The sequence below is a fragment of the Variovorax paradoxus genome (assembly GCF_022009635.1).
GTDB lineage: Bacteria > Pseudomonadota > Gammaproteobacteria > Burkholderiales > Burkholderiaceae_C > Variovorax.
Map to the genome: position 1 here is coordinate 3,425,358 of NZ_CP091716.1, position 55,692 is coordinate 3,481,049.

53 protein-coding genes (2 of these 53 running past the window's edge) are annotated in these 55,692 nt (G+C 66.9%); 14 read left to right on the forward strand and 39 right to left on the reverse strand.

What is annotated here, in order from left to right:
* From L3V85_RS15900 to L3V85_RS15965, 14 genes are all read right to left on the reverse strand, one after another.
* Nucleotides 1–728 carry the 5' portion of a T6SS immunity protein Tli4 family protein gene (locus L3V85_RS15900; protein ID WP_237680024.1) on the reverse strand. The gene continues 238 nt to the left of window position 1, outside the view, so 728 of the gene's 966 nt are visible here — the first part of the coding sequence; it begins with the start codon at nt 726–728; its stop codon lies beyond the left edge, outside the window.
* A gap of 79 nt (nt 729–807) precedes the next feature.
* Entirely contained in the window at nt 808–1,755 is a 948-nt protein-coding gene (locus L3V85_RS15905; RefSeq protein WP_237680025.1) for a T6SS immunity protein Tli4 family protein, read from the reverse strand.
* A gap of 68 nt (nt 1,756–1,823) precedes the next feature.
* Entirely contained in the window at nt 1,824–2,771 is a 948-nt protein-coding gene (locus L3V85_RS15910; protein ID WP_237680026.1) for a T6SS immunity protein Tli4 family protein, read from the reverse strand.
* Between the two features lie 68 nt (nt 2,772–2,839).
* Entirely contained in the window at nt 2,840–3,796 is a 957-nt protein-coding gene (locus tag L3V85_RS15915; protein ID WP_237680027.1) for a T6SS immunity protein Tli4 family protein, read from the reverse strand.
* A gap of 24 nt (nt 3,797–3,820) precedes the next feature.
* Nucleotides 3,821–5,683 carry an esterase/lipase family protein gene (locus L3V85_RS15920; protein WP_237680028.1) on the reverse strand — a complete coding sequence of 621 codons (1,863 nt, stop codon included), beginning with the start codon at nt 5,681–5,683 and terminating at the stop codon, nt 3,821–3,823.
* Complete coding sequence (locus tag L3V85_RS15925) at nt 5,683–8,202, reverse strand: type VI secretion system Vgr family protein (RefSeq protein ID WP_237680572.1); 2,520 nt, start codon at nt 8,200–8,202, stop codon at nt 5,683–5,685. Before L3V85_RS15925 ends, L3V85_RS15920 begins: the two co-directional genes overlap by 1 nt.
* A 229-nt stretch (nt 8,203–8,431) precedes the next feature.
* Nucleotides 8,432–9,415 carry a D-2-hydroxyacid dehydrogenase gene (locus tag L3V85_RS15930; protein WP_237680029.1) on the reverse strand — a complete coding sequence of 328 codons (984 nt, stop codon included), beginning with the start codon at nt 9,413–9,415 and terminating at the stop codon, nt 8,432–8,434.
* 7 nt (nt 9,416–9,422) lie between these two features.
* A complete protein-coding gene (locus L3V85_RS15935) occupies nt 9,423–10,406 on the reverse strand; it encodes a Bug family tripartite tricarboxylate transporter substrate binding protein (RefSeq protein ID WP_237680030.1) in 984 nt (327 codons plus the stop codon).
* Between the two features lie 34 nt (nt 10,407–10,440).
* The gene (locus tag L3V85_RS15940; RefSeq protein ID WP_237680031.1) at nt 10,441–11,229 is read right to left on the reverse strand and encodes a class II aldolase/adducin family protein; all 789 of its coding nucleotides are present in this window, start codon (nt 11,227–11,229) and stop codon (nt 10,441–10,443) included.
* Between the two features lie 28 nt (nt 11,230–11,257).
* On the reverse strand, nt 11,258–12,478 hold the full coding sequence (gene tcuB / locus L3V85_RS15945) for a tricarballylate utilization 4Fe-4S protein TcuB (protein ID WP_237680032.1): 1,221 nt from the start codon (nt 12,476–12,478) through the stop codon (nt 11,258–11,260).
* Entirely contained in the window at nt 12,462–13,889 is a 1,428-nt protein-coding gene (gene tcuA / locus L3V85_RS15950) for an FAD-dependent tricarballylate dehydrogenase TcuA (RefSeq protein WP_237680033.1), read from the reverse strand. Before tcuA ends, tcuB begins: the two co-directional genes overlap by 17 nt.
* Before the next feature lie 77 nt (nt 13,890–13,966).
* Nucleotides 13,967–14,893 (reverse strand): LysR family transcriptional regulator, encoded by a 927-nt coding sequence (locus L3V85_RS15955; RefSeq protein WP_237680034.1) that lies wholly within the window; start codon nt 14,891–14,893, stop codon nt 13,967–13,969.
* Between the two features lie 108 nt (nt 14,894–15,001).
* Nucleotides 15,002–15,769 carry a class II aldolase/adducin family protein gene (locus L3V85_RS15960; RefSeq protein ID WP_237680035.1) on the reverse strand — a complete coding sequence of 256 codons (768 nt, stop codon included), beginning with the start codon at nt 15,767–15,769 and terminating at the stop codon, nt 15,002–15,004.
* 22 nt (nt 15,770–15,791) lie between these two features.
* Nucleotides 15,792–16,382, reverse strand: coding sequence for an HD domain-containing protein (locus tag L3V85_RS15965; RefSeq protein WP_237680036.1), 591 nt, complete (start codon nt 16,380–16,382; stop codon nt 15,792–15,794).
* Between the two features lie 118 nt (nt 16,383–16,500).
* On the opposite strand from L3V85_RS15965, the gene L3V85_RS15970 reads away from it, so the two are divergent.
* Entirely contained in the window at nt 16,501–17,223 is a 723-nt protein-coding gene (locus tag L3V85_RS15970) for a Crp/Fnr family transcriptional regulator (protein WP_237680037.1), read from the forward strand.
* On the opposite strand, the gene L3V85_RS15975 is transcribed toward L3V85_RS15970, so the two are convergent.
* On the reverse strand, nt 17,163–18,713 hold the full coding sequence (locus tag L3V85_RS15975; RefSeq protein ID WP_237680038.1) for an MFS transporter: 1,551 nt from the start codon (nt 18,711–18,713) through the stop codon (nt 17,163–17,165). The two genes, L3V85_RS15970 and L3V85_RS15975, sit on opposite strands and share 61 nt — an antisense overlap.
* Before the next feature lie 3 nt (nt 18,714–18,716).
* Nucleotides 18,717–19,232: a GNAT family N-acetyltransferase gene (locus L3V85_RS15980; RefSeq protein WP_237680039.1), complete on the reverse strand. Its 516-nt coding sequence runs from the start codon at nt 19,230–19,232 to the stop codon at nt 18,717–18,719.
* 93 nt (nt 19,233–19,325) lie between these two features.
* Here L3V85_RS15980 and L3V85_RS15985 point away from each other — a divergent pair, with 93 nt between their 5' ends.
* Nucleotides 19,326–20,204: a LysR family transcriptional regulator gene (locus L3V85_RS15985; protein WP_237680040.1), complete on the forward strand. Its 879-nt coding sequence runs from the start codon at nt 19,326–19,328 to the stop codon at nt 20,202–20,204.
* An 18-nt stretch (nt 20,205–20,222) separates the two neighbouring features.
* Here the strand turns inward: L3V85_RS15985 and L3V85_RS15990 are convergent, their stop codons facing one another.
* From L3V85_RS15990 to L3V85_RS16010, 5 genes are all read right to left on the reverse strand, one after another.
* A complete protein-coding gene (locus L3V85_RS15990; protein ID WP_237680041.1) occupies nt 20,223–21,407 on the reverse strand; it encodes an ABC transporter substrate-binding protein in 1,185 nt (394 codons plus the stop codon).
* 80 nt (nt 21,408–21,487) lie between these two features.
* Nucleotides 21,488–22,246 carry a tRNA (guanosine(46)-N7)-methyltransferase TrmB gene (gene trmB / locus L3V85_RS15995; protein ID WP_237680042.1) on the reverse strand — a complete coding sequence of 253 codons (759 nt, stop codon included), beginning with the start codon at nt 22,244–22,246 and terminating at the stop codon, nt 21,488–21,490.
* Nucleotides 22,246–23,148: a tRNA glutamyl-Q(34) synthetase GluQRS gene (gluQRS, locus tag L3V85_RS16000; protein WP_237680043.1), complete on the reverse strand. Its 903-nt coding sequence runs from the start codon at nt 23,146–23,148 to the stop codon at nt 22,246–22,248. The genes trmB and gluQRS overlap by 1 nt, the downstream gene beginning before the upstream one ends.
* Before the next feature lie 7 nt (nt 23,149–23,155).
* The gene (locus L3V85_RS16005; protein ID WP_237680044.1) at nt 23,156–24,256 is read right to left on the reverse strand and encodes an NAD(P)/FAD-dependent oxidoreductase; all 1,101 of its coding nucleotides are present in this window, start codon (nt 24,254–24,256) and stop codon (nt 23,156–23,158) included.
* A gap of 119 nt (nt 24,257–24,375) precedes the next feature.
* The gene (locus tag L3V85_RS16010) at nt 24,376–25,320 is read right to left on the reverse strand and encodes a LysR substrate-binding domain-containing protein (RefSeq protein WP_237680045.1); all 945 of its coding nucleotides are present in this window, start codon (nt 25,318–25,320) and stop codon (nt 24,376–24,378) included.
* Between the two features lie 162 nt (nt 25,321–25,482).
* Here L3V85_RS16010 and L3V85_RS16015 point away from each other — a divergent pair, with 162 nt between their 5' ends.
* The 5 genes from L3V85_RS16015 to L3V85_RS16035 all read left to right on the forward strand — a co-directional run bounded on the left by L3V85_RS16015 (nt 25,483) and on the right by L3V85_RS16035 (nt 28,789).
* A complete protein-coding gene (locus L3V85_RS16015; RefSeq protein ID WP_237680046.1) occupies nt 25,483–26,184 on the forward strand; it encodes a pirin family protein in 702 nt (233 codons plus the stop codon).
* 70 nt (nt 26,185–26,254) lie between these two features.
* Entirely contained in the window at nt 26,255–26,674 is a 420-nt protein-coding gene (locus L3V85_RS16020; protein ID WP_237680047.1) for a DoxX family protein, read from the forward strand.
* An 85-nt stretch (nt 26,675–26,759) separates the two neighbouring features.
* The gene (locus tag L3V85_RS16025; protein WP_237680048.1) at nt 26,760–27,311 is read left to right on the forward strand and encodes a flavodoxin family protein; all 552 of its coding nucleotides are present in this window, start codon (nt 26,760–26,762) and stop codon (nt 27,309–27,311) included.
* A gap of 32 nt (nt 27,312–27,343) precedes the next feature.
* Nucleotides 27,344–28,267 carry a pirin family protein gene (locus tag L3V85_RS16030; RefSeq protein ID WP_237680049.1) on the forward strand — a complete coding sequence of 308 codons (924 nt, stop codon included), beginning with the start codon at nt 27,344–27,346 and terminating at the stop codon, nt 28,265–28,267.
* A 105-nt stretch (nt 28,268–28,372) separates the two neighbouring features.
* On the forward strand, nt 28,373–28,789 hold the full coding sequence (locus L3V85_RS16035) for a hypothetical protein (protein ID WP_237680050.1): 417 nt from the start codon (nt 28,373–28,375) through the stop codon (nt 28,787–28,789).
* Nucleotides 28,790–28,862: 73 nt separating this feature from the next.
* Here the strand turns inward: L3V85_RS16035 and L3V85_RS16040 are convergent, their stop codons facing one another.
* The 5 genes from L3V85_RS16040 to L3V85_RS16060 form a co-directional block, all read right to left on the reverse strand.
* The gene (locus L3V85_RS16040) at nt 28,863–30,437 is read right to left on the reverse strand and encodes a tripartite tricarboxylate transporter permease (RefSeq protein WP_237680051.1); all 1,575 of its coding nucleotides are present in this window, start codon (nt 30,435–30,437) and stop codon (nt 28,863–28,865) included.
* Nucleotides 30,438–30,441: 4 nt separating this feature from the next.
* A complete protein-coding gene (locus tag L3V85_RS16045; RefSeq protein ID WP_237680052.1) occupies nt 30,442–30,966 on the reverse strand; it encodes a tripartite tricarboxylate transporter TctB family protein in 525 nt (174 codons plus the stop codon).
* A gap of 156 nt (nt 30,967–31,122) precedes the next feature.
* Entirely contained in the window at nt 31,123–32,670 is a 1,548-nt protein-coding gene (locus L3V85_RS16050) for a sensor histidine kinase (RefSeq protein WP_237680053.1), read from the reverse strand.
* The gene (locus L3V85_RS16055) at nt 32,627–33,337 is read right to left on the reverse strand and encodes a response regulator (protein WP_237680054.1); all 711 of its coding nucleotides are present in this window, start codon (nt 33,335–33,337) and stop codon (nt 32,627–32,629) included. The genes L3V85_RS16050 and L3V85_RS16055 overlap by 44 nt, the downstream gene beginning before the upstream one ends.
* 22 nt (nt 33,338–33,359) lie before the next feature.
* Nucleotides 33,360–34,151 (reverse strand): sulfurtransferase, encoded by a 792-nt coding sequence (locus L3V85_RS16060; RefSeq protein ID WP_237680055.1) that lies wholly within the window; start codon nt 34,149–34,151, stop codon nt 33,360–33,362.
* A gap of 62 nt (nt 34,152–34,213) precedes the next feature.
* Between L3V85_RS16060 and dnaE the strand changes: the two genes are divergently transcribed.
* Nucleotides 34,214–37,732: a DNA polymerase III subunit alpha gene (gene dnaE, locus L3V85_RS16065; RefSeq protein ID WP_237680056.1), complete on the forward strand. Its 3,519-nt coding sequence runs from the start codon at nt 34,214–34,216 to the stop codon at nt 37,730–37,732.
* Nucleotides 37,733–37,757: 25 nt separating this feature from the next.
* On the opposite strand, the gene L3V85_RS16070 is transcribed toward dnaE, so the two are convergent.
* From L3V85_RS16070 to ribD, 11 genes are all read right to left on the reverse strand, one after another.
* Nucleotides 37,758–39,488 carry a peptidoglycan D,D-transpeptidase FtsI family protein gene (locus L3V85_RS16070; protein ID WP_237680057.1) on the reverse strand — a complete coding sequence of 577 codons (1,731 nt, stop codon included), beginning with the start codon at nt 39,486–39,488 and terminating at the stop codon, nt 37,758–37,760.
* An 89-nt stretch (nt 39,489–39,577) separates the two neighbouring features.
* On the reverse strand, nt 39,578–40,501 hold the full coding sequence (locus L3V85_RS16075; protein WP_237680058.1) for a cell envelope integrity protein TolA: 924 nt from the start codon (nt 40,499–40,501) through the stop codon (nt 39,578–39,580).
* 3 nt (nt 40,502–40,504) lie between these two features.
* Nucleotides 40,505–40,942: an ExbD/TolR family protein gene (locus tag L3V85_RS16080; RefSeq protein WP_237680059.1), complete on the reverse strand. Its 438-nt coding sequence runs from the start codon at nt 40,940–40,942 to the stop codon at nt 40,505–40,507.
* Nucleotides 40,943–40,957: 15 nt separating this feature from the next.
* Nucleotides 40,958–41,680, reverse strand: a complete 723-nt coding sequence (tolQ, locus tag L3V85_RS16085; RefSeq protein ID WP_237680060.1) for a protein TolQ — start codon at nt 41,678–41,680, stop codon at nt 40,958–40,960.
* A complete protein-coding gene (locus L3V85_RS16090; RefSeq protein ID WP_237680061.1) occupies nt 41,677–42,135 on the reverse strand; it encodes a YbgC/FadM family acyl-CoA thioesterase in 459 nt (152 codons plus the stop codon). The genes tolQ and L3V85_RS16090 overlap by 4 nt, the downstream gene beginning before the upstream one ends.
* Nucleotides 42,132–43,328, reverse strand: a complete 1,197-nt coding sequence (locus L3V85_RS16095; protein WP_237680062.1) for a pyridoxal phosphate-dependent aminotransferase — start codon at nt 43,326–43,328, stop codon at nt 42,132–42,134. Before L3V85_RS16095 ends, L3V85_RS16090 begins: the two co-directional genes overlap by 4 nt.
* Complete coding sequence (nusB, locus tag L3V85_RS16100; protein WP_237680063.1) at nt 43,325–43,882, reverse strand: transcription antitermination factor NusB; 558 nt, start codon at nt 43,880–43,882, stop codon at nt 43,325–43,327. The genes L3V85_RS16095 and nusB overlap by 4 nt, the downstream gene beginning before the upstream one ends.
* Complete coding sequence (gene ribH, locus L3V85_RS16105; protein ID WP_081271157.1) at nt 43,879–44,343, reverse strand: 6,7-dimethyl-8-ribityllumazine synthase; 465 nt, start codon at nt 44,341–44,343, stop codon at nt 43,879–43,881. The genes nusB and ribH overlap by 4 nt, the downstream gene beginning before the upstream one ends.
* Nucleotides 44,344–44,350: 7 nt before the next feature.
* On the reverse strand, nt 44,351–45,505 hold the full coding sequence (ribBA, locus tag L3V85_RS16110) for a bifunctional 3,4-dihydroxy-2-butanone-4-phosphate synthase/GTP cyclohydrolase II (protein WP_237680064.1): 1,155 nt from the start codon (nt 45,503–45,505) through the stop codon (nt 44,351–44,353).
* Entirely contained in the window at nt 45,502–46,167 is a 666-nt protein-coding gene (locus L3V85_RS16115) for a riboflavin synthase (protein WP_237680065.1), read from the reverse strand. Before L3V85_RS16115 ends, ribBA begins: the two co-directional genes overlap by 4 nt.
* 42 nt (nt 46,168–46,209) lie before the next feature.
* A complete protein-coding gene (ribD, locus tag L3V85_RS16120; RefSeq protein ID WP_237680066.1) occupies nt 46,210–47,331 on the reverse strand; it encodes a bifunctional diaminohydroxyphosphoribosylaminopyrimidine deaminase/5-amino-6-(5-phosphoribosylamino)uracil reductase RibD in 1,122 nt (373 codons plus the stop codon).
* A gap of 199 nt (nt 47,332–47,530) precedes the next feature.
* Between ribD and L3V85_RS16125 the strand changes: the two genes are divergently transcribed.
* From L3V85_RS16125 to L3V85_RS16150, 6 genes are read left to right on the forward strand one after another with little or no spacing between them, the layout of a single operon-like run.
* Nucleotides 47,531–48,058: a GspH/FimT family pseudopilin gene (locus tag L3V85_RS16125; RefSeq protein WP_237680067.1), complete on the forward strand. Its 528-nt coding sequence runs from the start codon at nt 47,531–47,533 to the stop codon at nt 48,056–48,058.
* Complete coding sequence (pilV, locus tag L3V85_RS16130) at nt 48,052–48,609, forward strand: type IV pilus modification protein PilV (RefSeq protein WP_237680068.1); 558 nt, start codon at nt 48,052–48,054, stop codon at nt 48,607–48,609. The genes L3V85_RS16125 and pilV overlap by 7 nt, the downstream gene beginning before the upstream one ends.
* A complete protein-coding gene (locus tag L3V85_RS16135) occupies nt 48,606–49,421 on the forward strand; it encodes a PilW family protein (protein ID WP_237680069.1) in 816 nt (271 codons plus the stop codon). Before pilV ends, L3V85_RS16135 begins: the two co-directional genes overlap by 4 nt.
* On the forward strand, nt 49,418–50,101 hold the full coding sequence (locus L3V85_RS16140; RefSeq protein WP_237680070.1) for a pilus assembly PilX family protein: 684 nt from the start codon (nt 49,418–49,420) through the stop codon (nt 50,099–50,101). Before L3V85_RS16135 ends, L3V85_RS16140 begins: the two co-directional genes overlap by 4 nt.
* A 20-nt stretch (nt 50,102–50,121) precedes the next feature.
* A complete protein-coding gene (locus L3V85_RS16145) occupies nt 50,122–53,517 on the forward strand; it encodes a pilus assembly protein (protein ID WP_237680071.1) in 3,396 nt (1,131 codons plus the stop codon).
* A 20-nt stretch (nt 53,518–53,537) separates the two neighbouring features.
* Nucleotides 53,538–53,999 carry a type IV pilin protein gene (locus tag L3V85_RS16150; RefSeq protein WP_237680072.1) on the forward strand — a complete coding sequence of 154 codons (462 nt, stop codon included), beginning with the start codon at nt 53,538–53,540 and terminating at the stop codon, nt 53,997–53,999.
* A 36-nt stretch (nt 54,000–54,035) separates the two neighbouring features.
* Here L3V85_RS16150 and nrdR read toward each other — a convergent pair whose 3' ends face one another.
* Together nrdR and glyA are read right to left on the reverse strand one after the other, a co-directional pair.
* The gene (nrdR, locus tag L3V85_RS16155) at nt 54,036–54,479 is read right to left on the reverse strand and encodes a transcriptional regulator NrdR (RefSeq protein WP_007836918.1); all 444 of its coding nucleotides are present in this window, start codon (nt 54,477–54,479) and stop codon (nt 54,036–54,038) included.
* A 24-nt stretch (nt 54,480–54,503) separates the two neighbouring features.
* On the reverse strand, nt 54,504–55,692 hold the 3' portion of the coding sequence (gene glyA, locus L3V85_RS16160) for a serine hydroxymethyltransferase (protein ID WP_237680073.1). The gene runs 56 nt beyond the window's last position; 1,189 of the gene's 1,245 nt are visible here — the last part of the coding sequence; the start codon falls outside the window, past its right edge; the stop codon is at nt 54,504–54,506.

The following is a 55,692-nucleotide window of genomic DNA, read 5'->3' on the forward strand; positions in this document are numbered from 1 at the left end:
GAGCCGTCGGCCATCCGTACCAGCGATTCCTCGCCGTCCCAACCGTGGACCTTCTTCTTTCCCTCGCGCAGCGTCGTCAGCTTTGGGTAGTTGCTGCCGGCCTCGCGCTTGCGGTCGTTGATGAGCTTGAGCAAGCCGTAGCCATTGCTGCCTTTGGTGCTCTGGCTCTGGTTACTTTGGACGCTGAAAACTACGTCGGGCAGGGCGGCCATATGCAGGCCTGCTTGAGAGAACGCCGCACCTTGAGAGCCATCGACCCGGGTAAAGCCGTATTCATGGCACAGGCCCTGATCTCTGGGGACTTCGTCGGGCGAGCGAAGGCGCAGGTTACTTGCGGTCTCCACGATGTCCTTGAAGATCCGTTCCACGGTCATGTTCTGGCTCTTGGCGGTGGCGGTCCCCTCCATGAAGATGTGCGGGCCAACGATGTAATAGATGCGGAAGCCCTCCAGTTCCAGTTCTTTCGCGAACTTGTCCCCGTAGGAGCGGATCAGCCAGGTATTTGCAACTGGGCCCTTGCCGAAATAGGTGATTTCGGCGGTCTTGTGGCCCTTCAGAATCTTTGCCCGCTCGGCAGCCATCACCTTCTCGATGTCGTCGGCCTGATCCGGCAGCGTCGGAAAGTCACGACCGAATTCCAGGCGTGAGGCGATTGGAGCGGTCAGTACATAGCGTCCGAAGCACAGCAGCTTGGTGTGCTCGAAAAGTTTCTCGATGCGTCGGCTCATGCTTGAAGTGCCGTCTTCATCGATTCGCCGAGCAGAGCGTTCGCTGGCCCTGCGTCCTGAAGCTCATCTCTTGGCTCCTTCACTTGAGCGCCACGGCCTCGGCGGGTGCACCCGGAACGGCCACTCGGAACTTGAAGCCTTCGAGCAGCTTGTCCCACAGTGCAATGGCTTCCTCGTCGTTGAGCGAGGAGGCAGCAGCCGCGCCCACGTGGTCGGAGGCGACCTTGCTGAACATGGTCACATCGAGGTTGCCGGGGCGAGCGACATTGCCGGACTCGCCGATGAACATCCACTCGAAGTCGTGCGAGCCGTCGGCCATCCGCACCAGCGATTCCTCGCCGTCCCAACCGTGGACCTTCTTCTTTCCCTCGCGCAGCGTCGTCAGCTTCGGGTAGTTGCTGCCTGCCTCGCGCTTGCGGTCGTTGATGAGCTTGAGCAGGCTATAGCCGTTGCTGCCTGTGGTGCTCTGGTTCTGGTTGCTCTGGACGCTGAACACCACGTCGGGCAGGGCGGCGATGTGCAAGCCCGCTTGCGAGAAGGCACTACCTTTGGCACCGTCGATGCGGGTGAAGCCGTATTGATGGCACAGGCCTGGTTCTGCGGGCACTTCATCGGCGGAGCGGACGCGCAGGTTTCTCGCAAGCTCGACCGTGTCTCCAAGAATCGATTCCGCGGTCGCACCGTTGTCCGTGCCCCGGGCGGTCACGAAAATATGAGGTCCGACGAAGTAGTAGATACGGAAGCCCTCCAACTCCAACTCTCTTGCGAACTTGTCTTCGTAAGACCGAATCAGCCAGACATTCGCAGTTGGACCTCTGCCGAAGTAGGTAATTTCGGCGGTCTTGTGGCCCGTCAGAATCTTCGCGCGTTCTGCCTCCATCACTTTCTCGATGTCATTGGCCCGGTTCGGCAGCGTTGGGAAGTCGCGCCCGAATGCCAGCCTCGATTCCACGGGTGCAGTCAGCACATAGCGCCCGAAGCACAGCAGCTTGGTGTGCTCGAAAAGTTTCTCGATGCGTCGGCTCATGTTTGAAGTGCCGCCGTCATCGATTCGCCGAGCGGCCGCTGCGTCCCGAAACTCATCTCTCTGTTCCTTCACCTGAGCGCCACGGCCTCGGCGGGCGCACCGGGAACGGCCACGCGAAACTTGAAGCCTTCGAGCAGCTTGTCCCACAGCGCGATGGCCTCTTCGTCGTTGAGCGAGGAGGCCTCGGCCGCGCCCACGCGGTCGGAGGCGACCTTGCTGAACATGGTCACGTCGAGGTTGCCAGGGCGCGCGACGTTGCCGGATTCGCCGACGAACATCCACTCGAAGTCGTGCGAGCCATCGGCCATGCGCACCAGCGATTCCTCGCCGTCCCAACCGTGGACTTTCTTCTTTCCCTCGCGCAGCGTCGTCAGCTTTGGGTAGTTGCTGCCTGCCTCGCGCTTGCGGTCGTTGATGAGCTTGAGCAAGCCGTAGCCATTGCTGCCTTTGGTGCTCTGGCTCTGGTTACTTTGGACGCTGAAAACTACGTCGGGCAGGGCGGCCATATGCAGGCCTGCTTGAGAGAACGCCGCACCTTGAGAGCCATCGACCCGGGTGAATCCATATTTATGGCACAGGCCCTGATCGGGTGGAACGTCATCGGGCATGCGCAGGCGCAGGTTTCTGGCGGTCTCCGCCGCATCTCGAAGAATCGACTCAGCGGTGAAGCCGCCATCTGTCGCGCTTCCGCCAAGGAAGATGTGGGGCCCGACCACGTAAAAGGTCTGGAAACTCTCCAAGTCGTATTTCTTCGCAGATACGCTCTTGAAGGAGCGAATCAGCCAAAGGCTCGGCGCCGGCCCCTTGCCGTAATAAGTGATCTCGGCGGTCTTGTCTGCCTCGAGTATTTCAGCTCGGGCGGCGGCCATTACTTTCTCGATGTCGTTGGCTCGGTTCGGCAACGTCGGGAAGTCTCGCCCGAATGCCAGCCTCGATTCCACGGGTGCAGTCAGCACATAGCGGCCGAAGCACAGCAGCTTGGTGTGCTCGAACAGTTTCTCGATGCGTCGGCTCATGCTTGAAGTGCCGCCGTCATCGATTCTCCGAGCAGCCGCTGCGTCCTGAAACTCATCTCTCTGCTCCTTCACTTGATCGCCACGGCCTCGGCGGGCGCACCGGGAACGGCCACGCGAAACTTGAAGCCTTCGAGCAGCTTGTCCCATAGCGCGATGGCCTCTTCGTCGTTGAGCGAGGAGGCTTCGGCCGCGCCCACGCGGTCGGAGGCGACCTTGCTGAACATGGTCACGTCTAGGTTGCCGGGGCGCGCAACGCTGCCGCCGTTCTCGCCGATAAACATCCACTCGAAGTCATGCGAGCCGTCGGCCATGCGCACCAGCGATTCCTCGCCGTCCCAGCCGTGGACTTTCTTTTTTCCCTCGCGCAGCGTTGTCAGCTGCGGGTAGTTGCTGCCTGCCTCGCGCTTGCGGTCGTTGATGAGCTTGAGAAGGCCGTAGCCGTTGCTTCCCGTGGTGCTCTGGGTCTGGTTGCTCTGGACACTGAACACTACGTCGGGCAGGGCGGCGATGTGCAGGCCGGCCTGGGTGAAGACGTTGCCCTTGGAGCCGTCGAGCCGCTTGAAGCCGTACTGGTGGCACAGGCCTTGATCGATGGGCACTTCGTCGGGTTCTCGTGTGCGCAGATTCCTGGCGGTCTCGATTGCGTTCGCGAGGATCGAATCGGCCGTCACGTTGTAGCTCTTGGCCGTGGCGTTCCCGCCTACGAAGATGTGCGGGCCTACGACGTAGTAAAGCTCGAAGCTTTCCAGCTCAAGCTCTTTTGCGAATTTGTCCCCGAAGGAACGTATCAACCACGTTTCCGGAGCTGGTCCTTTGCCGAAGTAGGTAACTTCGGCAGTCTTGTGACCCGCCAAAATCTTTGCGCGCTTGTTCTCCATTACCTTCTCGATGTCGTTGGCTTGGTTGGGCAATGTCGGGAAGTCGCGCCCGAACGCCAACCTCGATTCCATGGGGGCAGTCAGCACATAGCGGCCGAAGCACAGCAGCTTTGTGTGCTCGAACAGTTTCTCAATGCGTCGGTTCATCCTGGGATCTTTCTTTGTCGGGTTTCAGTACTTCTCCGCCCACCACGCCGAATCGAAGTCTGCTGCGATGCGAACGATGCCGTAGAGCGTGGCCGCACTGGCGTTGGCGTCGCCATAGCTGCCCTGGTGGTCGTAGCCTGTTTGCACGCACTTGACCTTGGCGCGCACCTTGGCGGCGCTGCGCTCCACAGGCACCGTGCCGTCGCTGGGTGTCATAGGTGGCTGTAGCTTCAGCTTGAGTACCTCCCCGCCGTCACCCTTCACTCGCAAGGTGCCCTCGCCGTTGTCGCCTTTGTGCCCGGGCATGAGCGTCCACGTCAGCGGGTCGCCCGCGATGACCGGATCGCCGTCAACGACGCGCCACACGAGGTCGTTCCAGGCCGGCTGCCGCGGGTCGCTACCGTAGTGCGCGTAGGTACGTTGATGGAAGGTGTTCTCGATGGCATTGGCGAAATCCATCGCCAGCTTGATGCGCCTAGTGGTCGCGTCCGGACCGATCTGGTCATTCGGCTTGCCACCTTCTTCCTTCGGCTTCTCGGCCTGCTTCGCCGGATCGATCCAATCCGGATTGATCAACCGCCACCACTTGTCCCGATCCAGCGTATAGATCTCGCTCACCGCATCGCCCTGCGGCAGCTTCGCCAGGAACTTGCCGTTGTCGTCCTGCACCTGCAGCCACTGCGTGCCGTACGCCGCCGCGGGCAGCAACTCGAGACCGCCCTGCGCATTGGCCAGCACGGCGGTCACTTCCTCGCCGTTGTCGCCCAGCACGCTCTGCGTGATGCTGCCCACCACCTGCGCCTGCAGGTGCCACCAGGGCTTGTTGCTGCCCTCGAAGCCCGCGCGCATGCGCTTGTACGCCGCCGCCGCGCCGGTGGTGGGCATCACCCCGTGCACCACGCCCAGGATCCGGTGCCGGATGCCGCCGTATTCCGCATGCATCAACGCCCGCGCGAGGATGCCGCCCATGCTGTGGGTCACGAGGATCACGCCCGGGCAGTCGAAGCCGTTGTGGTTGTAGGTGTCGATGAGCCGCTCGATCTTCTCCGCCAGCGACTTGGCCTCCTGGCCGTTGCTCTTGAGCCAGTTGTAGCCGAAGGCATGCACCGGATACCAGCATTCGCCGATCTTGCGCAGGTCGTCCTCGCTCAGCGGCTGCGCGTCGTGGTGGACGCCGAAGCTCGACGGCGCCCGGCCCACCAGCGCTTCCGGGTTGTCCTTGTCGAGCCAGGCCGGCGAGACGACGTACTTGTTTTTTTCGCGGCGCAGGATGTCGTTGAGCTGGCGCTCCATCAGCTGGAGGATGCCGCCGTAGGCCTCGAACATCACTTCGCTCCAGCCGCGCGCGCGGGCCTTCTGCGCGGCGGTGAAGCTCTGCCGATTCTGCGCAAGCGGGTGGTTCGGGTCGGCCTTCGGGTCGGTCACCAGCAGCTTGCTGACATCGCCCAGGTCATGCGGCACGTTGTCGTGGCGCTGGTCGGAGCTGATGGTTGTGTTGCCGGTGGCGTCGAAGCGGCTGGTTTTCTTTCCTTCGAGTTTTTCGCCCGTGGCCTCGTAGATGTCCACTTCCACGGCGTCGGGGTCCAGGCGCATCTGCCGGGCCGCGGCGCTCGCGGTGCGCCGGGTAAAGGCGTCTCCTTTCTTGTCGGGCCCCCACGCGAGGTTGTCGGTGCGCTTGAGCAGTTCCTGCCGCTCCCGGGTCAGGCGCAGGTTGCTGCCCATGATGCCGGGCAGGAACACGATGGGAATGAGCTTGCCCGGGGGCACGCGCACGCGGATCTTTCGCTTGTCGCTGACCGGTGTTGTGACGGCAGTGACTTCGGCAAAGTTGTCCATGCCCAGGCTGAAGTCCAGCCAGATGTCCTCTTCTTCTCCCTGCACCGCCATCACTCGGCCCTCCCTCGCCACTTGATCTTGTAGACCTCCGGTCCATCCGAGCGCTGTTGCTGAGTGGTGCCGGCGGTATTCGTGATCTCGTCGCCTTCCTGGCCGCCGGGCTCGCCGTTGCGCAGAAGCTCGAACACCTGCCTCGCCGCAAGCGTGTTCTCCTCGTCGATGTGATGGAACAGCACCTCCTGGTCGAAGCGGGTCTGCACGTCATGGTTCATCTTCTCGGGCGTGCGGCTGTCGGGGCCCATGTTGCTGTGCCTTGCCGCATGCTCGCGCCACAGGCCGCGGGTGCCGTGCACGATGCCCGACGCATTCCAGCAGGTGTAGCTGGAGCCGCCGTTGATGACGACTTCCTCCACTGCGGTGATGGTGATGCGGTTGGCTTCCTGCCGGATGTTCAGCTTGGCGAGGATGTTGATGCCGTTCTTCAGCGCGACGACGTCGATGTCCGCTTGCGCGGCCACCAGCTTCATGCCGGCCTTGTAGGCGAACAGGCGCACCGCGTTCCTGGCCGAGACCAGGAAGCTTTTGGCCGCGGCGATGCTGGTGTGGCCGCCGCTGGTGAGCGCGTTGTGCCCGGCGCTCATGAAATGGCTGGAGCCCTGCGCGGTGGTCTGGATGCCCGAAGGGCTGGCCAGGGTCAAATGCGGCTGGCTGAACTCGGGAAACTCGCGGCCCGGCGCACCGCCGTTGCCGCCGTCATTGGCGCCTCTGATCGCGTCGTTCTGTTGCTTGAGCGCCTTGGCGACTTCGTCCTGGTCGCCGCTTTGGTGGGCTCCGGCATCGAGCGCCATCCGGCACATGCCCTCGTGCAGTTCGCGTGCCTGCGTGAGCCGCGCGACGGTCTCGCCCATGTCGGTGACGTGTGCCCGCGCGTTCGGCCTGGGCTCGGTGCTGACCAGCAATCCCTGCGCGGCACGCAGCACGCCATGGCCGTCGGTGCGCAGCTCGAAGCCCTGGCCGCGGTCGTCCTTGCGGCCCGCGGTGTCTTCGATGCGGCCGATGTGCCCAAGGCTCAGGCTGCTGCATTGGTGGTCGCTCTTGAGCTGGGCCTGCACCTTGCCCGCGCTGTCGTCCAGCACCAGGTGGTTGCCGCGCAGGCTGCCGCCCAGCTCGCGGCTGCGCATGCTTGTCAGGTGGGTTTCGCGGGGCAGCTGCCATGCGGGCATGGCGTCGGCGTTGTGGAAGCGGCCGACGACGATGGGGTGGTCGGGGTCGCCGTCCAGAAAGTCGACGACCACCTCCTGTCCTATGCGAGGCAGCGCCGCCGTGCCGAAGTGGCCGCCGGCCCAGCCGTGCGATACGCGCAGCCAGCACGAGGCGTTTTCGTCTGCGCGCCCCAGCCGGTCCCAGCGGAACCGCACCTTGATGCGGCCGTGCTGGTCGGTCCAGATTTCGTGGCCTGCCGGCCCGACCACCACGGCGGTCTGCGGCCCGCCGGTGCGCGGCTTGGGCGTGGTGCGCGGCGCGCGCCAGGCCATGCTGGTGGGCTGCGCATCGAAGGCAAAGCGCTGGATGGAGCCGCCGGACGTGTCGCCCGTGCCTTCGGTTGCCCGCAGGTTCTCCTGCAGGTGATAGGCGACGCCCAGCAGCAGGTATTGCCGGTTCTGCGCCTCGCACGGATGGCCCGCCAGCCGCAGCGTGTGGCCCGGCGCCAGCGAGCGCAGGTTGGAGCGGCCATGGGCTTGGTTGCGCGCGCTGAGCAGTTCTTCGTTGCGGGTCTGCGCGTATGCGTCGCCGTCGCTGTTCAGCAGGTAGTGGCCGGGCCATTCGAAGACTTCGTGGTCGTCGTGATCGTGGCCGGGCGGCATCTGGCGCCGGCTCTTCAGGTCGGCCTTGGGTTTTTCGAAATCGTAGTCGTCGCTGCCGTAGCGGCCGGAGCGCAGTTCCTCGCCCGTCTCCCAGGCGTAGATGCGCTCGGCGGGCTCCTCGCCCCCGGTCATGCCGGATTGCTCGTGCGGGTGATAGCGCACCGTTTCGCCGCCGGGCAGGGGGCTGTGCGAATTGGCGATGTCGTCCGCGAACACCAGCACGTGCTGCGTGGCTTCGTGCCGCACGTAGTAGTAGATGCCCTCGTGCTCGCACAGGCGCGAGACGAAATCGAAGTCGCTCTCGCCGTACTGCACGCAGTAGGTCCAATTGCGGTAGTTGCGCGAGAGCTTCTGCTCGAAGGGATGGCCGTAACGCTCCAGCACTTCGGCCACGATCTCGGGAACGCCGCGGTCCTGGAAGATCCGGTAGTCGTGCCGCTTCGTGGCCAGCCAGAACCACGGGCGCAGCCGCATGGCGTAGAAGGCGTGCCGCGCGTCCTCGCGCGCAAGGCCGAAGCGCGTGACGATGCCGGCTAGATGCCGCGTGCCGCCGTGGCCGGTCTGCATCGACACGGTGGCGGCCTTGCCGAGCAGGGCCTTGGCGTCGATAGTGTTGCTGTTGCCGAGCAACTCGACGTCGAAGGCATTCGCCTGGCTCAGCGCCTCGCGCCCGACCAGCCGATGGAACTGCAGCGCCTCGCCCATGGGCGTGGCAATGCTGACGCGGCGGCCAGCGTGGACAGACCTGGACAACAAGAATTCCCCCTGAATATTCGACTGCTCGAATCGAAATAGTTATTCAGGATTATTTGCGCGAGAACAGGCCGTGGAGGCTGGCGCCCCTTGAAGAGCAGTGCCAATGCGTGAAGAAATGCGCGCCGCATGTTGCGCGCGCAGCCGCCTTTATGCGGAGAAGAATAAAAGCCGCGCCGCGTCAGGCCACGCGGTTCAGCAGCGGCTCGTTGCGCACCCAGCGTCCCAGGTTGTCGAGGAACATGCCGGCCACGCGCGTTTCGTTGCCATCCGAATGGCCGGCGGTATGGGGCGTGACGATCACGTTCGGCAACTCCCACAGCGGGGACGCGGCCGACAGGGGCTCGTGCGCGAACACGTCGAGGTAAGCGCCGGCCAGCGCGCCGCCGCGCAGGGCATCGATGAGCGCCGGCTCGTCGACCACCTCGCCGCGCGCGACGTTCACCACTCGCGCACCTGCAGGCATGGTCGCGAGCGCCTTCGCATCGACGAGGCCGCGCGTGCGCTCGCTGAGCGGGCAGGCCAGCAGCAGCCAGTCGGCCTGCGGCAGCACGGTGTGCAGTTGCTCGTAGCTCACGCTTCGGTGCGCCGGCGCGGCGGCCGGGGCCTCGCTGCCGCGCACGCTGACGATGCGCAGGCCCAGCGCGGCCAGCAATGTGCCCAGGCCCTGGCCGATCGGCCCCCAGCCGACGATGACGGCGGTCTGCCCCGCAAGGTCGCGTGGCAGGCCGCTGCCGATGAGCGGCGACCATGCATGCGCGCGCTGCGCGGCCAGCAACTGCGGAAACTGCCGCGCCAGCATCAGCACGCCGGCCAGCGCCGTCTGCACTACCACGCCGGCATTGGCGCCCGACGAGGTCGTGATTTCCACGCCGCGTGCGCGCAGCTCGCCATACACCGGCCGGTCGGCGCCCGCGGAATGCGCATGCACCCAGCGCAGCGAGGGCGCGCGCCGCAGCGCGTCGTGAAAAGCCTGCGTGTGCGGCAGCAGCTCGTGCTTGGTCGACAGACCCGTGACGTCGCGCGAGAGAAAGGCCAGGTCGGCGTCGTCGCCCGGCTGCACCATCACATGCGTGCGGCGGCCCAGCGCCGCGGCAAGACCGGGCGCGGTCTGCGCGGCGGCTTGCGCGGACATCAGGATCCGCAGGGGGGCGGTGTCGGTCATCGGGGGCTCACTCGGCGGTTGCTCCCGATTCGCGGACGATGGTCTTCCACTTCTCGTACTCCTGGCGCGTGAACCGGCCGAACTGCTCGGGCGTGCCGCCGACCGGGTCGGCGCCCTCGCGGATCATCTGCGCCTCGAGCGAGGGTAGCACCTCGTTCACCGACTTGTTGAGCTGCGCGACCACCGTTGCCGGCGTGCCCTTGGGCGCGAAGAAGCCGAACCACGAGCCCGCCGAGAAATCGGGAAAGCCCTTCTCGGCAACGGTGGGCACGTCGGGCAGCGAGCGCGAGCGCTTGGGGCTGCTCACCGCAATGGCCCGCAGCTTGCCAGCCTTGATGTGCGAGATGACCGATGGAATGGTCGCGAACATGAACTGCATCCGGCCCGCCAGCAGGTCGTTGAGCGCGTTCGCGCCCTTGTAGGGCACGTGCAGCGTGTCGGCGCCCACGCGCTTGCTCAGCATGTAGCTCGACAGGTGCGACGAGGTGCCGACGCCGGTGGAGCCGTAGTTCAGCTTGTTGGGGTTGGCCTTGGCGTAGGCGATGAACTCTTCCAGCGTCTTGGCGGGTACTTCGGGGTTGACCACCAGCACGTTGGGCACGTCGGCGATCTGCACCACCGGCACCAGGTCGGCGAGCGGGTCGTAGGGCAGGCTCTTGTAGAGCGTCTGGTTGACGGCCATGGGGCCGACGGAGTTGACGATGAGCGTGTAGCCGTCGGCCGGCGCGCGCACCACGAACTCGGTGCCGATGTTGCCGCCGCCGCCGGGCTTGTTGTCGATGACGAAGGGCTGCCTGAGTTTTTCCGACATGTGCTGCGTGACGGCGCGCGCGAGGATGTCGGTGGTGCCGCCGGCTGTGAAGGCGACGACCACGCGCACGGGCTTGTTGGGGTAGGCCGTCTGCGCGGTGGCGCACGCGGCGGCGGCCAGCAGCGCGGCGGCGCAGAAGGTGCGGCGCGGGAAGAAGAGGGAAGGCTTGTCTCGTGTCATTGTTTTGTTCTCGTGGGAGTGATCGGGGCAGGTGTCAGTCGCGAAAGCCCGGGTCCATGCGGTCTAGCTTGCGCAGCAGCGCGGGCCATTCCATGAGGCCGTAGGGCCGGCGGGTGCCGGGCTGGTAGTTGTTCCAGGTTTCTTCCAGCACTTCTTGCGGCACCGCCTTGAGCGGCGAATTGCAGGACATGGCGCCGATCTGCGCGCGGCAGGCCAGCTCGAGCCGGTGCATCCAGTTGAAGGCCTCGCCCACGCTGCGGCCCACCACCAGCGCGCCGTGGTTGCGGAAGATCACGGCCTCGCCGTCGCCCAGGTCGGCCAGCAGCGAGGCCTGCTCGGCGGTGTCCAGCACCACGCCCTGGTAGTCGTGGTAGCCGATCTTCAGGAAGCGCATGGCGGTCTGCGTGAGCGGCAGCAGGCCGCATTCGAGCGAGGACACCGCCATCGATGCCCAGCTGTGCGTGTGGATCACGCAGGCCACCTCGGGCCGCGCCGCGTGCACCGCGCTGTGGATCACGTAGCCGGCCTTGTTGATGCCGTAGTCCAGCTCGCCGAAGTCGGGCTTGGAGAGGATGTTGCCGTTCGGGTCGACCTTGATGAGGCAGGAGGCGGTGATCTCCTCGTACATCATCCCGTAGGGGTTGATGAGGAAGGCGCCTTTCTCGCCCGGTACGTGCGAGGAGATGTGGTTGGCCATCATGTCGGACATGCCGTAGAGGTCCACCAGCCGGTAGCAGGCCGCGAGGTCGACGCGGGCCTGCCACTCGGCGTCGGAGCAGCGGCCTTTCATGGACGGAATCTGGAGTACGCCGGGTCGTGTCATGGGGGATGTTTCCTTCGGAGGTGGTTTGTCAGTCGGCGCCCAGCTGCAGGCGGCTGGGCAGGCGCTTTTCGATCGCGAACTTCAGCAAGGCGGCCGAGCGGAAGATGCCGTGCGCGAACTTGCCGTAGGGCAGCGTGAGAAAGAGCGCCATCACCACGCCCAGGTGCACCGCCAGCAGCAGGCCCATGAAACGGGTGTCGCGCCACGCCAGCAGCGCCAGGCCGGTGAGGCTGGTGAGCAGCAGCAGCACGATGAAGCCGCGGTCCATGGGCCGCTGCGCGACGTCGCCATGCGCCGGGTCGCGCCGCAGGTTGAGCCACAGCAGGCCGACGGGGCCGATCACCAGGCCGATGCCACCGGCAGAGCCCAGCAGCACCGGCAGGCTGGTGAGCGCATAGGGCGCATGCAGGCCCAGCAGGTAGTGGTAGAGCGTGGCCACGCAGGTCGCGGCGAAACACAGCATGAAGCCGTAGAAGGTGAAGTGATGGAAGCGCCGGCGCCACAGGCTGAAGCGGTCGTCTTCGTTGTTGCAGCCTTCGCCGTGTCCGCCGCCCAGGTACTTCAGGCGCAGCGCGTCGTGCGCGGCCTCGGCGCCGGCCGCGGCGCGCACGCCGGCCACTGCGCTTGGCGGGTTGTCGACCGCGGGCGAGACCTCGCGCCAGAAGCGCCGCGCCCCCATGCCCAGCGCGAGGACCACGAAAAGCGACACCGCGCCGAACAGCAGCGCAAGAAAGTTGTGCGGAAAGATCGCGTAGAAGTTGCCCGCGAGCGGCGCATGCAGCAGCGAGCCCGACATCGCCACCGCCAGCACCAGGAACAGCGCCAGCCCGCCGGCCAGCGCCAGCGCGACCGCAAGGCCCGCGCGCCGGTAGAGGGCGCCCATCGCGGGCGGCCAGGCGTAGTCGTGGTAAGTCTGCATGCGCACCCGGGCCATGGCTTGCGGCACGTTCACCGCGAACTCGTGCGGCGGCGCGTACTGGCAGGCATGCAGGCAGGCGCCGCAGTTGTGGCAGAGGTTGGCCAGGTAGTGCGTGTCGGCCTTGTCGAACTCGAGCCGGCGCGTCATGGCCGGGAACACGGCGCAGAAGCCTTCGCAGTAGCGGCAGGCATTGCAGATCTGCAGGATGCGCGCGACTTCTTCCTCTCCTGCGGTCAGCGGCAGGGCGGGCGCGATGGGAATCACGCGTGGCGCGGGAGCGCCCTCGGCATCCGCCCGTGCACGCGCAACGAGTTCAGTGAGCTGCTGCAAGCGCGGCCTCCTTGTTGTTCCGCAGGGAAGCCCGCGCGGCCTTCGCTGCCTGCGTGCCGGCAATGCGCCCGAAGGCCGTGCCGATGCTCATGCCGACGCCGGCCGTGTAGCCCTTGCCGAGCACGTTGCCGGCCATCATTTCGCCGGCCACGAAGAGGTTCGGGCTTGGCCGGCCGCCGAAGCGCACGGCAGCCGTCTCGTCCACCTTCAGGCCCAGATAGGTGAAGGTGATGCCGGGGCGCACCGGGTAGGCGTGGAAGGGCGCGGTGTCGATGGGCCGCGCCCAGTGGGTCTTGGCGGGCGCGAGGCCTTCGGTGTGGCAGTCGTCCAGCGCGGTGTGGTCGAAGCGGCCGACGCGGCAGGCGGCGTTGTAGTCTTCCACCGTGCGCACGAAGGTGGACTCGTCCAGGCCGATCTTGCGTGCCAGTTCGCCGAGCGTGCCTGCCTGCGTGCCGGGAAACACCGGCGGCATGAAGCGCCCGACCGCCTTCTGGTCGATGACCGACCACGCAATCTGCCCCGGCTGCTGCGCCACCAGGCGGCCCCAGATGGCATAGCGCTTGGGCCAGAAGTCTTCGCCCTCGTCGTAGAAGCGCGTCGCCTCGCGGTTGACGACCACGCCCAGCGACACGCAGTCGATGCGCGTGCAGATGCCGCCGTCGTACAGCGGCGCGCGCGCGTCGATGGCCACCATGTGCCCCTGCGACGGGTCGCCGATGCTGTCGGCACCCGCGTCGATCATGTGCTTGAGCAGCACGCCCTGGTTGAAGCGCGTGCCGCGGATCAGGAAGTTGTCGGCCGGCCACTCGCCGCTTTCGTTCCGGCCCCAGGCTTCGCGCAGCCACTCGCGGTTCGATTCGAAGCCGCCGGCGGCCAGCACGCAGCTTCTTGCCGCGATGCGTTCGCCGGCCTCGGTGCGCGCGGCCACGAAGCGGCCGCCGTCGAGTTCGACCGAGGCTACCGGCGTGTCGTATCGGATTTGTACGCCGAGCTTTTCGGCGCTGCGGTAATAGGCATTGACCAGCGCCTTGCCGCCGCCCATGAAGAAGGCGTTGGTGCGCGCCACATGCAGTGCGCCCGACAGCGGCGGCTGAAAGTGCACGCCGTGGCCGCGCATCCAGTCGCGGCAGCTTGACGAGGCACGGATCACCAGGCGCGCAAGGTGTTCGTCGGTGAGGCCGCCGGTCACCTTCAGCAGGTCTTGCCAGTATTCCTCTTCAGGGTAGGCCTCGACCAGCACGTCCTGCGGGGCGTCGTGCATGCAGCGCAGGTTGCGCGTGTGCTGCGAGTTGCCGCCGCGCCATGCCTTGGACGAGGCTTCGAGCAGCAGCACCGAGGCGCCGGCCTCGCGTGCCATCAGGGCGGCGCACAGCGCGGCATTGCCGCCACCGACAACCAGTACGTCTATCACTCGTGGGTCTCCTTGGAATACGGGAGACTCTAGGCACGCCGGCCTTCAGACGAAAGGCCGCTTCGGGCAACGGGTGTTCAGTTTTCGAGAAGACTCGCGCCCGTCCAGCTGCCCTCGCGCACCAGGGCGCGCGCCGTGTCGGCCATCACCACGCGCGTGGCCAGCGCGGCCGGCGAAAGCTCGTCGTCCGACAGGCTCACCAGCAGGTTGCGGCGGCCCACGTGCGCATCGGCGATCTGCGTGAGCTGAAGGTCGCCGCGGTCGTGCCGCGCGGTGGCGGCGCCGGGCTGGATGGTGGCGCCGTGGCCGGCGCGCACCGCGTCCATCAGCAGCGCGAGGCCGTCGACCTCGGCCACGATGCGCGGCGCGATGCGCGCCCGCGCGAAGGCGGCCATCAGCGTGGCGCGCAGGCCGTGGCTGCCGCTGGGCAGGATCAGCGGCAGCTCGGCCAGTTGCGACAGCCGCACCTTGGGGCCGGCCGGGCGCTCGGGCAGCGCGGGCGATGCGATCACGAAGAGCTTTTCCGCCAGCAGCGGCGTCACGCTCCAGCGCCTGGGCGTGTCGGTCTGAAACACCACGGCCAGGTCGAGCTGCCGCGCCTGCAGCATGGTGGTGAGATGGCCGGACAAGGCCTCGACCATGTGCAGCCGTACTTCGGGGTAGCGCTCGCGCATCGCGCGCATCAGCGGCACGCCCAGCACCGTGGCGGTGGTGGGCGCCAGGCCCACGCTCACATGGCCCGAGAGCCGCGCCTGCTGGGCGGCGCGCACGGCGTCGTCGGCATGGCGCAGGGTGAGCTGGGCCTGGTGGAGAAAGGCCACGCCGGCGTCGGTAGGCGTCACGCCGGTCGAGCTGCGTTGCAGCAGACGGGTGGCAAGCTCGCCTTCGAGCCGGCTGATCTGCTGGCTCAGCGCCGAGGTGACCACACCCAGTTCGACCGCCGCGCGGCCCATGCTGCGAAGTTCGCAGACCTTGACGAAGTAACGCAGTTGCCGCAGTTCCATCGCCCGATCATCGCGCAGGCCCGGGGTCGTGCGGGTGCGCCAAAAAAATGGCCGCCAACGCCCGTCGCGCAGGCGGTGGCAGCCGTGGAAACCGGTGACCGGCGTGGCTTATTGCTTGTAGCTGTCGTCGATGCGGTCCAGCTTGCGGATCAGCGAAGGCCAGACGAACAGGCCGCCGAGGCCGCCGCTTTGCACCTTCATGGCCTGGCCCACGCCGTCGATGATCTGCGGGTTCACGTGCGTGAGTTCGCTGCCGCCTGACTGCGCCGCGATCTGGATCTGGCAGGTGTTCTCGAAGGTGTACATCGAAAGGAACGCATCGGCAATGGTCTTGCCGCAGGTCAGCAGGCCGTGGTTGCGCAGCATGAGGAAATTCGCGTGGCCCATGTCGGCCTGCAGGCGCGGCTTCTCGTCGTCGCGGAAGGCCACGCCTTCGTAGTCGTGGTAGGCCAGCGAGGCCAGCACGAAGGTCGACTGCTGGCTGATGGGCAGCACGCCGTTCTTCTGCGCGCTCACCGCGATGCCGGCCTTGGTGTGGGTGTGCAGCACGCATTGGATGTCTTCGCGCGCGGCATGCACCGCGCTGTGGATCACGAAGCCCGCCGGGTTCACGGGGTAGGGCGAATCGATGATCTTGTTGCACTGCTGGTCGACCTTGACCAGGCTCGACGCGGTGATCTCGTCGAACATCAGGCCGTAGGGGTTGATCAGGAAGTGGTGCTCGGGGCCGGGCACGCGCGCGCTGATGTGCGTGAACACCAGGTCGCTCCAGCCGTACAGCGCCACCAGGCGGTAGCAGGCGGCGAGGTCGACGCGAAGCTGCCACTCCTCGGCGGAGACCAGCTTCTGGATTTCGGGTTGGGCAAAGGCGTTCATGGGGTGTGTCCTCGGGGTGGGGTCAGGCGGCCGCGGGCTCGGTCAGCGCGGCCTTGTAGATGCTTTGCTTCGGCTGCGCCATCACTCGGCGCAGCATGGGCTCGAATTCGGAGATGGGCAAGGTCTCGGCCTTCGGGTCGAAGGCGGGGTTGTCGTAGAGCGCGCAGAACTCGGCCGTGCGCTCGTAGTGCGGATGGTCCTTGAAGTTGTCGCGCATGTTGCGGTCCAGGCCGATGTGATGGAAGAAGTAGTGGCCCTGGAAAATGCCGTGGTTCTGCACCATCCAGTGGTTGGCTTCGCTCACGAAGGGCTTGAGGATGGCCGCGGCGATGTCGGGGTGGTTGAAGCTGCCCAGCGTGTCGCCGATGTCGTGCAGCAGCGCGCACACCACGTATTCCTCGTCGCGGCCGTCGCGCAGCGCGCGCGTGGCGGTCTGCAGCGAATGGGTGTAGCGGTCGACCGGGAAGCCGCCGTAGTCGCCCTCCAGGATCTGCAGGTGCTTGATCACGCGCGCGGGCAGGCCGCCCGTGAACTGCATGAATTCGCCGCCGATCAGTTGCCAGTCTTCGCGCGTGCTTTCCTGCATGCTCTTGAAACTTGCGCGTGCGTTCATCGTGGGTGTCTCCGTTCTTGGGGTGACGGCCACTGTATGCCCGTGCTTGACGCTGAACTGTCAAGAATTTGACAATGCGGGGTTCTGGTAAACCCCGCCCTCGCGCGGCTCCCCGTCCATGGCCGCTGCCCCCAAAAGCCGACTTTCGCCACCGCACCGCGCGGCGCTGGAAGGCAACCCGTGGTTCACCAGCATTCCGCGCGCGCAGCGCGAGGCGCTCGTGGGCGCGGCCGAACTGCTGCATGTGCGGCGCGGCGCGATGGTGTTCCGCCAGGGCGACACCATCAGCACGGCGGGCGGCGGCTTCTACGGGCTGGTGGCCGGCAGCATCAAGATTTCATCGCTGCGCCAGGACGGGCGCGAAGCCATCCTGGCTGTGCTGGAGCCGGGCAACTGGTTCGGCGAGATCACGCTGATCGACGGCTCGCCGCGCACGCACGACGCCACCGCGCTCGAGGCGCTCGACTTGCTGGTGGTGCCGCCCGAGGCCTTCGTGCAGCTGATGCGCGACGGCGTGTTCGCCAACGCCATCGCCGCGATGCTGGCCGCGCGCGTGCGCATGCTGTACGGACTGGCCGAAGACGCCACGCTGCGCAGCCTGCGCGCCCGCGTGGCGCACCGGCTGCTGGTGCTGGCGCGCGGCGATGCCACGCAGTCGCCGCATACGCGCAGCAACGTGGCGCTGCCGCAGGAGGCGCTGGCGATGATGCTCGGCGTGACGCGCCAGACGCTGTCGAAGGAACTCAATGCGCTGGCGGCCGAGGGCTTGGTGTCGCTGGGCTATGGGCGCATCGAGCTGCTTTCGCTCGATGCGCTGCAGGCGCTGGTGCGCACCGGCTGAGAAGGACGCGTCTTGCGCTGCCAGCCCAGCGCGGCCACCGAAGCCGCGGCCGCCACCACGATCAGCACGGCCACGGCCATCACCGCGAAGAAGGCCTGGTCGAATGCCGCGTGCGCGAGCGACACGAGCTGCGTCGCAACCTGTGCCGGCAGCGTTTCCGCCGCGAGCAATGCGGCGTCGATGCCGTCGCCGGCCGACGCGGGCACCGCCAGGGTGCCCGGAATGCTCATCGCCGCGGTGTAGCTCGACGACAGCACGCTGCCCAGCAGTGCGATGCCGAGCACGCCGCCCAGCTCGTAAGACACCTCTTCGACCGACGCCGCCATGCCCGCGCGCTCCAGCGGCGCGTTGTTCATGATCGCGTTCGACGCCGCCGTCATGGTGGCGCCGACGCCCAGGCCCAGCAGCGCGAGCACGGCCAGCTTCGACAGGCCCGGCGAATCCACGGCCAGTGCCAGCCCGCACATGGCCAGCGCGGTGGTGACGAGGCCCAGCAGGATGATGGGACGCGAACCCGTGCGCGACAGCATCAACCCCGCGATGGGGCCGGCCACGAAGGCGGCCAGCGGAATCGGCAGGATGGCCAGGCCCGCCTGCAGCGGCGTGAGGCCCGCCACCAGCTGCAGCCGCTGGGTGAACACCAGCTCGACACCGACCAGCGCCACCGATGCGACCACCGCCGCGATCACGCCGCCCGAAAAGTACCGGTTGCGGAACAGGCGGAAGTCGATCAACGGCGACGCGCTGCGGCGCTGGCGGCGCACGAACAGCGCCATGGCCGCCACGGACAGCGTGCCTGTTACCACGGCCATGGTGGCCGAGGGCGCGTACTTGGCGAACTCCTTGATCGTCAGCACCAGGCAGACCAGCGCGGCCAGCGCCTGCACCGAGCCGATGAAGTCCCACGGCCTGTCGCTCGTCGCGCGCCGGCCGGGAAGCAGCCACAGGCCCAGCACCATCGCGACCGCCACCACCGGCACGTTGACGAGGAAGACCGAACCCCACCAGAAGTACTCCAGCAGCACGCCGCCGACCACCGGCCCCAGCGCCGCGCCGCCCGAAGCCACCGACGCCCACACGCCGATGGCCACGGCGCGCTCGCGTTCGTCGGTGAAGGTGAGCCGGATGATGGCCAGCGTGGCCGGCATCATCATCGAGGCGCCCAGGCCCAGGACGGCGCGCGCCGCAATGAGCGCGGCCGGGTTCGGCGCATAGGCCGCGCACAGCGAGGCCACGCCGAACACCGCCAGCCCCGCGATGAACATGCGCTTGTAGCCCACGCGGTCTCCCAGCGCGCCCATGCCGAGCAGGAAGCCGGAAACGGCGACGGTGTAGGCGTTGATGATCCAGAGCTTGGCCGAGGCCGACGCGGCCAGGTCATGCGTGAGCCGGGGCAGCGCGGTGTAGAGCACGGTCATGTCGACCACGATCAGCAGCAGTGCCATCGACACGATCAGCAGCGTGATCCATTTCTTCGTGTTGTGCGTCATTGCTCAGCTCCCCAGTTCCTTGAGCATGGTGACGGACACGGGCATGCAGCCGCGCGCCTCGAAGAAGCGGTGTGCGGGCTCGTTGCCGATGCCGCTTTCGAGAAAGAGCCGCTGGATGCCGCGCAGACGCAGCTCGGCGCAGACCCAGTCGAACATCCGGCCGCCCACGCCGGCGCCCTGCCGGGCGGCATCGACGACCAGGTCGTCGAGCGTGGCGAAGGCGCGAGAGGCCACGCGGGCCTCGTCGATGGAGACGCAGGCGACGCCGGCCAGGGCGCTGTCGGCGTGCGCCGTCGCGATCAGCGTGGTCGACGTGGAGGCGGGCTGGGCGAGGGCGTGGCGCACCTGCGCGGCCAGTACTTCGGGCAGGTCGGTGCGCCATTGGCCGATGGCGACGGCGCGCTGCTCCTGCAGCTCGGAATGAGAGATGTAGCGCGGGCTCAGTTGTCCCATGAACAACTCGACGATCGCCCGCTCCTGGGCGGGGTCGTTGCACCACTCGATTCGCAGGGGTGCCATGGGGGTACGGGATATCAGCATCGGCGCATGTTGCGCCATTAAAATGAATGAATAAAGATGAAATCCATCTGAAAAATAGATAGGCCGCCTCCCATGGAATGGACAGTCGACCAGCTTCGCCAATTCGTGACGACCGCCGAGTGCGGCTCGTTCTCCGCGGCCGCGCGCCACCTGGGCAAGGCGCAGTCCGCGGTGAGCACCGCCATCGGGCTGCTGGAGGTCGACTTGGGCGTGGCGCTGTTCGACCGCTCGCGCAGGAACGCGCAGCTATCGGAAGCAGGGCAGGTGCTGCTGCTGGAGGCCCGCGAACTGCTGCGCCAGGCGGAGCAGCTCGACCAGCGGGCGCGCTCGCTGAACGCGGGGAGCGAAGCCGCGCTGTCGCTGGCGCTCGACGAAGCCCTGCCTTACACCGCCATCGCCACGCTGCTGCGCGAGATTTCGGTGAAATTCCCCAGCCTCGAACTCACGCTGCTCAACGGCACCGCCACCGAGGTGGCCGACTACGTGGAGCAGGAGCGCGCGAGCGTGGCCTTTCATTTCGACCGGGGCGCCGTGCGCGCCTGCTTCGACCAGCGGCACATCGGCACCGTGCCGCAGGGCGTGTTCGTCGCGAGCGGCCATCCGCTGGCCGACGGCCGCACCGTGCGGCGCCAGGACCTGGTGCGGCACCGGCAATTGCTGATGCATGCCGACGACGTGCACGAGGTGGCCTACAGCCCCAAGGTGTGGCGATCGGACAGCTTCTACAGCACGGCCGAGATGGTGGCCGACAACCTGGGGTGGGCGGTGCTGCCGCTCAACATCGCGCACTACGAGGGCTTTCGCAAGGCCCTGCAGGAAGTGCCTTGCCCCTCGCTGGCGCTGCCGAGGCTGTCGGTGCGCATGCTGTGGCTGCAGGGCCGTTCGCTGGGCGCGACGGCGCTCTACGTGCAGCAGCGTTTTGCGGAGCTGCTGCTCAGCAGTTCCGAGTGAAAGGTTGCGCGCTGCGCCTCAGCGCAGCACGCGGCCGTCCGAGGAAATGCTGATCAGGTCGATGCTGCGCACGTTGTCGCGCAGGCCCGGCCGCAGGTTGATGCGAAAGCCGCCCACGTCGTAGTCGGTCATGCCGGTCATCACGCGCTGCAGGCTCGCGGTGTTGAATCCCTTGCCCGCGCGGCGCACCGCTTCGCCGGCCGCCTTGGCCGCGATGAAGCCCTCGAGCCCTTCGTACGACGCGGTCTGGTCGGAGTTGTCGACCGCCGCCAGGTACTCCTTGACGATCGGAATGGCCGAGGGCCGGGGCGAGGGCACCACCTGCGAGATGACGATGCCGCCGATGTCCTTGCCCAGCGTGGCGTAAAGCGGGTCGATGCCGACGATCGAGAAGGCCATGAAGTTGCCCGTGTAGCCGCTCTTGCGCAGCTTGCGGATGGCGTTGGCGGTGGTGCCCGAGAGCGACACCAGCACGATGGCCTGCGGCGACTGCTGCTGCACGGTCTTCAGCGCGGCGTCGAGCTTGTCGCCGTTGGCCGGCACCAGCGCGGTCGCCACCAGCGGCGGCAGCTTGAGTTCGGAGGCCGCCTGCTGCACGGCCGCGAGGCCGGCGCGGCCCATGGCGTCGTCGTCGCCCACCAGCGCGATGCGGGTCTGGCCGACGGTGGCGCACTGGCGCACGATCTTCAGCGCCTCGTCGATCATGCCGGGGCGCACATGGAACACATTGGGGTGGTCGGCGCCGCGCAGCGTGTCGGATGCCGCGAAGGGCGCGAACAGCAGGCTGCCCTGCTGGGTGGCCACGTTGGCGCCGGCCTCGCTGCTGGCGGTGCCGACGAAGCCGAACAGCATGTCGGCCTTGTTGGTGGTCAGCAGGGTGCGCGCGTTGGTGGTGGCGCGGGCGGCGTCGTAGCCGTCGTCGAGCTGCAGCAGCTTGAGCTGCAGGCCGGTGGCCGCGTTGCGTTCGTTGAAGTCGCTCACCGCGAGCCGGCTGCCGGCCGCGAAGGCGCTGCCTATTTCACTGGCGCCGCCGGTGAGCGGCACCGACTGGCCCAGCAGCACGACGCGCGCCGCACCGGCCGCTGCTGCTGCCGGGCGTGCGGCTTGCTGCGCCCATGCGGGATGCGCAGCAATGCCCATACCGCCTCCCAGAAGCAATGCACCGTAAGCCTTGCCCAGCCATTCCCTGCGTGATGTGTTCATGTGACACCTTTTTAACGGTAGTAAAAAAGTGTAGCAATTTCAGGGCCAGCGGGGAAGAAAGCCCCGCTCCAGACTTGCCCTTAGGCGGTGCGTTCGAACACCAGGTCCCACACGCCGTGGCCCAGCTTGATGCCGCGGTTCTCGAACTTGGTGAGCGGCCGGTACTCGGGCTTGGGCGCATAGGCCTCGGCCGTGTTGCGCAAGAGGGGCTCGCCCGACAGCACCTCGAGCATCTGCTCGGCATAGGGCTGCCAGTCGGTGGCGCAGTGGATGTAGCCGCCGGGGCGCAGGTGCTGCGCCAGCTTGGTCACGAATTCGGGCTGGATCAGGCGGCGCTTGTTGTGCCGCTTCTTGTGCCACGGGTCGGGAAAGAACACATGCACGCCGGCCAGCGTGCCGGGCTGCAGCATGTGGTCGAGCACGTCGACCGCGTCGTGCGCGCAGATGCGGATGTTCGACAGTTGCTGCTCGCCGATGCGCTTGAGCAGCGCGCCCACGCCGGGCTCGTGCACTTCGCAGCAGAAGAAGTTGGTCTCGGGCAGCACCGTCGCGATGTGCGCGGTGGCCTCGCCCATGCCGAAGCCGATTTCCAGCACGGTGGGGCCGGCGCGGCCGCCGAAGGCCTCCGTCAGGTCGAGCGGCTCGGGCTTGTAGGGCACGAGGTACAGCGGCCCCAGTTCGGAGAAGGCGCGCGCCTGGCCTTCGGTGGTGCGGCCGCCGCGCTTCACGAAGCTCTTGAGGCGGCGGTGCAGCGGATGCGGCTTGTCCGCGTCTTCGTCGGGGGCGGGCGCGTCGTCGCTGCGCGGGAGGTCGTTGGGCACGGTGTCGGGAAGGTTCATTACGGCCGCGAATTGTAGAGAGCGCGCCATTCGGGCACCCAGCCGGCCAGCGCGGCGGCGCAATCCGTGGCCGTGGCGGGCCGCAGGCCGAGAGCGCGCGCCGCGGCACCGAGCGCGGCCAGCGCCGCTTCGGGCGTGCTCGTGTCGATGGCGGTGGCGCCGTTCTGCTTGGAGAGCTTGTCGCCGTCGGCACCGCGCACCAGCGGTGTGTGCAGGTAGCTCGGCGCGGGAAAACCCAGCGCGCGCTGCAGCAGGATCTGGCGCGCGGTGTTGTCGGTGAGGTCTTCGCCGCGCACCACGTCGGTCACGCCCTGTTCGGCGTCGTCGACCACCACGGCCAGCTGATAGGCCCAGGGGCCGTCGGCGCGCCGCAGCACGAAGTCGCCGACCTCGCGGCCGACGTCCTGGCACTGGCGGCCGAGGCGTCGGTCGGTGAAGCAGATTTCGCCGCCCGCGAACTTCTCGGCGGCAAAGCGCCAGGCCCGCGCGGGCTTGCCGTGCAGGCCGTCGCGGCAGGTGCCGGGGTACACCCGCTCGCCGTGCCGCTCATGCCGCAGGCCGAGCCGCGCGAGCGCCTCGTCGATGTCCTTGCGCGAGCAGCCGCAGGGGTAGGCCAACCCGTTCTCTTTGAGCCGGGCCAGCGCGGCTTCGTAGTGCGCCGTGCGCTGCGTTTGCCACACGGGGGGCTCGTCGGGCAGAAGGGCGCAGTCGGCGAGCTGCCGCAGGATGCGCTCGCCCATGCCGGGCAGGCAGCGCTCGGTGTCGGCGTCTTCGATGCGCACCAGCCAGCGCGCCTGCGGCCCGCGGGCGCGCACATCGAGCCAGCTGGCAAGCGCGGCCACCAGCGAGCCCGCGTGCAGCGGGCCGGTGGGCGAGGGCGCGAAGCGGCCGGTCTCCCTCATCTCCCGTTCAGATCACGGCGAGCGCGAGCGACAGGCCCGAGAGGAAGGCGTCTTCCACGCGATGGCCCGTGCACCAGTCGCCGGCCACGCCGATGCGGGCCTTGGTGTCCCACAGGTGCGTCGTGCCCACGGGCACCTGCGTCTGCGCTTCGCTCCAGCACAGGGCCTGGGCGTGCGCGGGCGTGGCGTGGATGCCGGTTATTTCCGCGAAGGCGCGCAGCAGCTTGGCCTCGACGCGCGCGGGCGTGTCGCGCAGGTGTTCCTGCGACCACGCGGCGCTGGCCTGCAGCGTCCAGCGCTCGACCGGCTCGCGGCCGGGCTTGGACGATTCGCGCGCCAGCCATGCCACGCGGTGGTGGGTGCTGCGCGCCGCGTTCCATTGGGGGCCGAGGTGCGACATGGTGGGCTGGTTGGCCTGGGGGTAGGCAATCATCAGCGTCCAGCAGGGCGCGATGCGCACCGGCTCGACCTTGGCGCTCAGCTTGGCCGAGAGCTTGCCGCCGTCCAGCAGCGCCCGTGCGCGCGAGGGCGGCACGGCGAGCAGCACGGCGTCGAAGCCGGAATACACGTGCCGGGAGTCGTCTGCGCCCGCGGTGCGCAATTGCCAGCGCTTGGCGTCGAGCGCATCGGGCTCGATCTGCGTGACCTGCGTGCCGGTGACGAGGCTGTCGCCCAGCGGCTTGGCCCAGTGGGCCACCAGCGCGTCCATGCCGGGCTGTGCCACCCAGTGCGATTCGAGCGAGGGCAGGGCCGCTTCGGCCACGCGGCCGTGGGCATCGAGCACGCGCACGAGGTTGGCGCTCCAGCGCTTGCAGACGCCGGGCGTGCTTTCGAGGGCCAGCGCGAAGCGCGGGTCGCGCACGGTGAAGTACTGGGCGCCGCTGTCGAAGCGGCCGAATGCGGTGTCGACGCTGGCCATGCGGCCGCCGGCCGTGGTCTCGCGCTCGAACAGCGTGACCTTGTGGCCGGCCTGCACCAGCGTTCGGGCACAAGCCACCCCGGCAATGCCGGCGCCGACGACGGCGTAGTGCCGTGACGGGGGCGAAGAGCGCGGGGTGGCCGGGGTTCGGTGGCGGTCGGCGGGTTTTGCAGTTGCGCGAGAGGTCATGACGGACTCTTTTCTTCTGGGTGGGAGGCGGTTGGATGTGTCTGCACTCTACATCGGTCCGGCGGGGGCTTCGCCTGAGGGCACACCCTTAGCGCGGCGGCGCGAATTCCCGGTCATGCTCATCGACCGCGGTGCCGCTCGAGCAATGCACGCCGCGTGCCTTCATGCTCGAACTGCGCGAGCCACCATTCGAGCGCGCGCCCCGGCTTGCCCGCGCGCCATGCGCAATGCAGCGAGCCCAAGGGCGGGCGGCGCTCGGTCTTCAGTTCGACCAGGTGCCCCGCCTCGATGTACGGCCGCGCCATCGGCTCGGGAAGAAAGCCGCCGCCCAGCCCGTGCAGTTGCGCAGCGATCTTGGCCTGCATGCTGGGCACCGTCAGCACGTCCTGTCCGCCGATGAGGTTGACCGTCATCGGCGTGCCGTGGCGCGTGGAATCGGCGGCGGCCACCGCGCGGTGCTCGCGCATGGCTGCGTCGCTGAGCGGCTGCGGCAGGCGCGCCAGCGGATGGTGCGGCGCCACCGCGTACACGAAGCGCAGCTCGCCGATCAGCCGGCTGCGGATGCCCGTGGCGGTGAAGGCGAGGCTCGCCGCGTCGAGCACCGCGCCGATCGCCAGGTCGGCCTCGCCGCTGGTCAGCGCCTCGATGGTGCCCAGCAGCGTTTCGTCGCGCAGCTTGAGGCGCGTGGGCGGCTCGAGCGCGAAGAAGGCGGTGGCCAGGTCGAGCAGCGGGTCGCGCGCGATCACGCTGTCGACCGCGATGGTCAGCATCGGCTCCCAGCCGGTGGCCACGCGCTTGACGCGGTTGGCCACGGCGTCGATTTCATCGAGCAGCCGGTCGGCCTCGCGCAGCAGCTCGGCGCCGGCCTCGGTCAGCCGTGCCTGGCGCGCGCTGCGGTCGAACAGGAGCACGTCGAGCGCGTCCTCGATCTGGCGCACGCGGTAGCTCAGCGCGCTGGGCACCAGGTCCAGGGTGCGCGCGGCGGCGGCAAAGCTGCCGGTGGCGGCCACCGTCTGGAGCATGGCCAGGGCGTCGGGGGTCAGTACGTCTCGGGGGCTGGGCATGGCGGCTCCATCGATCAAATTATTTGAATGGTGCCATCAAAACACGGCGTCTTTCCGAATGGGGTGCGGACCTAAAGTTCTTTACATCCGCTGCGCATCCGGCGCGGCATACGAAGAAGGCCCAAGCGTTCCCCACGGGGCAGGGCCAGAAGGAGTTCGAAGATGTTGCAAGTCCGTAAATCACAGGAACGCGGTTATGCCGACCATGGCTGGCTGCGCTCGTTTCACAGCTTTTCCTTCGCCAACTACTACGACCCGGCCCACATGGGCTTCGGCAACCTGCGGGTGATCAACGAAGACCGCGTGGCGGCGGGCGCCGGCTTCGGCACCCACGGCCACAAGGACATGGAGATCATCAGCTACGTGCTGTCGGGCGAGCTGGCGCACAAGGACAGCATGGGCAATGTGGAGAGCATTCCGCCCGGCGACGTGCAGCGCATGAGCGCGGGCCGCGGCGTGATGCACAGCGAGTTCAACCACAAGGCCGACGAGACCACGCACTTCCTGCAGATCTGGATCCAGCCGAACGTGCGCGGCATCGAGCCCGGCTACGAGCAGAAGAAGTTCGGCGACGACGAGAAGCGCGGCAAGCTGCGCCTGGTGGCTTCGCCCGACGGCAGCGAAGGCTCGGTGAAGGTGCATGCCGATGCGAGCCTGTACGCGGGCCTGTTCGACGGCACCGAGACGGCCAGCCTGGCACTCGACCCGGCGCGCAAGAGCTACGTGCACCTGGTGCGCGGCGAGCTCGAAGTGAACGGCCAGAAGCTCGTGGGCGGTGACGCCGCGATGCTCGAAGGCGAGTCGCGGCTGACGCTGGGCGACGGCAAGGACGCCGAGGTGCTGGTGTTCGACCTGGCCGCCTGATGTTTCCCCCGCCGGGCGCTGGTCGCCCGGCTTTTTTATTCATTTCAACAACCGAGGAGTTTTTTCAACCATGGCAACCGCAAACACCACCCCCAACCCCGCACAAGACACGCTGGCCCTGATCGGCCGCATCCTGGTCGCATACCTGTTCATTCCCGCCGGCTTCGGCAAGCTCATGGGCTTTGGCGGCACCGTCGGCTACATCACTTCCGCCGGACTGCCGCTGCCCGAAGTGGCCGCGGCCATCGCGATCATCATCGAGCTGGGCCTGGGCATCGCGCTGCTACTGGGCTTCAAGACCCGCTGGACCGCCATCGTGATGGCGATCTTCACAGTCGTGACCGCGCTGTTCTTCCACAAGTACTGGTCGGCACCCGACGCGATGAAGATGATGCAGCAGATCAACTTCAACAAGAACATGGCGATTGCCGGTGGCCTGCTTGCGCTGGCTGCCTTCGGTGCCGGTCGTTTCAGCATCGATAAAAAGTAAGCTCTTCTTTTCGGCTTCGGGGGCGGTCGCGCTCCCGAAGCGCACCCCTGGTAACCAACACTCGCACCTACCGGAGAAATATCTCATGGCAAACATCGTCATCGTCTTCCATTCCGGCTACGGCCACACCCAACGCGTGGCGCAGGCCGTGGCGGACGGCGCAGGCGCGCAACTGCTCGCCATCGACGCCGACGGCAACCTGCCCGAAGGCGGCTGGGAAACGCTGGCCGCGGCCGATGCCATCGTCTTAGGTTCGCCCACCTACATGGGCGGCGTGAGCTGGCAGTTCAAGAAATTCGCCGATGCTTCCTCGAAGGTCTGGTACACGCAAGGCTGGAAAGACAAGCTCTTCGCCGGCTTCACCAACAGCGCCACCATGAACGGCGACAAGGTCACCACCATGACCTACCTGTGGACCCTGGCCATGCAGCACAGCGGCATCTGGGTCAGCATGGGCATCCTGCCGACCAACAACAAGGCAGCCACGCGCGACTCGATGAACTACGTGGGTGGCTACGGCGGCCTGCTGACCCAATCGCCCTCCGACGCCAGCCCTGCCGAAATGCTCAAGGGCGATTTCGACACCGCCCGCGCATTCGGCGAACGCATCGCGGCAGTGGCAAAGTCGCACAAGTAACCGGCAACCCGCCCTCACTCACGGAGAACACGATGACCGATGCCATTCCAGAGACCCAACTGCTTCGACCGCACGACAAGGACCTGGGCGGTGGCTTCAAGGTGCGGCGGCTGCTGCCGGCGGCGCAGCGCCGCTCGGTCGGGCCGTTCGTGTTCTTCGACCACTTCGGCCCCGCCACCGAAGTGCCGGGCACCGAGCACGACGTGCGGCCGCATCCGCACATCGGCCTTTCGACGGTGACCTATCTCTTCAAGGGCGCGATGATGCATCGCGACAGCCTCGGCAGCGTGCAGGAGATCCTGCCCGGCGCCATCAACTGGATGACCGCGGGGCGCGGCATCGTGCACTCCGAGCGCAAGCCCGATCGCCTCAAGTCCGACACCTACGAGAACCACGGCCTGCAACTGTGGGCCGCGCTGCCGCAGGCGCATGAAGAGGTCGAGCCCAGCTTCGAGCACACGCCCGCCGGCGCCATTCCTGAAGTGACGGTGCAGGGCGTCGATGTGCGCGTGCTGGTGGGCGAGGCCTTCGGCGTGCGTTCGCCGGTCAAGACGCTGTCGCGGACGCTGTACCTCGACATCGCACTGCCGGCAGGCGGGCGCTTCGAGCTGCCCGCGCTGGCGCCCGAACTGGCCGTGTACACGGTCGATGCCGACGCGAGCGTCGATGGCGAGCCGGTGGCCGCGCACACCATGGCCGTGCTGCCCGCCGGGCAGGGCGCGGTGCTGACGGCGGACACCGCCGTGCGCCTGATGGTGATCGGCGGCGAGCCGCTGGACGGGCCGCGCTACATCACCTGGAACTTCGTCTCCAGCCGGCGCGAGCGCATCCTCGAAGCCGGCGCCGACTGGGCCGCGCAGCGCATGGGCCACGTGCCCGGAGAGACCGAGTTCATTCCGCTGCCGGGCAAGCCTTTCGGCGTGCGCGAGCCCGATACCGGCAGCACGCCGGTCTGAGCCCGCCCGGCCGGCCTGCCTTGCGGGGGAAGTAAGCTCCGCCCTGCAAGCGGCGGATCGAGGGGATCGCCGTCCCAACGACATCCCAGAAAGGGAGCAAGGCATATGGCAGTCTTTCGTACACCCGAGGTTGCACCGGGCGAATACGGCGATCTCTTCGAGTTCCTGATGAAGGAACTGAAGCTCTTCAAGCGACAGCTTCTGCTCATGCTCAAGCATGTGCAGACCGGCGAGTCGATGGTCTACCAGCAGGCTTGGTACGACTTCCACCTGAAAGACCGGCTCACGCACCTGCTCAAGGCCGACGACTACGCGGCGGTCGCCGAGCTGCCGATCAACAAGGACGGCCAGACCGGCATCTACATCGAGACCCGCTACGTGAAGAGCGGCAAGCTCGTGGGCCTGCAGCTGGTGGAAGCCCGCCCGCACGAGGGTGGCCGCTACGTCGGCCTGACGCCGGCCGCCGTATTCACCGATGGGGACGGCGAGCGCCTGCTGGCGTTCGCGCAGAAGCTGAAGTAAGCGGCCGGTCGGCGGCGCATGCGAAAAAGGCCCGCAATGCGGGCCTTTCGTTTGGCGGAGCCTGGAATGGCGCTTACTTGCCGCCGCCGCCCATCGAGGCAGCCTCCGCGGGCGGTGCGCCTTCAGGCGGCTTGGGCAGATCCACCATTGCCTTGCGGCCGCCGCGACCGCGCCATGCCGAGTAGCCCACGCCCAGCAGCAGCAGTGCGCACAGGCCGATGAAGGTGCCGCTGATCGGGCGCGTCACGAACACCGACATGTCGCCGCGCGAGAGCAGCAGGGCGCGGCGGAAGTTCTCTTCCACCATCGGCCCGAGCACGAAGCCCAGCAGAATCGGCGCGACCGAGAACTCCAGCGTCATCAGCACCGCGCCGACGATGCCGAACACCAGCACTTCCCAGATCTGGAACAGGCTGTTCTGCGTGCTGTAAACGCCCGTCGCAATGAAGAACATCGCGGCCGGGAACAGGTACTTGTAGGGCACCTTCAGCAGCTTCACCCACACGCCGATCATCGGCACGTTCAGGATGACGAGGATCACGTTGCCGATCCAGAACGAGGCGATCAGGCCCCAGAAGATGTCCGGATGCTCGGTGATGAGCTGCGGGCCGGGCTGGATGCCCTGGATCAGCAGCGCACCCAGGATCAGCGCCATCACCGCGTCGCCCGGAATGCCCAGGCTCATCGTCGGGATGAAGTCGACCTGCGTCTTCGAGTGCGCGGAGGCTTCGGGTCCGGCCACGCCTTCGATCATGCCGGTGCCGAACTTGTTCGGCGTCTTCGACACCTTGCGCTCCAGCGCATAGGCGATGAAGGTGGTGATGGTCGGACCGGTGCCGGGCATGGCGCCGAACACCGTGCCGACGAGGGTGCCGCGGATCATGGCGGGGAAGGCGCGCTTGAGCTCTTCCTTGCTCGGGCGCATGTCGCTGAGCTTCAGCGTGCCGGTGTCGCCGATGGCCTTCATGCGGTTCACGTTGAGCAGGAAGTCGGCCACGCCGAACAGGCCCATCGAGATCGCCACCAGTTCCAGGCCGTCGCTCAGCTCAGGCAGGCCGAACGCGAAGCGGAAGCTGCCGCTGTTCACGTCGGTGCCGACCACGCCGCACAGCAGGCCGAACAGCGTCATGGCCACGCCCTTGAGCGGCGAGCCGCGCGACATGGTGGAGCCGGCCAGCAGGCCCAGCAGCATGATCGAGAAGATCTCGGTCGGGCCGAACTTGAACGCGATCTGCACCAGCAGCGGCGAGGCGAAGATCATCACGATGATGCCGACCGACGCCGCGAAGAACGACGCGATCATCGTCACCCCGAGCGCGACGCCCCCCTTGCCTTGCTTGGTCATGGGGTACCCGTCCAGACAGGTCACCGCATGCGGCGGGTGCGACGGCATGTTCATCAGGATGGCGCCGATGGCACCGCCGTACTGCGAACCGTAGAAGATGCCGGCCAGCATCAGGATGGCGGGCACCGGGTGCATCACGTAGGTGAGCGGCAGCAGGATAGAGATGGCCTGCAGCGCGCCCATGCCCGGCAGCACGCCGATCAGGTTGCCCACCAGCACGCCGAAGAACGACCACAGCAGGTTCGAGCCCTGGAAGGCGACGCCGAAGCCGAACCAGAGGTCTTGTAGCGATTGACCGATCATGATCTCAACCTCCCCACTGGAACAGGGGCAACTGCAGCTTGAGCGCCCACCAGAACACGACCACCGCGATGAACGACATCGCCAGCGAAAGCAACAGCGCTTCGGTCAGCGTGTTGTCGCGGTCGCCGAGCGCCGAGATGAACACGATCGCGAAGGTGGCCGGCAGCAGGCCGCCGTACTCGCCGAACAGCAGGAACGCGAGGATGCCCAGGATGATGCAGATGCCGCCGCGAATGTCGGGCATGCCGCCCGGATGGCCGTGCGAGACGGCCTCTTCGTCGGATGCGGGCTTGTCGCCGCGCGCGGACACCGCGATCAGCAGGCCGGTCAGGGCCAGCAGCGCACCGAGCGCGACCGGGAAGAAGCCCGGTCCCATGTGCGCGAGCTCGCCCACGCGGTAGCCGATGCCGGCATACACCGCGGCCAATCCGATGACGATCAGCAGGGCGCCGCCGTAGTAGTCTTTTTTGAATCTGGAAGCGGGCCGGGGCGCGTGCGAGGCCGGATCTTCACCGAGCTGGTGCTGCATAAGTCTCCTTCGATTTGGAAGGAGGGCAGTCTAGAAATCGAGGCTTTCAGTCCCCTTTCGGACGGGGCGCAAGCGACCTGCGGACCCTCAAAATACGTGTAATCACGTACCGACGTATCGGGTGAAACCCTAGCAAAAACGGGCCTCGGCGGGGCTTCAGCCGAGGTGCAGCGGCAGCCTCAGCGTCGCGCGCAATCCGCCGCCGGTGTTGCTCTCGGGCATGCCCGCGCTGTCGAGCTCGATCTCGCCGCCGTTGCGCCGCGCATAGCCGCGCGCGATGGTCAGGCCCAGGCCCGCGCCGTGCGCCGCGCCCGCATCCACGGCGGGGTCGCGGTGAAAGCGCTCGAACACGCTCTCGCGCCGCTCGGGTGCGACGCCGGGACCGTTGTCGCACACCTCCGCCAGCGCCGACGAAGCCTCGCGCCGCACGGTCACGGTGATGTTGCCGCCGCGCGGCGTGTACTTGAGCGCGTTGTGCACGAGGTTCGCGAGCACCTCGTGAAGCTCGGCCGCGTTGGCGAGCACCGGCAGCACGGGCGTGTCGTCGTCCTCGGCGTCATCGCCGGCGGCGGTGTCGCTGCGCGCATCGACCCAGCCCAGGTCCTGGTCGTTCTCGCGCGCCAGCGGCAAGTATTCGAGCACCACGCCGCGCGCGATGGCGTTGAGGTCGACCACCGCTGGCTCGGCCCGCGCTGCCTCGCCTTCGGTGGTGGCATGCGCCAGCGCGAGCAGTTGTTCGCTCAGGCGCCGCGTGCGCGCCAGCTGCGCGACGATGGCATGCAGCGATTCGCGCATGCGCGCCGGGTCGGTCTCGCGCACCGCGTAGCCGGCCTGGATCGACAGGATGCTCAGCGGCGTGCGCAACTGGTGCGAGGCGTCGGCCAGGAACTGCGATTGCTCTTCCACCATGCGCCGGTGGCTTGCGATGTGGTGGTTGACCGCGTCGACCAGCGGCACCACTTCCTTGGGCACGCCGTTGGCGTCGAGCGGCTTCAGGTCGTCGCGCGAACGCTCGCGCAGCGAACGGCGCAGGCGCTCAAGCGGGCGCAGGGTCCAGGCCACGCCCAGCCACACCAGCAGCGCCATCACCAGCACCATGCGTGTGTCGCGCAGCAGCTCCTGGCGCAGCGACTCCGACTGGGCCTCCGTGCGCGGCCCGATGCCCTCGGCCGCCTGGATCAGCACGCTGTAGGCCACGCCGGGGTGGACGTGGTCGTACACCGTCTGCCGAAGCGCGGCCACGCGCACGCGGTGCTGCTCGTGCACCGCGTCGTAGAACACCGGCACGCCGTCGGCCGGGCGGGTGGCGGGGCGGGGCAGGCCGGGCACGCCCATGAGCGTGTTCTCGGGCGAGTTCACGTCGAGCGTTTCGCCCTTGGGAATGCGCTGCACGCCGACGTGCAGGTACTTGTAGCGCAGGTGCGTCGACTCGAACATGGCCTGGATCGAGAAGGGCTCCTGCACGCGCACGCTGCCGTCGCTCGCGACCACGATGCCGTTGGCCAGGGCCTGCACCGGCTCGAGCAGGCTCTGGTCGTAGGCGGCGACCAGCGAGTCGGTCAGCGCGTGATAGTCGTTCCAGCTGTCCAGCGCCAGCAGCGTGACCATGCCCGGCAGCAGCAGCGCCAGCAGCCGCGTGCGGATGCCGAAGCGCTGCGGCTCAGTCGCCGGCGATGGGGTCGGCGGCTGCGGCTGTGGATCCATCGGCAATGCCCTCGAGCATGTAGCCCAGGCCGCGCACGGTGACGATGCGCACGTCGCTGTCCGCCAGCTTGCGCCGCAGCCGGTGCAGCACCACTTCGATGGCGTCGGGGCCGGCGGTGCTGTCGTTGGTGAACACCTTGGCGAAGAGCTGCGACTTGCCCACCGGCGAGCCGCTGCGCATCAAGAGTGCCGTGAGGGCGGCCTGCTCGCGCGGCGTGAGCGACAGCAGCGTGCCGCGCAGCGTGAAGGCATGGCTCTGGCTGTCGTAGGAGAGCGAGGCGCACTGCAGGCGCGGGTGCTGCTTGCCGCGGCTGCGCCGCACCAGTGCCGACAGGCGCGCCTCGAGCTCGACCAGCTCGAAGGGCTTGGAAAGAAAGTCGTCGGCGCCCAGGTTCAGGCCGCGCACGCGGTCTTGCAGGGCGCCCTGCGCGGTGAGGATGAGCACCGGCGTGCGGTCGTCGGCGTTGCGCATGTCGGCCAGCACGCTCAGGCCGTGCTTGTCGGGCAGGCGCAGGTCCAGCACGATGGCGTCGTATTCGGTGCCGGCCATGAAGGCTTCGGCGGTGCGCGCGTCGGGCGCATGGTCGGCCACGAAGCCGCTCTGGGTCAATGCGCGGATCAGCCAGGAGGCCATGTCCAGTTCGTCTTCGACCAGGAGGATGCGCATGGGAGGCTGCCGGTTGTTGGGGTCAGGTCTTGAGGCCGAGATTCAGGTCGATGTCTTCCGCCGCGCGTGCGCTGGCATCGGCCGCGCGCGCGCTCAGGTCGGGCGCAAGCGCGCGCCGGCCGTCGAACACGAAGCAGTCGCCGTGGTAGTGCGCGCCGCCGACCTGCTCGAAATACTTGAGGATGCCGCCTTCGAGCTGCAGCACGTTCTCGATGCCTTCCTCGCGCATCAGGATCGCGGCCTTCTCGCAGCGGATGCCGCCGGTGCAGAAGCTCACCACCGTCTTGCCGGCGAAATCGGCGCGGTGCTCCTTCAGGGCGGGCGGGAACTCGGTGAACTTGGTGATGCGCCAGTCGATGGCGCCGTCGAAGGTGCCTTCGTCGACCTCGAAGTCGTTGCGCGTGTCGAGCAGGGCGATTTCGCGGCCCTCGTCGTCGTGGCCCTGATCGAGCCAGCGCTTGAGCGTGGGGGCATCGACGCCGGGCGCGCGGCCGGCGGCGGGCTGGATCGCCGGGTGGTCCATGCGGATGATCTCGCGCTTGAGCTTCACCAGCATGCGGCGAAAGGGCTGCGTGGCGGACCAGCTTTCCTTGGCCTCGAGGTCGGCGAAGCGGGCGTCGGCGCGCAAATCGGCCAGAAAGGTCCGTACGCCGTCGGCCGAACCCGCCAGAAACAGGTTGATACCCTCCGGCGCCAGCAGGATGGTGCCCATGAGGTCCAGGGCCTGGGCGCGGGCGCGCAGGTCTTCACGCAGCTCGGGGCTGTCGTCGATGGCCACGAACTTGTAGGCCGCGATATTCAAAATCTCTTGCACGGGGCGGGATTGTAGGGAACCCCAACTCACATGGTGGATGCGGTGCTTTCTACAATGGCCGCATGTTTGTTCACCTGCGCCTGCACACCGAGTTTTCCGTCGTCGACGGCACCAACCGAATCGATGAAGCCATCAAGGCCGCGGCTGCCGACAAGCAGCCCGCACTGGCCATCACCGACCTGAACAACCTGTTCGGGGCGGTCAAGTTCTACAAGCAGGGGCGGGGCAAGGGCGTCAAGCCGGTCATTGGCGCCGAAATCTTCATCGACGGGCTGGGCAAGGAGCCCGGCGCGCTGACCCGCATCGTGCTGCTGGTGCAGAGCATGGAGGGTTATCTGAACCTTTCCGAGCTGCTGGCGCGGGCCTGGACGCAGAACGTGGCGCGCGGCCAGTCGCAGGCCGCCTGCAAGCTGGAGTGGGTGCAGGAGCTGTCGGGCGGGCTGATCGCGCTGTCGGGCGCGCAGGCCGGGCCGCTGGGCCAGCCGCTGCTGCAAGGGCAGGGCGAGCGCGCGGCCGAACTCGCGCTGCAGCTGGCGGGGATTTTTCCGCACCGCTTCTACATCGAGCTGCAGCGCGCCGGTCGTCCCGAGGACGAGCCGCATGTCATTGCCGCGGTGCAGCTTGCCGCAAGGCTCAAGCTGCCGGTGGTGGCGACGCACCCGGTGCAGTTCGCGGCCCGCGAAGACTACGAGGCGCACGAGGCGCGCGTGTGCATTTCCGAGGGCGAGATTCTGGGCAACCCGCGTCGCGTGCGCCGCTTCACCGAAGAGCAGTACTTCAAGTCGACCGCCGAAATGCAGGCGCTCTTTGCCGACGTGCCGAGCGCGCTGGCCAACACGGTCGAGATCGCCAAGCGCTGCAACCTGACGCTGGTGCTGGGCAAGCCGCAGCTGCCGGACTTTCCGACGCCGTTCATCAGCGAGGGCGTGCGCATGCCCATCGACGACTTCTTCCGCCAGGAGTCGTTCGAGGGCCTGGAGATGCGCCTGAGGCACCTGTACCCCGACGAGGCCAAGCGCGAAGCGCAGCGCGCGCGCTATGTGGAACGGCTTGAGTTCGAGATCAACACCATCCTGAACATGGGGTTCCCGGGCTACTTCCTGATCGTGGGCGACTTCATCAAGTGGGCCAAGGAAAACGGCTGCCCGGTGGGCCCGGGCCGGGGCTCGGGCGCCGGCTCGCTGGTGGCCTATGCGCTGAAGATCACCGACCTGGACCCGCTCGAATACAAGCTGCTGTTCGAACGTTTCCTGAACCCCGAACGCGTTTCGATGCCCGACTTCGACATCGACTTCTGCCAGGGCAACCGCGACCGCGTGATCGACTACGTGAAGGACAAGTACGGCCGCAACGCCGTGAGCCAGATCGCCACCTTCGGCACCATGGCCGCGCGAGCGGCCATCCGCGACGTGGGCCGCGTGCTCGACATGAGCTATATGTTCTGCGACGGCATCAGCAAGCTGATTCCGAACAAGCCCGGCATGTCGGTGACGCTGCAGTACCCGCCCGAGAAGAAGATCGAAGGCGACAAGAACAACTACGCCATCGAGATGGAGCCGCAGCTCGCGGAGCGCATCGAGAAGGAAGAAGAAGTGAGGATGCTGGTCGAGCTCGCGCAGAAGCTCGAAGGCATGACCCGAAACATCGGCATGCACGCCGGGGGCGTGCTCATCGCGCCGGGCAAGCTCACCGACTTCTGCCCGCTCTACCAGCAGCCCGGCAGCGAATCGGCCGTGAGCCAGTACGACAAGGACGACGTCGAAGCCATCGGCCTCGTGAAGTTCGACTTCTTGGGTCTTGCCACGCTCACCATCCTGGAGATTGCGCGCGAGTTCATCATGAAGCGCCACAAGGGCCAGGAGAACTTCGCGTTCGAAAACATACCGCTGAACGACGCGGCCACCTACCGGCTGTTCTCCGAAGGCACGACCGAGGCGGTGTTCCAGTTCGAATCGCGCGGCATGCAGGGCATGCTGAAGGATGCGCGTCCCACGCGGCTGGAAGACCTGATCGCGCTGAACGCGCTGTACCGACCGGGCCCGATGGACCTGATTCCCAGCTTCGTGGCGCGCAAGCACGGCCGCGAAGAAGTGGAGTATCCGCACCCGGCCGTGGCCGAGATGCTCTCCGAGACCTACGGGATCATGGTCTACCAGGAGCAGGTGATGCAGACCGCGCAGATCCTGGGCGGCTACTCGCTCGGCGGCGCCGACTTGCTGCGCCGCGCGATGGGCAAGAAAAAGCTCGAGGAAATGGCCGAGCACCGCGAGAAGTTCCGCGCGGGCGCACTTGCCACGCACGGCATCGTGCAGGACAAGGCCGACGAAATCTTCGACTTGATGGAGAAGTTCGCGGGCTACGGTTTCAACAAGTCGCACGCCGCCGCCTACTCGCTGCTGGCGTATCACACGGGCTGGCTCAAGGTTCACTACACGGCCGAGTTCTTCTGCGCCAACATGACCGTGGAAATGGACGACACGGACAAGCTCAAGCTCCTGTTCGAAGACGCCCAGAAAAACTTCGGCATCACCTTCGAGCCGCCGGACGTGAACCGCGGCAACTACCGCTTCGAGCCCGTGACCGACCGCGTCATTCGCTACGGGCTGGGCGCCGTCAAGGGCACGGGCCAGCTCGCGGTCGAGGCCGTGGTGCGGGCGCGCGAAGAGGGCGGCCCGTTCAAGAGCCTGTTCGACTTCTGCGTGCGCATCGACCGTCAGCGCATCAACAAGCGCACGGTGGAAGCGCTCATCAAGGCCGGCGCCTTCGACGCCATCCAGCAGAACCGCGCGTCGCTGATCGCCTCGGTCGACCGTGCCTTCGAATTTGCCATTGCCACCGCGGCCAACGCCTCGCAGGTCGACATCTTCGGCGACTGCGAGCACGGCTCGGCCACCGCGGAGCCCGACCTGGTCGACGCCACGCCGTGGGGCGTGAAGGAGCGCCTGACGCTCGAGAAAACGGCCGTGGGCTTCTACCTGTCGGGCCACCTGTTCGACGAGGTCTCGCACGAAGTGCGGCGCTTCTGCAAGCGCGAGATCGGTGACCTGCTCGACAGCCGCGACCAGCAGGTCATTGCCGGCATCGTGAGCGACTTCCGCGTGATCAACGGCCAGCGCGGCCGGCTGGCGATCTTCAAGCTCGACGACAAGTCGGACGCGATCGACGCCACCGCCGACGAGGCGCTCATCAACGCCAACCGCAACACGCTGAAGGACGACGAGCTCGTCATCGTCAGCGGCAGGCTGCAACCGGCGCGCGGCGGCTTCGAGGCGCGCTTCCAGGTGCAGCAGGTGTGGGACCTCGCCACGGCGCGCTGCCGCTTCGGCAAGTTCCTGCGCGTGGCGGTGAACGGCAAGGCGCCCGACATCGCGCGCCTGATCAAGGACTTTCCGCCGCGCACCGAGCAGACCGAGGTCGGCGACCTGATCCAGGGCCTGCCGGTGCGGCTGTCGATGGCGCGCGGCGGCGCGCAGGTCGAGCTGCAACTGGGCGAGCGCGCCAAGTTCTTCCCGACCGATGCGGCGCTTGCCAGCTGGACCGCGCAGGCGGAAGCGGGCAAGGCGCAGATCGTTTACGACTGAGCCTCTGGCGCCCCGGAAAAGGGGCTCAGTGCGACAGCGGCGCCACCGCCAGGTCCGGCACCACGTTCATGATGCGCAGCGTCTGCTGCACCACCTGGCTGAACACCGGCGCCGCGACCAGGCCGCCGAAGTACTTGCCGGCGCTGGGCTCGTCGATCATCACCGCGACGATGATGCGCGGCTTGTCGATGGGCGACATGCCGGTGTACCAGGCGCGGTACTTGTTGCTCGCGTAGCCCTTGCCGACCTGCTTGTGCGCGGTGCCGGTCTTGCCGCCCACCGAGTAGCCCACCGTCTGCGCTAGCGGCGCGGTGCCGCCGGGCGCGGCGGCCAGGTGCATCATCTGCCGCACCTCGCTCGCGACCGTGGGCGAGAACACCTGCACGCCGGCCGGCTCCTCGCCGTTGTTCTTCAAAAGGCTCACCGGGATCACCTCGCCGTCGTGCGCGAAGGCCGTGTAGGCGTGCGCGATCTGGAACAGCGAGGCCGACAGGCCGTAGCCGTAGGACATGGTGGCCTGCTCGATCGGGCGCCATGACTTCCATGGGCGCAGCCGCCCGGTCACGGCGCCGGGAAAGGGCGTCTGCGGCTTCTGGCCCAGGCCCACCGCGGTGAGCGAGTTCCACATTTCCTGCGCCGACATGCGCTGCGAGATCTTGGTGGCGCCCACGTTGCTGGATTTCTGGATCACGCCCTGCACCGTGAGCACGCCGAAGTTCTCGTCGTCGTGAATGGTCGCGCCCGAGACGGTGATGCGCCCGGGGTTGGTGTCGATGATGGTGTTGGGCGTGACGCGGCCCAGCTGCAGCGCGGTGGCGACGGTGATGGGCTTCATGGTCGAGCCGGGCTCGAACACGTCGGTCATGGCGCGGTTGCGCAACTGCTCGCCCGTGAGGTTGCGGCGGTCGTTGGGGTCGTAGCTGGGGTAGTTGGCCATGGCCAGCAGTTCGCCGGTACGGGCATCGACCACCACCACGCTGCCTGCGCGCGCCTTGTTGGCGACCACGGCGTCGCGGATCTTCTCGTAGGCCACGAACTGCACGCGGTCGTCGATGCTCAGCTGAATGTCGTGGCCCTCGGTGGGCGGCACCTGGTCTTCGGTGTCCTCGACGATGTGGCCCAGCCGGTCCTTGAGCACGTGGCGCGAGCCGGACTTGCCGGCCAGCTCCTGGTTGAAGGCCAGCTCGATGCCTTCCTGGCCCACGTCTTCCACGTTGGTGAAGCCGGCCAGGTGGGCGGCGGCCTCGCCCTCGGGGTACTGGCGGCGGTAGTCGCGGCGCAGGTAGATGCCCTTGAGATTGAGCGCAGCCACTTCCTTAGCAATCGACTGGTCGACCTGGCGCTTGATCCAGACAAAGCTCTTGTCCTCGTCCTCCAGCTTCTTGTCGAGTTCCTTCTGCGGCATGCCCAGCAGCTTGGCCACCTGCTGGAGCTTGGCCAGCACCGCGGGGTCGTCGCGCTCGATGTCCTCGGGAATGGCCCAGATGCTGGGTGCCGGAATGTCCGAGGCCAGGATCAGCCCGTTGCGGTCGAGGATGCGGCCCCGGTTGGCCGGCAGCTCCAGCGTGCGCTGGTAGCGCACTTCGCCCTGGTGCTGGAAGAAGTCGTTGTTGAAGATCTGTACGTACGAGGCCCGGGCCGCCAGCAGCACGAAGCCGAAGGCAATGCTGGCCACGATGAACTTGCTGCGCCAGACGGGGGTGGGGCTGGCAAGGAGCGGACTGCTGCCGTAGCGGATGCGGCCGTTGGGATTCATGAGCCCTGATTATCGAGCTCCGGGTGACGTGCAAGTCACCCGGAGAGGGCCCGTTTTCTTAGCTGCGCGTTAGCAGGCGCACGAAGAGGTCAGCGCTTGGGCCGCAGCGACACGATGAGTGACGGGAAGATGCGCCCGTCGGTGTCGCGCGGCAGCTTGTCGGTCTTGCGCAGGCCGCGCTCGGCCGCGTCGTCCCAGCCCGGCAGGCCGCTCGACTTGCTGAGCTTGACGCCGACGATGGTGCCGTCGGGTGCCAGGCTCACCTCGAACTCCGCCGCCGGGTTGCCGTTCACGGTGTCGGCATCGGGGAAGGTGATGTTCGGGCGAACCGCCGCCGCGATGCGGCCTGCATAGCCGCTGGACGGACCCGACGAGCGCATGGCCGTGCCCTTGGAGTCGTCGCTGCCGCTGGCGCCGGCCAGGCCCTGCATGCGCTTGAGCGTGGCGGCACGGTCGGCGGCTGCCTGTTTCGCGGCCGCCTCGGCCTTCTTGGCTTCAGCCTGCTTGGCCTCGGCCGCGTCCTGCTGCTTCTTCTGCTCGGCCAGCTTCTGCTGCTGTTCCTTCTTGCGCTGGGCTTCGTCCTCGGCGCGCTGCTTGGCCTCGAGCTCCTTCTTCTTCTGCAGCTGCTGTTGCTGCTGGAGCTCGCGCTCTTTCTGTTCCTTCTGCTCCTTGAGCTTCTTCTCGCGCTCCAGGGCAATGTCGGGTGCCTTGGGTGCGGGCGCGGGCTCTGGCGCCTTGGCCACGGGCGGAGGAGGCGGCGCCGGGGCGGGTGGTGGCGGCGCGGGTACGGGAGCCGGCGCCTCCGGTGCCTGCAGGCGGGGCGCCGCCTGCTGCACCGTGGACGACCACAGCTCCGCGTCGACCGCGCCTTCGTCGGCCTCGCTTTTCCAGCGCACGCCCCAGGTGAGCGCGGCGATCAGCAGGCCGTGGGCGATGAGGGCCAGCACGACGGCGCGCGGCGTGCCGCGCTGCGGCGGCGGCGCGAACTCGGGGCGATCCAGTGCGAGCGACATGCCTTATTTGCCGCCCGTGGTCGTGACCGACAGGCCCACGCGCTCGACGCCGTTGCGCTTGAGCTGGTTCATGGCCTTCACCACGGTCTCGTACTTCACCGACTTGTCGGCGCTGATGACCACCGGGCGGTCGTTGTCGCCGCCCTGGGCCTGCTTGGCCGCGGAGCCGATCTGCGCCATGGGAATCGACGTGCCGCCGGAGCCGGTGGCCGGGTCCTTCTTGATCTGCACTTCGTCATCGCTCTTGATGACGATCTCGATGGGCTTGTCGGGCTGCTTGTTGGCGCGGTCGACCGTGGGCAGGTTGATCACGCTCGGCGTGATGAGCGGTGCGGTGACCATGAAGATGATCAGCAGCACCAGCATCACGTCGATGAACGGGACCATGTTGATCTCGTTGATCGTCCGGCGGCCGCGGCCCCGGGATGAAACGGCGGGCATGCGTCGCGCCTCCGCTCAGCGGTTGGCCGGAGCCGTCGACGAAGCGGCGCCGCCGGCGTTCGGGCTGGCCGAGAGGTTGCGCTGCAGGATGTTGGAGAACTCCTCGATGTAGGTCTCCAGTGCAATGGCGATCTTGTCGATCTCGCGGGCAAAGCGGTTGTAGCCGACCACCGCGGGAATCGCGGCGAACAGGCCGATGGCGGTGGCCACCAGCGCTTCGGCGATGCCGGGGGCCACGGTGGCCAGTGTCACCTGCGTGAGGGCGGCCAGGCCGGTGAAGGCATGCATGATCCCCCAGACCGTGCCGAACAGGCCCACATAAGGAGAGACCGAACCCACGGTGGCGAGGAACGAGAGGTTCTGCTCGGCTGCATCCAGCTCGCGCTGGAAGCTCGCGCGCATCGCGCGGCGGGCGCCGTCGAGCAGCGTGGCGGGATCGCTCACATGGCGCTCGCGCAGCTTTTGGTACTCGCGCATGCCGGAGGCGAAGATGCGCTCCATGGGGCCGGCGAACTTGGCGTTCTGCGCGGCCGAGGCAAACAGTTCGTTGAGGCTGGTGCCTGACCAGAACTCGCGCTCGAAGTCATCGTTGAGCGCGCGCATGCGGCGCAGCGCGAAGTATTTGCGGATGATCGCCGCCCAACTCGCGATCGAGACGATCACCAGCAGCAGCACGACCAGTTGCACCACGAAGCTCGCATGGAGCAGGAGATTGATGATTGATAGATCTTGGTTCATGGCTTGATAGGTTGAGTCATGGAGCCGGTGTAGCGCTCGAGGGTTCCCGTGACTTGTTTCGGTATGCGCGCTGGACGCAGGGTGGCGGCGTCCACCCAGCCGATGCGGATCGTGCCTTCGCACAACAAGACGGGTGCCGGGGCACCGGTACGCTCTTGCTCTGTTTTTGATAGCACGCGCTGACCGATTATCAACGAGGCGGTGCCCAATTGTTGAAGATCGGCTGTAACCAGGAGTTCATCGTCGAGCCGGGAAGGGCGATGGTATTTGAGCTGCGTTTCGCTCACCACGAACTGGCCGCCCGTTTCCTCGCGCAGCTTGCGCTGTTCGACGCCCAGCGAGCGCAGCCATTCGGTGCGGCCGCGCTCCATGAACTTCAGGTAGTTGGCATAGAACACGATGCCGCCGGCGTCGGTGTCTTCCCAGTAGACGCGAAGCGGGAACGCGTAGCTCATGAGGCCGCGGTCTCGGCCATGGCCCGCAGGCGCTCGATGGATTCCTGCAGGTGCGCCATCGAACTCGCGGTGGAGAAGCGGATGAACTTGCCGGTCTCGGCCGTGCCGAAGTCGCGGCCTGGCGTCACGGCCACATGGGCGCGCTTCATGGTCTCGAAGGCGAAGTCCCAGCTGCCCGAGATGCCGAGCTTTTCGGCGAAGCCGGTGCAGTCGGCCCAGGCATAGAAGGCGCCGTCGGGCATCACGGGTACGTTCAGACCCAGCGCGTTCAGCTGCGGAATGAACCAGTCGCGGCGCGCCTTGAATTCGGCGCGGCGGCGCTCGTACTCGGCGATGCTCTCGTCTTCGAAGCAGGCGAGCGCCGCGTACTGCGACACCGTGCTCGCGCAGATGAAGAGGTTCTGTGCCAGGCGCTCGACCACCGGTACCAGCACTTCGGGCACCACCAGCCAGCCAAGGCGCCAGCCGGTCATGTTGAAGTACTTGCTGAAGCTGTTGATGCTGATGACGTTGTCGTCGATGGCCAGCGCCGTCTGCCCGAAGGCGTCGTCGTAGGAAAGGCCGAGGTAGATCTCGTCGATCAGCGTGATGCCGCCGCGCTGCGACACCACCTCGTGGATGCGGCGCAGCTCGTCGGGCGCGATCGAGGTGCCGGTCGGGTTCGACGGCGAGGCCAGCAGCACGCCGCGCGTCTTGTCGGTCCAGGCGGCCTCGACCTTGGCGGCGGTGAGCTGGTAGCGCTCTTCGGCCGTGGTCGGCACCAGCACGGCCTTGCCGTCCGCCGCGCTCACGAAGTGGCGGTTGCACGGATAGCTCGGGTCGGGCATCAGGATCTCGTCGCCCGATTCGATCAGCGCGAGGCAGGCCAGCTGCAACGCGGCCGACGCCCCGGCGGTGATGACGATGCGGCGGGCCGGCACGTCGACGTTGAATCGCTGGCGATACCAGGCGCTGATGCGCTCGCGCAGGTGGTCCAGGCCGGTGGCCTGCGTGTATTGAGTGGCGCCGGCGCGTACGGCGCGGGCCGCGGCTTCCTGCACCAGCGGCGGGGCGGTGAAGTCGGGTTCGCCGATGTTCAGGAAGATCATCGGCTGGTCGGTGTGGGCGACTTCGCGCGCCAAAGCACCCGCGGCTTTCGCCACCTCCATCACATAGAAGGGCTCGATGCGCTGCGCGCGCGTCGAGATCCTCATGCCTTGGCTTTCCCTGAAGCCCGATCGGCTTCCACCTCAAGTGGGCGCAACTGCGGTGCCAGGCCATTCAGCACGGCGTTCACGTACTTGTGGCCGTCGGTGCCGCCGAATTCCTTGGCAAGCTCGATGCACTCGTTGAGCACCACGCGCCACGGCACGTCGAGGCAGTTCTGGAATTCGTACACGCCGATCCACATCACGGCGTGCTCGATGGGCGAGATTTCCTCGAACTTGCGGTCCAGCAGCGGGCGGATCAGCGCGTCGAGTTGCTCGGCGCCTTCGATCGAGCCGTGCAGCAGGGCGTCGTAATGCAGCGCGTCGGCCTTGTGGAAGCCGGCGAGGTCGCGCGTGAAGTGGTCGATGTCGGTCGGGTCGTTGCGGCCCACCAGGTGCTGGTAGAGCGCCTGCAGAGCGAACTCGCGTGCGCGGCTGCGGTTCGACTTGGCCGAAGCCTTGCGCGCGCCGGTGCTCGTGAGGCCGACGCGCGACTGGCGCGGCTTGCCGCCGTCGGCGGGCTTCGCGGGCTTGAGGGGCTTGGAGGTGTCTTCGGTCATGAAAGGGTGGCCAGCAGTTGCGCCATCTCGACCGCCACGCGGGCCGCGTCGCGGCCCTTGTCGGTCTGCCGGGCAACGGCTTGCTCGAGGTTTTCGGTGGTGAGGATCGCGTTGGCGATGGGAAGTCGGTAGTCGAGCGCGACGCGGCTCACGCTGGCGCCCGATTCGTTGGCCACCAGTTCGAAGTGGTAGGTCTCGCCGCGGATGATGCAGCCCAGCGCCACCAGCGCGTGGTAGCCGCCGCGCTCGGCGAGCGCCTGCAGCGCCACCGGCACTTCGAGCGCGCCGGGCACCTGCAGGTGATGGATGTCGTTGGCAGCCACGCCCAGTGCCTCGAGTTCCGAGAGGCAGGCCGAGGCCAGCGCGTCGGTGATGTCGGCGTTGAAGCGCGCCTGCACGATGCCGATGCGCAGGCCTTTTCCGTTGAGTGGCGTGTTCTCGCCCTTGTTTGCGCCTTGCATGGTCTGGTCAGTCTTTCGTGAGGTAGCCGGCAATCTCGAGGCCGTAGCCCGCGGCCATGCTCGGCATGCGACGCGGCGTGCCCAGCAGGTTCATCTTGTGCACGCCGCATTCGCGCAGGATCTGCGCGCCGATGCCGTAGCTGCGCAGGTCCATGCGGCCGCGCTCGGGGGCTTGCGCGGGGCGCGCGGTGCCGTCGAACTGGGCCAGCAGCTCGCCGGCGGTTTCGCCGCAGTTCAGCAGCACGGCCACGCCCTTGCCTTCGTTCGCGATGTGCGAGAGGCTGGCATCCAGGCTCCACGAGTGCAGCGAGCGGTTGATTTCGAGCGCGTCGAGCACCGACAGCGGCTCGTGCACGCGCACCGACACCGTGTCTTCGGGGGCCCACTTGCCGCGCACCAGCGCCAGGTGCACGCCGCCGCTGGGCTTGTCGAGGAAGGCGTGAGCGGTGAAGGCGCCCCAGTTGGTCTGGATCTCGCGGCAGCCGACCTTTTCGACCAGCGACTCGACGCGGCTGCGGTGCTCGATCAGCGCGGCGATGGTGCCGATCTTGATGTCGTGCTCGGCCGCGAAGATCTGCAGGTCGGGCAGGCGGGCCATGGTGCCGTCTTCGTTCATCACCTCGCAGATCACCGAGGCGGGCGAGCAGCCGGCCATCGCGGCCAGGTCGCAGCCTGCTTCGGTGTGGCCGGCGCGCATGAGCACGCCGCCGTCCACCGCCTGCAGCGGGAAGATGTGGCCGGGCTGCACCAGGTCGGCGGCCACGGCGTTGGGCGCCACGGCGGCCTGCACGGTGCGCGCGCGGTCGGCGGCCGAGATGCCGGTGGTCACGCCTTCGGCGGCTTCGATGGACACGGTGAAGGCGGTCGAATGCTTGGCGCCGTTGCGCTGGACCATCGGCGGCAGCTGCAGGCGCTCGCACATTTCGCGCGAGAGCGTCAGGCAGATCAGGCCGCGCGCGTGGCGGGCCATGAAGTTGATGGCTTCGGGCGTGATGTGGTCGGCGGCGATGACGATGTCGCCCTCGTTCTCGCGGTCTTCCTCGTCCACCAGGATCACCATGCGGCCGGCGGCGAGGTCGGCCACGATGTCCTCGACAGGGGAGATCGGGGCTGGGGCGCGCGCGGCGCGGGGGGCGCCGATCGGCGTGACGGAGGCGTTCATTCGGCTGTGTCCTTGGAATACGTGGAAGACGGGGGCACCAGCACGCCGGCCTGGAGCATGCGCTCCACATAGCGCGCCACGGTGTCGATTTCTAGGTTGACCTTCGAGCCGGCCTTCAGGCCGCCGAGGGAGGTGTTGTCGACGGTGTGCGGGATCAGGTTGATGCTGATCTCGGCGCCGCCTTCGATGTCGGCCACCTTGTTGACGGTAAGGCTCACGCCGTTGACGGTGATCGAGCCCTTGTAGGCCAGGAAGCGGGCAAGCGCGGGCGGCGCGAACACGCGCAGCTCCCAGCTTTCGCCGACCGGCTCGAAGAAGCTCACGCTGCCGATGCCGTCCACATGGCCCGATACGATGTGGCCGCCGAGGCGGTCGCTGGCGCGCAAGGCCTTCTCGAGGTTGATGCGGCCGCCTTCGTCGGTCAAGCCGGCCGTCTTGTCGAGCGACTCGGCCGAGATGTCGATGGTGAATTGCCGTTGTTCGGGGACGAGGGTGGTGACGGTCATGCAAGCGCCGTTGAGCGCGATGCTGTCGCCCAGCCCGACGTCGTCGAGGTAGCCGTCGGGCGCCTCGATGCTGAGTCTTTTGCCGTAAGAGGAGGAGGTGCCGAGGTCGTGGATGGCGGCGATGCGCCCCACGCCGGTGATGATTCCGGTGAACATCCACGCATTTTCGCAGAGAACGAGGGGGCTTCGGGGTAAACGCTAGAAGGCGTCCCTTCCGGCGACCCGGGCCACGATGCGCAAATCGGGGCCGAGCATGTCGACGGACTTGAATTCGAGGGGCAGGGCGCCGGTCAGCGAGGTCAGCGGACCGTCCGCGTGCAGGTGGCTCGCGATGTCGAGACCGCTGCCGATCAGCTTGGGCGCCAGGTAGACCAGCAATTCGTCGACGCAGCCTTCGCGCAGCAGCGAGCCGTTGAGCTTGTGGCCCGATTCGACGTGCAGCTCGTTCACGCCGCGCGCCGCCAGGTCTTTCAGCATGGCGCCGAGGTCGACCTTGCCATTGGCATCGGGCAGGCAGGTGACGGTGGCGCCTCGTGCTTCGAGCGCCTTGGCTTTCTCCTCGTCGCGGTGGGCCGCGTAGATCCAGACGGCGCGGCCTTCGATGAAGATGTGGGCGTCGGGCGGCGTTTGCAGCCGGCTGTCGACGACGACCAGGTGCGGCTGGCGCGGGGTCTGGACCAGGCGCACGTCCAGGCGCGGGTTGTCCTCGAGCACGGTTCCGACACCGGTCAGCACCGCGCTGGCGCGGGCTCGCCATGCATGGCCGTCGGTGCGCGCGGCTTGCGAGGTGATCCATTGGCTCACGCCGTTCTCCAGGCCGGTCTTGCCGTCGAGCGACGCGGCCACTTTCATCCGCACCCAGGGCGTCTTTCGGACCATGCGGCTCAGGAAACCGATGTTGAGTTCACGGGCTTCCTGCGCGCCTGGCCCGACTTCGACTTCGATGCCCGCGGCACGCAGCCGCTCGAAGCCTTGGCCGGCGACCAGCGGGTTGGGGTCGGTGAGGGCCGCGACGACGCGGCTTACGCCGGCTGCGATCAGCGCGTCGCAGCAGGGGCCGGTGCGGCCGTGATGAGCGCAAGGCTCGAGCGTGACCCAGGCGGTTGCGCCAACGACGGAATTACCCCGCGCAGCAGCGTCGCGCAGCGCCATGACCTCGGCGTGCGGGCCGCCGACCTGCTGGGTGTGGCCCTGGCCGATCACTGTGCCGTTCGTGGCGACCAAAACGCAGCCGACGCGCGGATTCGGATCGGTCTCCGGGCCGGCTTGGCGTGCGAGATTCAGCGCCTGGGTCATGAAATTCGCGGTTTGATTTGTCATCTATTTATTAATTTAAATCGGCTGCAAATATTAATTTTTCGGCGCAATTGAAAACAATGACCGTTGATCCATTTATTTCGACCTTTTGTCGTGGGGTTTTTCCATTGCGCTGGAATTGAAAAATAGAATTTCCGGATATTGAAACGAGGGGAGAAGGGTTTGCCGGAGCACAGTGGTGCGAAGCGGCCGACCGTACAACATGAACAAGGGATTCTGCGCGTCCGCGCGCGCTTACCTGCGCCACGCGGGCAGGCGGCGGGGCTTCACGCTCGTCGAAATGATGGTCGTCGTCGCGCTGATGACCATACTGCTGGCCATCGCGCTGCCCAGCTTCAGCGGCCTGATCGAAAAGTACCGCGTCGAAGGCATGGCCTCGGCCCTGACGGCGAGCGTGAGCCACGCGCGTTCGGAAGCGGCCCGACGCGGAAAGACCGTGACCATCCAGGCGCGCGCCGGCTGCTCGGGCAGGGACTGGAGCTGCGGCTGGGACACCCTGGTCGTCAGCGGCGACGCCACCGAAACCCTCAGGCGCCAAGACCCCGACAAACGGGTCGCGGTCGAGAGGCGCGGCGCATCCGGCGCCATGTCGTTCGACGCCATGGGCTCGTCCGACTTCGCCAGGTTCAGTTTCTATCCAGTGGGAAACGCCGATTCATCCAATGCCGCCACAGTGTGCATTTCGCTTGGCGGGCGTCTTCGGAGGGCGAAGGGAGACAACGAATGCTGAGCCTTTCTGTTTCTATTCGCAGGCGGCCTTTGCAGCGCAGGGGGCAGGCGGGCTTCTCGATGATCGAAGCCTTGGTGGCGGTTCTCGTGCTCTCGTTCGGGTTGATGGCGCTGGCCGGCTTCCAATTGCGCGTGCTCGCGGACAGCGCTGGCGCCAGCAAGAAGAACATCGCGGTGCAACTGGCTGGCGACATGGCCGATCGCATCCGGAGCAACCTCGTCACGGGCCCGGTTGCAGGCAATCCCTACGTGTCCGACTGGTCGTTGGCCGGCGCAGATGCCCCCAAGCCTTCATGCGCGGAGGCCGACGCCGCTTGCAGCGCCTCCGAACTCGCGGCCTACGATGTGTGGAGCTGGAAGCGAACGGTGGCGGCCGCGCTGCCGGGCGGGGTGGCCGACATACAAAGCAAGGCAACAGCAGGCGGCCTGCTGTTCGTGCACATCGCGTGGAACGAGTCCGCCGTCGCCAATCCGATCCCGCCAGAATCGAGCTGGAACTGTCCGGCCGACAAGGCCTGCATGGAAGTCACCGTCGCGGTACCGCAGCCATGAACAGAAAGGCACTCGCACCCGGCTTTCGGCAGTTCGGCTTCACGTTGGTCGAGTTTCTCGTCGCGCTGATCATCGGCATGCTGGTGGTGCTGGCCGCCGTGGCCAGCATGCTCGGCACGCGCACCACGGCCATGACGGGCGACGACGTCAACGCGCTAAACCAGTCATCGGCATTGGCGTTCAGGGTGCTGGGCCAGCAGATCCGGCAGGCCGGCTATATCCCCATTGACGCCACCGAGCCGCTCTACTACTTCAACGTCAACGCGGACAAGAGCACCAATCTTGAGAGCGAGCGTGCCTTCTTCGCCATCAAGGGGGAAGAGGCGAAGGGCCGCGAGGTGAACGACAAGCTGAAGATTGGCTATGCACCAAGTCCCGATTACTTCAAGGACTGCCTGGGCCAGGGCGTGGCAACCAACGTGTACAACCCGCACGATCCCACTGCCTCAGGCAACCTGCGAGTGATCACCAGCGAGTTTTCGGTCTCGGGCGGCGTCCTGAGGTGCAAGGGCAGCGGCAACCCCGTGGCACAGCCGATAGTCGACGGCGTGGAGCACTTCGACGTCATGTACGGCATCGGTGCCGAGGCCGGAAGCGAGCGGGTAGTGCGCTACGTGACTGCTGCCGACGTCGCAGACTTCAACCTGGTTCGTACGGTGCGGGTCTGCCTGCAACTCGCGGGCAGCACCAGGAACAACCCGGGCGGCAGCTACACCGACTGCGACGGCACGTCGAAGACCACCAGCGACGGCAAGCTGCGACGCGTCTACACGGCGGTGTTCGCGCTGCGCAACAACCTGGGGGCGCTATGACGCACTCTTCCTGCCTTCGCGCACCTAGGGCACAGCGCGGATTCTCGCTTTTCATCGTGCTGATCATGCTGCTGCTCTCGGCCTTGCTGGCGGTGGGCGGCGCGCGGATGGCCCAATTGCTCGAGTCCGTGGCGGGCAACCAGCGCGAGCATCAGCGCGCCTTCGAGGCCGCCGAAGCTGCGTTGCTGGATGCGGAGCGCGACATCCGGCAACTGGCCTTCGCCAGCGCGAGCAAGACCTACGTTGCGTGTTCGGCACTCGCGACGTCGCGTTGCCGCAAGGCTGAAGATGGCCGCGTCTTCCCCGATCGCGACACGGGCTGGGTGACCGCCTATGTGAACGATGGCGCCAACAGCTGCGATCGCGGCATCTGCTACTTCTCCGCGACCGATTCGGTGGCGGCTGCATCCGGCAGCGAGGCCTATCGGTTCTGGATCAGCGATACATACGTGAGCAAGCACGCCTCGTATGGGCAGTTCACCGGAGCTCCCGACGCTGGCAATCCGGCGCTGCGGGGGGCCAAGTACTGGATCGAAGTCATCGACCGCAAGAACAGCAAGTACCCGTTGTATCGGATCACCGCCGTCGCCACGGGCGCTCGAAGCCCCGGCACAGCGGGCGGCACGCGGGTCGAACTGCAGATGGCTTTCGATCCTGATCCGGTCACCAAGGTGAATTGAGCAAAGCGAGAGGGAGGGATATGAATATCAAAGAGTTTTCGAGAGCTGCCGTGGCCGTCAGCTTGGTGCTGGCGCAGTGCGTCGGCCATGCCGCGCAATATCCGTTGATACAGGCGCCGCGCAACACCGCGATCAGGGAGCCGGCGCCGAACGTGATCGTGTCTGTCGACAACTCGGGAAGTATGAGTTTCTCGTCCTGGGCGTCGGAAACAAGCTCGCCGCCTCCCGGAACCCCCAACCGGATAGAAGCACTCAAGAAGGCGCTCAAAGACAACTTCTCCGCGGCCAACATTCCCAACGACCGGATCCGGCTCTCCTGGCAGGCGATGAATCTCGGCCGCGACGAGAACAGTTGTGTCGGTTTCTTCGGCGATATCTCTGAGGGGCCTTATCAGGCCAGCAAATGCAAGTTTGGAGGCCAAAGCAATGCAAACCTGATGCGCTCGTTGGACAGCACGCATCGCGCCAACTTCATGTCCTGGGTCGATGCCTTGACCGCAAACGGCGGAACACCGCTGCATGCCATGATGACTCGGGCCGGCGAATACATGAAGACCACCGGCCAATACAGCCCGTATTCGGACGATCCGGGAGTAGAGGGGGCTACGCAGTCGAGTTGCCGGAAATCGTTCCACATCTTCATGACGGACGGCGAGTACAACCTCTTCGGATTCAATCCGGATCCGGCGCAACTCAACATGCCGATCATCGGCAATGTGGACGGGGCGCGTCGAGTCTTGCCCGACTCCGTGGTCTATCTGCCGCGTGCGCCCTACAAGGACAACGCTGGCGCCATCAATCTTCCTTCCAATTGGAGCAAGGAGAAGAGCGGGAACAAGGACGTCTGGAAACCCACGGCCGAATATCGGCCTACCTTGGCCGACATGTCCTTCCATTACTGGGCCAGCGACTTGCAGCCGGGCATATCGAACAATGTGAAAAAGGTGATTGCCGAAGGCGGCAACACGATGGTGGGAACCGCGATGGTTCCGGAGTACTGGAACCCCAAGAACGATCCGGCCAATTGGCAGCATCTGACGACTTACACCATCGGTTTCGGCGCTGCGTCTTCATGGGCCGGAGCGCCCGCGATCACGGCGAGTGCGCCCCAGCCGACCTACAGTGGAGACTATGCCCGCTTGGTGGACGGTTCGATCGCGTGGGTCGACCCATTGGTGAACTCTTTGGGCTCCAGCCCCATGGGGCAAGGACTTGTTGTTTGGAACGCCGGCGCATCGGCATCCGGCTACTGGCACGAAACCGAGTCCAACACCGCTGCCGTCCGCATGGATCTCTGGCACGCCGCCCTGAACAGCCGCGGCACTTTCACGCCGGCGTCGAACGCGAACGCTCTCAGCGACGCCTTCAGATCCATCATCGGCCAGATCCTGCTCAACACCAGCGTCCCACTGACCTCCATTTCGGCCAGCGCCTCCAGGGTGTCGACCGGCACGGCTGTCTACAGGGCCGGCTACGACACGGCCGACTGGTCCGGCACGCTCACCGCCACCAGGTTCGGCTCCAGCGGCCAGCTGGAGAGCTCCGCCGATTGGTCCGCGCGCGACCTGCTCGACGCCCGCATGGCCGCAAGGGGCGCGCACGACAGCAACCGCAAGGTGCTCAGTTTCTCGGGCACCGCGGCGGCAACGGCGACCAGCGCCGCGACAAGGGGGAGCGGCATCCCGTTCCGATGGGCCAGCCTGAGCGATACGCAAAAGGCCGCGCTCAAGGGAAGCACCAGCAGCGATGACGCAAGCATCGCGCTCGGGCGGGCGGTGCTCGACTTCCTGCGCGGAGACCGCAGCAACGAGGGCGCGGGACTGGAGCTGCGCAAACGCGGCCATGTGCTCGGCGACATCGTGGGTTCCAGCGTCTGGTACGCGGGAAAGCCCAACAGCGGCTTCACCAACGACGCCTATGCCAAATTCGCCTCGATCGCCCGCACGCCGATGGTCTACGTGGGCGCCAACGACGGCATGCTGCATGCCTTCAACGCGGGCACCGGGCAGGAGGCGTTCGCCTACGTGCCCGAGGGGCTCTACGGCACGGCGGCCGCGCCAAAGCTCAAGCGGCTCAGCGAAGGCAGTTATTCGCACAGGTACTACGTCGACGGCAGCCCCTTCGTGGCTGACATTTACATGGGTGCGACCGCCACCGCCTCGACCACCGATGCCGAGAAGGTGGCCGCTTGGAAGTCTTTCCTCGTGGGCACGCTGGGGGCGGGCGGCAAAGGCTACTTCGTGCTCGACGTCACCAAGCCCCAGGACATCGACGAGACCAGGGCCCGCGAAACGGCGCTCATCGACACGACCGCGCTTTCCGACGACGACCTGGGCCACCAGTTCCAGCAACCGGCGCTCGACTCCTTCTCCCGGCGCGCGCTGCAGGTGGCCTCGCTGAAGAATGGCCGCAAGGCCGTGATCCTGGGCAACGGCTACAACAGCGCGAGCGAGAAGGCGATGCTGTGGATCCAGTATCTGGACGGCGACAAATCGATCCTCAAGATCCCCGCGCCCGTCACGCAGGTCACCGGTACCGGCAACGGGCTGTCCGCTCCGCGGGTGGTGGACCGTGACGGCGACGGCAAGGTCGACTTTGCCTATGCGGGCGATCTGCTGGGCAACATGTGGCGATTCGACCTGAGCGACCCCGACAGCCGCAAGTGGAAAGCCACCCTGGGCTCCGCCGCCACCGCCTCGAGCCTCGACAACGTGCCGCTGTTCGCGGCCGGCGCCACGCAGCCGATCACGGCGGCGCCGGTGGTCGTCGGCCACCCGCGCGGCGGCTACATGGTCGTGTTCGGAACGGGAAGGCTGTTTGCCGTCGGTGACGACAGCAGCACCGCCAATCAGTACCTGTACGGCATTCGGGACGGGGCCAACGGCAGTACCGGTACGGCTGTGTTGACCGACCTCGTGGCGCAGACTGTCGGCGCCTCCACCGTCGAGGAAGAGGGGGGCGAGTTCCGCACCGTCTCGAACAACAGCGTGAACTACAGCGGCTCTCGCGCCAAGCGGGGCTGGTACTTTCAGCTGCCGACCGCCAAGGAGCGCATCGTCTATCCGGGCGACGCCTTGAGCAGCAGCGCCGGCCTGTTCTCGAGCACCGTTCCCGGCTCCGGCAGCAACGCGCTCGATTGCACGGCGGGCACCAACGATGACGGATGGTCGATGGTGGTCGACTTCTTCGACGGCTCCGCCCCCGACGGCATTGCCTACGGCACAGCCGCCACCACCACGACCGGCTATCTCGGTTTCCGGAACAGCTCGGGCAAGGACGACATCGTCTTCGAGCCGCAGGGGCGGGAGAAGGGCAAGGACGTGATCTGCAATGCGGCGGGCGAGTGCAAGGCGCCGATAAGGCCGGACATCGTGCGCCGCTTTGGCTGGCGAAATCTGATGTCGTCGTCGAACTGATGGCGCAGCGGAGGCAAACCATGAACAGATATTTCAAAGCGCTGCGCCGCAAGCAAGCTCGCTCGCGTGGCTTCACGTTGATCGAACTCATGATCGTGACCGCGGTGATCGCCATCCTGGCCGCCATCGCCTATCCCAGCTATACGCGCTACGTGCTGCGAGCCAAGCGAGCCGATGCCAAGCAGCAACTGCTGCAGGCGGCGCAGTGGACCGAGCGTTACATGACCGCCAACGGGAGCTACCCCCCGAGGACCGTCGCGCTGCCGTCCGGGCTGAGCCAGGCGCCGCAGTCCGGTACGGCGAGCTATTCCATCAGCTATGTCGCGAGAAACGAGATCACCTACACCTTGCAGGCTGTTCCCACGGGGGCTTCGCGCAACGACGAATGCGGAACGCTCACGGTCAACCACCAGGGCGTCAAGCTGGCTGGCGGCAGCACGAACGCATCGAGCGCGCTGGTGCAGCTTTGCTGGAATCGTTGAAATGCCGTTTGAAAAGCCGGCGGCGACCGACGGGGCTCAGATGTCGCGCAGCAACTGCCTGAACTCGTCCACATCCTCGAAGCTGCGGTACACCGAGGCAAAGCGCACGTAGGCGACCTTGTCGAGCTTCTTGAGTTCGCGCATCACGAGCTCGCCCACCTTGGTCGAGTCGATTTCGCGCAGGCCGCTGGCCAGCAGCTTCTGTTCGATGCGAAGCAGGGCGTTGTCGATCTGCTCGATGCTCACCGGGCGCTTGCGCAGCGCCAGCATCATCGAGGCGCGCACCTTGGTCGAATCGAAATCAGCGCGGCTGCCGTCTTTCTTGACTACGACCGGGAAGTTGACGTCCGGGCGCTCGTAGGTGGTGAAGCGCTTGTCGCAGGCGCTGCACTGGCGGCGCCTGCGAACGAAGTCGGCGTCTTCTGAAACGCGGGTCTCGACGACCTGCGTTTCAAGATGACCGCAAAAAGGGCATTTCATGCGGTCAGGTCTTCTTTTCCGGAATCAGCGGTAGACAGGGAAGCGGCTCGTCAGCGCGTGCACCTTGGCGCGCACGGCTTCGATGTTCGCCGCGTCGCGCGGGTTCTCGAGCACGTCGGCGATCAGGTTCGCGGTGATGCGGGCCTCTTCGTCCTTGAAGCCGCGGGTGGTCATGGCGGGGGTGCCGATGCGCACGCCACTGGTGACCATCGGCTTTTCCGGGTCGTTGGGGATCGCGTTCTTGTTGATCGTCATGTGGGCGCTGCCCAGCACGGCTTCGGCTTCCTTGCCGGTGATCCCCTTGGCGCGCAAGTCGACCAACATCACATGGCTTTCGGTACGACCGCTCACGATGCGCAGGCCGCGCTCGGTGAGGGTGTCGGCCACGATCTGGGCGTTCTTGACCACCTGTTGCTGGTAGGCCTTGAACTCGGGCGTCATGGCTTCCTTGAACGCGACGGCCTTGGCGGCAATCACGTGCATCAGCGGGCCGCCTTGCAGGCCGGGGAAGATCGCGCTGTTGATGGCCTTCTCGTGTTGCGACTTCATCAGGATGATGCCGCCGCGCGGGCCGCGCAGGCTCTTGTGGGTGGTCGAGGTGACGATGTCGGCGTGCGGCACCGGGTTGGGGTACACGCCCGCGGCCACGAGGCCGGCGTAGTGGGCGATGTCGACCATGAAGATCGCGCCGACGTCCTTGGCCACCTTGGCGAAGCGCTCGAAGTCGATGCGCAGCGAGTAGGCCGAAGCGCCCGCGATGATCAGCTTGGGCATGTGTTCATGCGCCTTGCGTTCCATCGCGTCGTAGTCGATGGCTTCGTTGGCGTCCAGGCCGTAGCTCACGACATTGAACCACTTGCCGCTCATGTTCAGAGGCATGCCGTGGGTCAGGTGACCGCCTTCGGCCAGGCTCATGCCCATGATGGTGTCGCCCGGCTTCAGGAAGGCCAGCATCACGGCTTCATTCGCCGAGGCGCCGCAATGCGGCTGCACGTTGGCGGCATCGGCGCCGAAGATCTGCTTGACGCGGTCGATGGCCAACTGCTCGGCCACGTCGACGTGCTCGCAGCCGCCGTAGTAGCGCTTGCCCGGGTAGCCTTCGGCGTACTTGTTGGTGAGCTGCGAGCCCTGGGCGGCCATGACGGCCGGCGAGGCGTAGTTCTCGCTGGCGATCAGCTCGATGTGATGTTCCTGGCGCGCGTTTTCGGCTTGA

Bases quoted from the DNA above. Each gene is read 5' to 3' on its own strand.
- L3V85_RS15905 (WP_237680025.1), bottom strand. From the start codon at position 1,755: ATGAGCCGACGCATCGAGAAACTTTTCGAGCACACCAAGCTGCTGTGC.
- L3V85_RS15910 (WP_237680026.1), bottom strand. From the start codon at position 2,771: ATGAGCCGACGCATCGAGAAACTGTTCGAGCACACCAAGCTGCTGTGC.
- L3V85_RS15915 (WP_237680027.1), bottom strand. From the start codon at position 3,796: ATGAACCGACGCATTGAGAAACTGTTCGAGCACACAAAGCTGCTGTGC.
- L3V85_RS15920 (WP_237680028.1), bottom strand. From the start codon at position 5,683: ATGGCGGTGCAGGGAGAAGAAGAGGACATCTGGCTGGACTTCAGCCTG.
- L3V85_RS15925 (WP_237680572.1), bottom strand. From the start codon at position 8,202: ATGGGCGAGGCGCTGCAGTTCCATCGGCTGGTCGGGCGCGAGGCGCTG.
- L3V85_RS15930 (WP_237680029.1), bottom strand. From the start codon at position 9,415: ATGACCGACACCGCCCCCCTGCGGATCCTGATGTCCGCGCAAGCCGCC.
- L3V85_RS15935 (WP_237680030.1), bottom strand. From the start codon at position 10,406: ATGACACGAGACAAGCCTTCCCTCTTCTTCCCGCGCCGCACCTTCTGC.
- L3V85_RS15940 (WP_237680031.1), bottom strand. From the start codon at position 11,229: ATGACACGACCCGGCGTACTCCAGATTCCGTCCATGAAAGGCCGCTGC.
- L3V85_RS15955 (WP_237680034.1), bottom strand. From the start codon at position 14,893: ATGGAACTGCGGCAACTGCGTTACTTCGTCAAGGTCTGCGAACTTCGC.
- L3V85_RS15960 (WP_237680035.1), bottom strand. From the start codon at position 15,769: ATGAACGCCTTTGCCCAACCCGAAATCCAGAAGCTGGTCTCCGCCGAG.
- L3V85_RS15965 (WP_237680036.1), bottom strand. From the start codon at position 16,382: ATGAACGCACGCGCAAGTTTCAAGAGCATGCAGGAAAGCACGCGCGAA.
- L3V85_RS15970 (WP_237680037.1), top strand. From the start codon at position 16,501: ATGGCCGCTGCCCCCAAAAGCCGACTTTCGCCACCGCACCGCGCGGCG.
- L3V85_RS15975 (WP_237680038.1), bottom strand. From the start codon at position 18,713: ATGACGCACAACACGAAGAAATGGATCACGCTGCTGATCGTGTCGATG.
- L3V85_RS15980 (WP_237680039.1), bottom strand. From the start codon at position 19,232: ATGGCACCCCTGCGAATCGAGTGGTGCAACGACCCCGCCCAGGAGCGG.
- L3V85_RS15985 (WP_237680040.1), top strand. From the start codon at position 19,326: ATGGAATGGACAGTCGACCAGCTTCGCCAATTCGTGACGACCGCCGAG.
- L3V85_RS15990 (WP_237680041.1), bottom strand. From the start codon at position 21,407: ATGAACACATCACGCAGGGAATGGCTGGGCAAGGCTTACGGTGCATTG.
- trmB (WP_237680042.1), bottom strand. From the start codon at position 22,246: ATGAACCTTCCCGACACCGTGCCCAACGACCTCCCGCGCAGCGACGAC.
- gluQRS (WP_237680043.1), bottom strand. From the start codon at position 23,148: ATGAGGGAGACCGGCCGCTTCGCGCCCTCGCCCACCGGCCCGCTGCAC.
- L3V85_RS16005 (WP_237680044.1), bottom strand. From the start codon at position 24,256: ATGACCTCTCGCGCAACTGCAAAACCCGCCGACCGCCACCGAACCCCG.
- L3V85_RS16010 (WP_237680045.1), bottom strand. From the start codon at position 25,320: ATGCCCAGCCCCCGAGACGTACTGACCCCCGACGCCCTGGCCATGCTC.
- L3V85_RS16015 (WP_237680046.1), top strand. From the start codon at position 25,483: ATGTTGCAAGTCCGTAAATCACAGGAACGCGGTTATGCCGACCATGGC.
- L3V85_RS16020 (WP_237680047.1), top strand. From the start codon at position 26,255: ATGGCAACCGCAAACACCACCCCCAACCCCGCACAAGACACGCTGGCC.
- L3V85_RS16025 (WP_237680048.1), top strand. From the start codon at position 26,760: ATGGCAAACATCGTCATCGTCTTCCATTCCGGCTACGGCCACACCCAA.
- L3V85_RS16030 (WP_237680049.1), top strand. From the start codon at position 27,344: ATGACCGATGCCATTCCAGAGACCCAACTGCTTCGACCGCACGACAAG.
- L3V85_RS16035 (WP_237680050.1), top strand. From the start codon at position 28,373: ATGGCAGTCTTTCGTACACCCGAGGTTGCACCGGGCGAATACGGCGAT.
- L3V85_RS16040 (WP_237680051.1), bottom strand. From the start codon at position 30,437: ATGATCGGTCAATCGCTACAAGACCTCTGGTTCGGCTTCGGCGTCGCC.
- L3V85_RS16045 (WP_237680052.1), bottom strand. From the start codon at position 30,966: ATGCAGCACCAGCTCGGTGAAGATCCGGCCTCGCACGCGCCCCGGCCC.
- L3V85_RS16050 (WP_237680053.1), bottom strand. From the start codon at position 32,670: ATGGATCCACAGCCGCAGCCGCCGACCCCATCGCCGGCGACTGAGCCG.
- L3V85_RS16055 (WP_237680054.1), bottom strand. From the start codon at position 33,337: ATGCGCATCCTCCTGGTCGAAGACGAACTGGACATGGCCTCCTGGCTG.
- dnaE (WP_237680056.1), top strand. From the start codon at position 34,214: ATGTTTGTTCACCTGCGCCTGCACACCGAGTTTTCCGTCGTCGACGGC.
- L3V85_RS16070 (WP_237680057.1), bottom strand. From the start codon at position 39,488: ATGAATCCCAACGGCCGCATCCGCTACGGCAGCAGTCCGCTCCTTGCC.
- L3V85_RS16075 (WP_237680058.1), bottom strand. From the start codon at position 40,501: ATGTCGCTCGCACTGGATCGCCCCGAGTTCGCGCCGCCGCCGCAGCGC.
- L3V85_RS16080 (WP_237680059.1), bottom strand. From the start codon at position 40,942: ATGCCCGCCGTTTCATCCCGGGGCCGCGGCCGCCGGACGATCAACGAG.
- tolQ (WP_237680060.1), bottom strand. From the start codon at position 41,680: ATGAACCAAGATCTATCAATCATCAATCTCCTGCTCCATGCGAGCTTC.
- L3V85_RS16090 (WP_237680061.1), bottom strand. From the start codon at position 42,135: ATGAGCTACGCGTTCCCGCTTCGCGTCTACTGGGAAGACACCGACGCC.
- L3V85_RS16095 (WP_237680062.1), bottom strand. From the start codon at position 43,328: ATGAGGATCTCGACGCGCGCGCAGCGCATCGAGCCCTTCTATGTGATG.
- nusB (WP_237680063.1), bottom strand. From the start codon at position 43,882: ATGACCGAAGACACCTCCAAGCCCCTCAAGCCCGCGAAGCCCGCCGAC.
- ribH (WP_081271157.1), bottom strand. From the start codon at position 44,343: ATGCAAGGCGCAAACAAGGGCGAGAACACGCCACTCAACGGAAAAGGC.
- ribBA (WP_237680064.1), bottom strand. From the start codon at position 45,505: ATGAACGCCTCCGTCACGCCGATCGGCGCCCCCCGCGCCGCGCGCGCC.
- L3V85_RS16115 (WP_237680065.1), bottom strand. From the start codon at position 46,167: ATGTTCACCGGAATCATCACCGGCGTGGGGCGCATCGCCGCCATCCAC.
- ribD (WP_237680066.1), bottom strand. From the start codon at position 47,331: ATGACAAATCAAACCGCGAATTTCATGACCCAGGCGCTGAATCTCGCA.
- L3V85_RS16125 (WP_237680067.1), top strand. From the start codon at position 47,531: ATGAACAAGGGATTCTGCGCGTCCGCGCGCGCTTACCTGCGCCACGCG.
- pilV (WP_237680068.1), top strand. From the start codon at position 48,052: ATGCTGAGCCTTTCTGTTTCTATTCGCAGGCGGCCTTTGCAGCGCAGG.
- L3V85_RS16135 (WP_237680069.1), top strand. From the start codon at position 48,606: ATGAACAGAAAGGCACTCGCACCCGGCTTTCGGCAGTTCGGCTTCACG.
- L3V85_RS16140 (WP_237680070.1), top strand. From the start codon at position 49,418: ATGACGCACTCTTCCTGCCTTCGCGCACCTAGGGCACAGCGCGGATTC.
- L3V85_RS16145 (WP_237680071.1), top strand. From the start codon at position 50,122: ATGAATATCAAAGAGTTTTCGAGAGCTGCCGTGGCCGTCAGCTTGGTG.
- L3V85_RS16150 (WP_237680072.1), top strand. From the start codon at position 53,538: ATGAACAGATATTTCAAAGCGCTGCGCCGCAAGCAAGCTCGCTCGCGT.
- nrdR (WP_007836918.1), bottom strand. From the start codon at position 54,479: ATGAAATGCCCTTTTTGCGGTCATCTTGAAACGCAGGTCGTCGAGACC.